Origin of the sequence: Paraburkholderia sediminicola, from assembly GCF_046026855.1 — a bacterium.
Lineage (GTDB): Bacteria > Pseudomonadota > Gammaproteobacteria > Burkholderiales > Burkholderiaceae > Paraburkholderia > Paraburkholderia sediminicola_A.
Genome location: NZ_JAQQET010000010.1, coordinates 172275 through 229945, shown reverse-complemented (window position 1 = coordinate 229945; position 57671 = coordinate 172275). Strand labels below are relative to the sequence as shown.

43 protein-coding genes and 6 pseudogenes (2 of these 49 cut by a window edge) are annotated in these 57671 nt (G+C 58.1%); 39 read left to right on the top strand and 10 right to left on the bottom strand.

Annotated features, from left to right (window positions below; genetic code table 11):
• The 9 genes and pseudogenes from PQR40_RS13870 to PQR40_RS13830 form a co-directional block, all read left to right on the top strand.
• A protein-coding gene (locus PQR40_RS13870; RefSeq protein WP_408242136.1) for an SDR family oxidoreductase crosses the window boundary here: on the top strand, positions 1-337 show its final stretch. The gene continues 437 nt to the left of window position 1, outside the view; the window shows 337 of its 774 coding nt (coding positions 438-774); the start codon falls outside the window, past its left edge; the stop codon is at positions 335-337.
• Positions 338-357: 20 nt separating this feature from the next.
• On the top strand, positions 358-759 hold the full coding sequence (locus PQR40_RS13865) for a Zn-ribbon domain-containing OB-fold protein (RefSeq protein WP_408509198.1): 402 nt from the start codon (positions 358-360) through the stop codon (positions 757-759).
• Positions 760-762: 3 nt separating this feature from the next.
• Positions 763-1902, top strand: coding sequence for a thiolase family protein (locus PQR40_RS13860; protein WP_408242140.1), 1140 nt, complete (start codon positions 763-765; stop codon positions 1900-1902).
• Positions 1868-3211 (top strand): CaiB/BaiF CoA transferase family protein, encoded by a 1344-nt coding sequence (locus PQR40_RS13855; RefSeq protein WP_408242142.1) that lies wholly within the window; start codon positions 1868-1870, stop codon positions 3209-3211. The genes PQR40_RS13860 and PQR40_RS13855 overlap by 35 nt, the downstream gene beginning before the upstream one ends.
• A gap of 2 nt (positions 3212-3213) precedes the next feature.
• On the top strand, positions 3214-3984 hold the full coding sequence (gene pcaD / locus PQR40_RS13850; protein ID WP_408242150.1) for a 3-oxoadipate enol-lactonase: 771 nt from the start codon (positions 3214-3216) through the stop codon (positions 3982-3984).
• Positions 3985-4024: 40 nt separating this feature from the next.
• Positions 4025-4789, top strand: a complete 765-nt coding sequence (locus tag PQR40_RS13845) for an SDR family NAD(P)-dependent oxidoreductase (RefSeq protein ID WP_408242144.1) — start codon at positions 4025-4027, stop codon at positions 4787-4789.
• A gap of 534 nt (positions 4790-5323) precedes the next feature.
• Positions 5324-6181: an IclR family transcriptional regulator gene (locus tag PQR40_RS13840; protein WP_408242146.1), complete on the top strand. Its 858-nt coding sequence runs from the start codon at positions 5324-5326 to the stop codon at positions 6179-6181.
• Between the two features lie 1161 nt (positions 6182-7342).
• Positions 7343-7685 (top strand): annotated as a pseudogene (locus PQR40_RS13835) (FdhF/YdeP family oxidoreductase); the annotation flags it as partial.
• 188 nt (positions 7686-7873) lie between these two features.
• The gene (locus PQR40_RS13830; RefSeq protein WP_408509197.1) at positions 7874-8248 is read left to right on the top strand and encodes a BON domain-containing protein; all 375 of its coding nucleotides are present in this window, start codon (positions 7874-7876) and stop codon (positions 8246-8248) included.
• Between the two features lie 188 nt (positions 8249-8436).
• Here PQR40_RS13830 and PQR40_RS13825 read toward each other — a convergent pair whose 3' ends face one another.
• The 5 genes from PQR40_RS13825 to PQR40_RS13805 all read right to left on the bottom strand — a co-directional run bounded on the left by PQR40_RS13825 (position 8437) and on the right by PQR40_RS13805 (position 14409).
• Positions 8437-9192, bottom strand: coding sequence for an alpha/beta fold hydrolase (locus tag PQR40_RS13825; RefSeq protein ID WP_408509196.1), 756 nt, complete (start codon positions 9190-9192; stop codon positions 8437-8439).
• Between the two features lie 57 nt (positions 9193-9249).
• Positions 9250-11136: a TRAP transporter large permease gene (locus PQR40_RS13820; protein WP_408241796.1), complete on the bottom strand. Its 1887-nt coding sequence runs from the start codon at positions 11134-11136 to the stop codon at positions 9250-9252.
• Positions 11137-11146: 10 nt separating this feature from the next.
• Complete coding sequence (locus PQR40_RS13815; RefSeq protein ID WP_408509195.1) at positions 11147-12166, bottom strand: TRAP transporter substrate-binding protein; 1020 nt, start codon at positions 12164-12166, stop codon at positions 11147-11149.
• Between the two features lie 193 nt (positions 12167-12359).
• Positions 12360-13346, bottom strand: coding sequence for a C-terminal binding protein (locus PQR40_RS13810; protein WP_408241790.1), 987 nt, complete (start codon positions 13344-13346; stop codon positions 12360-12362).
• 37 nt (positions 13347-13383) lie between these two features.
• Positions 13384-14409 (bottom strand): L-dopachrome tautomerase-related protein, encoded by a 1026-nt coding sequence (locus tag PQR40_RS13805; protein WP_408241787.1) that lies wholly within the window; start codon positions 14407-14409, stop codon positions 13384-13386.
• Positions 14410-14573: 164 nt separating this feature from the next.
• Here PQR40_RS13805 and PQR40_RS13800 point away from each other — a divergent pair, with 164 nt between their 5' ends.
• The 15 genes from PQR40_RS13800 to PQR40_RS13730 all read left to right on the top strand — a co-directional run bounded on the left by PQR40_RS13800 (position 14574) and on the right by PQR40_RS13730 (position 36476).
• Complete coding sequence (locus PQR40_RS13800) at positions 14574-15320, top strand: GntR family transcriptional regulator (RefSeq protein WP_408241784.1); 747 nt, start codon at positions 14574-14576, stop codon at positions 15318-15320.
• 69 nt (positions 15321-15389) lie between these two features.
• Positions 15390-16193 carry a helix-turn-helix transcriptional regulator gene (locus PQR40_RS13795; protein ID WP_408340305.1) on the top strand — a complete coding sequence of 268 codons (804 nt, stop codon included), beginning with the start codon at positions 15390-15392 and terminating at the stop codon, positions 16191-16193.
• 966 nt (positions 16194-17159) lie between these two features.
• On the top strand, positions 17160-17570 hold the full coding sequence (locus tag PQR40_RS13790) for a luciferase domain-containing protein (protein ID WP_408241778.1): 411 nt from the start codon (positions 17160-17162) through the stop codon (positions 17568-17570).
• Between the two features lie 186 nt (positions 17571-17756).
• Positions 17757-18326 (top strand): flavodoxin family protein, encoded by a 570-nt coding sequence (locus tag PQR40_RS13785; protein ID WP_408241775.1) that lies wholly within the window; start codon positions 17757-17759, stop codon positions 18324-18326.
• Between the two features lie 152 nt (positions 18327-18478).
• Positions 18479-18979 carry an SRPBCC family protein gene (locus tag PQR40_RS13780; protein WP_408241772.1) on the top strand — a complete coding sequence of 167 codons (501 nt, stop codon included), beginning with the start codon at positions 18479-18481 and terminating at the stop codon, positions 18977-18979.
• A gap of 164 nt (positions 18980-19143) precedes the next feature.
• On the top strand, positions 19144-19992 hold the full coding sequence (locus PQR40_RS13775; RefSeq protein ID WP_408241769.1) for a fumarylacetoacetate hydrolase family protein: 849 nt from the start codon (positions 19144-19146) through the stop codon (positions 19990-19992).
• A 181-nt stretch (positions 19993-20173) separates the two neighbouring features.
• On the top strand, positions 20174-21910 hold the full coding sequence (poxB, locus tag PQR40_RS13770; protein ID WP_408241766.1) for a ubiquinone-dependent pyruvate dehydrogenase: 1737 nt from the start codon (positions 20174-20176) through the stop codon (positions 21908-21910).
• A gap of 1161 nt (positions 21911-23071) precedes the next feature.
• The gene (locus tag PQR40_RS13765) at positions 23072-23206 is read left to right on the top strand and encodes a hypothetical protein (protein ID WP_408241763.1); all 135 of its coding nucleotides are present in this window, start codon (positions 23072-23074) and stop codon (positions 23204-23206) included.
• 46 nt (positions 23207-23252) lie between these two features.
• Complete coding sequence (locus PQR40_RS13760; RefSeq protein ID WP_408509194.1) at positions 23253-24770, top strand: efflux transporter outer membrane subunit; 1518 nt, start codon at positions 23253-23255, stop codon at positions 24768-24770.
• 55 nt (positions 24771-24825) lie between these two features.
• Positions 24826-26085, top strand: a complete 1260-nt coding sequence (locus PQR40_RS13755; RefSeq protein WP_408509193.1) for an HlyD family secretion protein — start codon at positions 24826-24828, stop codon at positions 26083-26085.
• 28 nt (positions 26086-26113) lie between these two features.
• On the top strand, positions 26114-27670 hold the full coding sequence (locus PQR40_RS13750; protein ID WP_408509192.1) for a DHA2 family efflux MFS transporter permease subunit: 1557 nt from the start codon (positions 26114-26116) through the stop codon (positions 27668-27670).
• 215 nt (positions 27671-27885) lie between these two features.
• Positions 27886-28152, top strand: a complete 267-nt coding sequence (locus PQR40_RS13745; protein ID WP_408509191.1) for a LysR family transcriptional regulator — start codon at positions 27886-27888, stop codon at positions 28150-28152.
• A 1556-nt stretch (positions 28153-29708) separates the two neighbouring features.
• Positions 29709-31589 carry an ATP-dependent nuclease gene (locus PQR40_RS13740; protein WP_408509190.1) on the top strand — a complete coding sequence of 627 codons (1881 nt, stop codon included), beginning with the start codon at positions 29709-29711 and terminating at the stop codon, positions 31587-31589.
• 217 nt (positions 31590-31806) lie between these two features.
• A complete protein-coding gene (locus PQR40_RS13735) occupies positions 31807-35166 on the top strand; it encodes a VPA1262 family protein (RefSeq protein ID WP_408509189.1) in 3360 nt (1119 codons plus the stop codon).
• Positions 35163-36476, top strand: coding sequence for a hypothetical protein (locus PQR40_RS13730; RefSeq protein WP_408509188.1), 1314 nt, complete (start codon positions 35163-35165; stop codon positions 36474-36476). The genes PQR40_RS13735 and PQR40_RS13730 overlap by 4 nt, the downstream gene beginning before the upstream one ends.
• A 413-nt stretch (positions 36477-36889) precedes the next feature.
• Here PQR40_RS13730 and PQR40_RS13725 read toward each other — a convergent pair.
• Positions 36890-37507 (bottom strand): annotated as a pseudogene (locus tag PQR40_RS13725) (site-specific integrase).
• A 105-nt stretch (positions 37508-37612) separates the two neighbouring features.
• Complete coding sequence (locus PQR40_RS13720) at positions 37613-37849, bottom strand: Arm DNA-binding domain-containing protein (RefSeq protein WP_408240275.1); 237 nt, start codon at positions 37847-37849, stop codon at positions 37613-37615.
• Positions 37850-37948: 99 nt separating this feature from the next.
• Between PQR40_RS13720 and PQR40_RS13715 the strand changes: the two are divergent.
• Positions 37949-38128 (top strand): annotated as a pseudogene (locus tag PQR40_RS13715) (IS5/IS1182 family transposase); the annotation flags it as partial.
• 76 nt (positions 38129-38204) lie between these two features.
• Here PQR40_RS13715 and PQR40_RS13710 read toward each other — a convergent pair.
• Both PQR40_RS13710 and PQR40_RS13705 read right to left on the bottom strand, forming a co-directional pair.
• A complete protein-coding gene (locus tag PQR40_RS13710; RefSeq protein ID WP_408509187.1) occupies positions 38205-39560 on the bottom strand; it encodes a sensor histidine kinase in 1356 nt (451 codons plus the stop codon).
• On the bottom strand, positions 39547-40230 hold the full coding sequence (locus tag PQR40_RS13705; protein ID WP_408240281.1) for a response regulator transcription factor: 684 nt from the start codon (positions 40228-40230) through the stop codon (positions 39547-39549). Before PQR40_RS13705 ends, PQR40_RS13710 begins: the two co-directional genes overlap by 14 nt.
• Positions 40231-40392: 162 nt before the next feature.
• Between PQR40_RS13705 and PQR40_RS13700 the strand changes: the two genes are divergently transcribed.
• From PQR40_RS13700 to PQR40_RS13660, 9 genes and pseudogenes are all read left to right on the top strand, one after another.
• Complete coding sequence (locus tag PQR40_RS13700) at positions 40393-41094, top strand: winged helix-turn-helix domain-containing protein (RefSeq protein ID WP_408509186.1); 702 nt, start codon at positions 40393-40395, stop codon at positions 41092-41094.
• Between the two features lie 125 nt (positions 41095-41219).
• On the top strand, positions 41220-42701 hold the full coding sequence (locus PQR40_RS13695) for an efflux transporter outer membrane subunit (RefSeq protein WP_408509185.1): 1482 nt from the start codon (positions 41220-41222) through the stop codon (positions 42699-42701).
• Positions 42698-43909 (top strand): efflux RND transporter periplasmic adaptor subunit, encoded by a 1212-nt coding sequence (locus tag PQR40_RS13690; RefSeq protein WP_408509184.1) that lies wholly within the window; start codon positions 42698-42700, stop codon positions 43907-43909. The genes PQR40_RS13695 and PQR40_RS13690 overlap by 4 nt, the downstream gene beginning before the upstream one ends.
• Positions 43906-47019 carry an efflux RND transporter permease subunit gene (locus PQR40_RS13685; protein ID WP_408509183.1) on the top strand — a complete coding sequence of 1038 codons (3114 nt, stop codon included), beginning with the start codon at positions 43906-43908 and terminating at the stop codon, positions 47017-47019. Before PQR40_RS13690 ends, PQR40_RS13685 begins: the two co-directional genes overlap by 4 nt.
• Before the next feature lie 262 nt (positions 47020-47281).
• The gene (locus tag PQR40_RS13680) at positions 47282-47443 is read left to right on the top strand and encodes a hypothetical protein (protein WP_408509182.1); all 162 of its coding nucleotides are present in this window, start codon (positions 47282-47284) and stop codon (positions 47441-47443) included.
• A gap of 513 nt (positions 47444-47956) precedes the next feature.
• Positions 47957-48877 carry a hypothetical protein gene (locus tag PQR40_RS13675; RefSeq protein ID WP_408509181.1) on the top strand — a complete coding sequence of 307 codons (921 nt, stop codon included), beginning with the start codon at positions 47957-47959 and terminating at the stop codon, positions 48875-48877.
• 470 nt (positions 48878-49347) lie between these two features.
• Complete coding sequence (locus tag PQR40_RS13670) at positions 49348-50271, top strand: class I SAM-dependent methyltransferase (RefSeq protein ID WP_408229464.1); 924 nt, start codon at positions 49348-49350, stop codon at positions 50269-50271.
• 421 nt (positions 50272-50692) lie between these two features.
• Positions 50693-50920: pseudogene (locus PQR40_RS13665) on the top strand (GTP-binding protein); the annotation flags it as partial.
• Positions 50902-51441, top strand: a pseudogene (locus tag PQR40_RS13660) (sigma 54-interacting transcriptional regulator); the annotation flags it as partial. The pseudogenes PQR40_RS13665 and PQR40_RS13660, both read left to right, overlap by 19 nt.
• 90 nt (positions 51442-51531) lie before the next feature.
• Here the strand turns inward: PQR40_RS13660 and PQR40_RS13655 are convergent.
• A pseudogene (locus PQR40_RS13655) lies at positions 51532-51944 on the bottom strand (DDE-type integrase/transposase/recombinase); the annotation flags it as partial.
• Between the two features lie 152 nt (positions 51945-52096).
• On the opposite strand from PQR40_RS13655, the gene PQR40_RS13650 reads away from it, so the two are divergent.
• The 5 genes from PQR40_RS13650 to PQR40_RS13630 form a co-directional block, all read left to right on the top strand.
• Entirely contained in the window at positions 52097-53062 is a 966-nt protein-coding gene (locus tag PQR40_RS13650; RefSeq protein ID WP_408229461.1) for an ornithine cyclodeaminase family protein, read from the top strand.
• Positions 53063-53285: 223 nt separating this feature from the next.
• Positions 53286-54218, top strand: a complete 933-nt coding sequence (locus tag PQR40_RS13645; RefSeq protein WP_408229458.1) for a LysR substrate-binding domain-containing protein — start codon at positions 53286-53288, stop codon at positions 54216-54218.
• Positions 54219-54423: 205 nt separating this feature from the next.
• Positions 54424-55968 carry an APC family permease gene (locus PQR40_RS13640; RefSeq protein WP_408229455.1) on the top strand — a complete coding sequence of 515 codons (1545 nt, stop codon included), beginning with the start codon at positions 54424-54426 and terminating at the stop codon, positions 55966-55968.
• Positions 55969-56028: 60 nt separating this feature from the next.
• Complete coding sequence (locus PQR40_RS13635; protein WP_408195192.1) at positions 56029-56790, top strand: SDR family NAD(P)-dependent oxidoreductase; 762 nt, start codon at positions 56029-56031, stop codon at positions 56788-56790.
• A 72-nt stretch (positions 56791-56862) separates the two neighbouring features.
• Positions 56863-57671 carry the 5' portion of an aldehyde dehydrogenase family protein gene (locus PQR40_RS13630; protein WP_408509180.1) on the top strand. It continues 622 nt past the right edge of the window, so the window shows 809 of its 1431 coding nt (coding positions 1-809); its start codon is at positions 56863-56865; the stop codon falls past the right edge of the window.

Below are 57671 nucleotides of genomic sequence, written 5' to 3'. Positions count from 1 at the left end.
GACGGATCTTTGCGTCTCCGACGCAGTGCGTGCGGCGGTCACGGTCATGGCGAAGACGATCGCGACTGACCTGGCACCCTACGGGATCACGGTGAACAATGTCGCTCCCGGTCCGATCCTGACGGATCGCTTCAAAGAGGTCCACGCCGCCCGTGCGGAGCATGCAGGAATTAGCGTCGAAGAGCAGTTCGCCCGTTTCACCAGGACCATCCCCGTGAACCGTCTGGGGGATCCGGAAGAGGTCGCGGCGCTATGTGCATTCCTGGCGTCACGGCATAGCGGGTACATCACAGGTCAGTCGATCGTCATCGACGGCGGTATCAATCGGTCTATTTAAGTATCGCGAGCTAGCCGGCCATGGAAAATATTCTCCCTTCGCGACATGTTGATCCCGTAGGCAGGGATACAAGGAACCAACTCGTTCTACGTGGTGCAGTTTGTTGTGTGTGTCGATGCCAGGTTTTCCCATTCTCTAACGTCTGCCCTTCTTGCATGGGCGAGCAGATGAGTGTCGAGGAATTCCCTCGCACGGGCACGCTGTATTCGTTCACTGTCATGCATGTCGGGCCGTCCGAGTGGCGGAAGCCCTTCGCGGTCGGCTATGTCGATCTGACGAACGGCGTTCGAGTTTTCGCCCATCTGGAGGGTTCCCGACCGCTTAAAATCGGTGCTACTGTGGAATTGACTGACGATGTCGTCCCGGTAGGTGCCGATCAAGGAGTCAGGCCGCTCTTCGCCTTTCGATCTGTGGGGAGTTGAACAATGCGTAACGTGTCGGTCATTGGCGTCGGAATGATTCCGTTTGGCAAGTATCCGAACCACCAGCTTTCTGATCTTGGCTGGCCGGCGGTCAAGGCAGCGATCGGGGACGCGAGGATCGACCCGTCCCGGATCGAAGCGGCCTATTGCGGAACTGCGTTTGGCGGCATGATGGCCGGTCAGCGGATACTAGGACGCATTGGTATCTCGGGCATCCCGGTCACTAATGTAGAGAATGCCTGTTCTTCAAGTTCGACCGCATTCCGACAGGGCGTCCTCGCAATCAAGTCGGGACAATACGATTTCGTTCTAGTCATTGGTGTGGAGAAGTTATCGAGGTTCGGCGGTGGCACCCTTCCGCTCGAGCGCGAGGATTGGGAAGTAAGCCAGGGCATCGTCATGCCGGCCGTCTATGCGATGCGGGCCCGCCGCTACATGTACGAGTTTGGACTGTCACAAGAGCAGCTCGCATTGGTCTCGGTCAAGAGCCGCCGCAATGGTGCACTCAATCCAGATGCGCAGATGACGACGGAGGTCACGCTTGAGGAGGTACTCGCGTCGCGTCCCATTGCCGATCCGTTCACATTGCTGCAATGTTGCCCGCCGGGTGATGGCGCTGCTGCAGTCGTGCTGTGCACGCAGGCTCTCGCCGCGCAGTTCCGGTCCGACCCCGTACATGTCGTTGCGTCGGATTTGACTTCAGGCACTTTCATGCCGGGCTTTCGGGATATGACGATTCCGGACATCACAGTGCGTGGTGCGAAACACGCGTATGAGGAGGCGGGCCTCGGGCCCAACGACATCGACGTGGCCGAGGTTCACGACGCGTTCAGCATTGCCGAGCTCATGTACTACGAGGCGTTTGGGTTCTGCGAACGCGGCGCCGCGGGTAGTTTTCTCGAGACTGGAGGTTCAGATCTGAATGGCCAGGTTGCAGTCAACCCTTCAGGAGGTCTTCTGTCAAAAGGGCATCCTGTCGGCGCGACCGGCGCCGCGCAGATCGTCGAAATCGTGAGGCAACTTCGCGGAGAATGCGGAGCCCGTCAGGTCAAAGACGCCAAGGTTGGCTTGACTCACGCAACCGGCGGAGGGCTGACAGGCTTCGACCATGGTGCATGTTCCATCCACATTTTCCAGCGATAACAAGGACGAGGCAAACGCCATGGTTGAGAACTCCGAAGCGCCGCTCACCGGTACTACGATCCTGGACATGACGCAGTTCCTCTCAGGGCCGTACTGCACTCAGGTACTTGCTGATCTTGGCGCAACTGTCATAAAGATCGAGTCTCCACAGGGCGACCTCTCCCGAACTGTCCCGCCGCATTTTGTCGGGGATGACAGTGTCTATTTTTTGTCCACCAACCGGAACAAGAAGTCTGTCGTTGTCGACATGAAAGTTCCTGAGGGGCTCGAACTTGTGCGTCGGCTGGTGCTGTCCTCGGACGTCGTCGTGGAGAATTTCAGGCCAGGGGTCCTCGAGAGGCTGGGACTCCGTTGCGTCGATCTGCGGTCCCAGAAGCCTTCGCTGGTGTGGTGCAGCATCTCTGGCTTTGGGCAGGACGGCCCGTATAACGCGAAGCCTGCGTATGACATGATTGTCCAGGCCCTTTCAGGAGCGATGAGTCTGACCGGTGAGCCAGGAAGGCCGGCTGTCCGTGCCGGTATTCCTATCGGAGACATCTCTGCAGGACTCTATGCATCGACAGCTATTCTTGCTGCGCTGCATAGGCGGACCCTCACGGGTCGCGGCGACTCGATAGACATTTCGATGCTTGATTGCCAGGCTGCCATGTTGTCTTATCAGGGTGCTTACTATCTCCATTCCGGGCTTGTACCTCCGAGGCAAGGGACGGCGCACGACTCAATTCCCACTTACAGAAGCTTCCGGTGTGGCGACGAAATCGAAGTGGTGGTGACTGCAAATACTGAGCGCATGTGGCAGAGCCTTTGTCGAGTACTCGGGCTGGAGCAATTAATCGACGATCCCCTGTTCGCAACGAGCCGCCAGCGACTTCTGAACCGCAACGCTCTTACGCCTTTGCTTGAGGAAGCGTTTTTGAGGCGTGACGCGAACGACTGGGTTCCTCTTCTCGAAGCGGAGGGTATTCCGGTGGGGACAGTCAACACCTTAGACCGCGTTATGAAGGATGCGCAAATCCGGCATCGAGGAATGGTGATGAACCTCTTCGCCGAGGACGGACGTGAAACAAAAGTAATGGGTAATCCAATCGTTTTCGGGGAGGCGGCTCGGCCACGAGCAGTTTTTCCGCCGATGCTAGGTCAGGACACTGAGGAGATTGTACGAACTGCGCTCGGTGCGTCACGTGAAGAGTTTGATGAGTTTGTTCGTGTGGGAGCGGTGAAGTGTTCAACACACGTCACATCAAGTGGAGAGACGCCGTCGTTATCCGAAATAGGGTTGAAAGAACTGATCGGGGACAAGCAAGCGTGAAGATGAAGCTCAAGGACATCGAAATTCATTACAAAATCGATGAGGCACACGAAGCTCCATGGCTGATTTTTTGTAATTCGTTGGCAACCAATCTGTCGATGTGGGACAGAGAGACAGAACACCTCTCTGGACGATTTCGAATTCTGCGGTTTGATCAACGTGGCCATGGGCAGTCCAATGCCCCCGCAGGGCGCTATTCGATTCTTTCCCTGTTGGACGATGTGATATCGCTAATGGATCGACTCTCGATCGAGCGAGCCGACATCTGCGGTTTGTCCCTCGGTGGCGCGACTGCGATGGGAATTGCCCAACGGTATCCAGACCGCTTGCGGAGATTGGTGGTTTGCAGTTCCCCGTGCGCCTCTACGTCCGCAAGCGCCAAGGTGTGGGAGCAACGTGCAAGCCTTGCGGCTCAAAGCGGCATGGCCGCTTTGTGCGAATCGACCCTGGAGCGATGGTTCAGCGCAGACACCCTGAATGCGAAGGCCCCACAAGTCGCTCGGGTCCGAAGCATGATTCTTTCTACTCCGGTCCTAGGATACATCGGATGTGCTGCGGCACTTGCGGATCACGACTTCCGTTCCGAGATCGGGAAAGTGAAGTGTCCCGTAATGTTCTTGGTTGGTGAACATGATGCATCGACGCAGGAGATGCGTCAGATGCACGCGGACTTGCCAGGCTCAAAGATGCATGAACTGTCAGCGGCCGGCCATATCTGCAATCTGGATCAACCGGCGGCATTCGTTACTGCGCTGGATGAGTTCTTGGGATAGTCCCAGGATTGTTATCAGTCAATCCTCAAGGAGGAGCATCATGACGCAAAGACTAGCAGGTAGGGTGGCGGTCGTCACTGGCGGACAGCGTGGCCTCGGTGCGGCAATTTTGAAGGAATTCGCGGCAGAAGGTGCGGCATGCGTGATTAACTATCCGACGCCGTCCGAGCTCGGAGCAGCGAACAAACTGCTCGAGGAGTTGAAAGCAGCAGGTGCACGGGCAATTGCGCTCGAAGCGGACATTTCCGACACCCAAGCCGCTCGTCGTCTTTTGCAGGCCGCTAAGAGCGAGTTTGGCTCGTTGGATATTCTGGTCAACAACGCGGGTGTAAACTCACTCCAGAAATGGGCCGAAATCGAGCGAGAGACTTGGGATCGAACGGTGGCAGTAAACTTGACGGGCGTATTCAACTGTTGCCAGGCTGCGATGGAGATCATGTCTGCCCAAGGTAAGGGGAACGTTATCAACATTGCGTCGGTATCTCCGTTTATTGGTAGAGGCAATGTGGACTACATCGCGACCAAAAGCGCCTTGTTCGGTATAACGACGAGCCTGGCGCGACAATACGGTAAGGACGGAGTTCGCGCGAATGCCATATCGCCCGGCTTTCACAATACAGAGATGACGCGGCATGCCAGACAGGACGGTAGCGAAAACGCGGACGACTTCATCAAACAGGTGCCATTGGGCTTTCTGGCCGAGGCGGACAGTATTGGCAAGGCGGCGTTGTTTCTCGCGTCGGATGAGTCCTACTACATCACGGGGCACAACCTAATCGTCGACGGTGGTTTAACGCTTCGCTAGTAGCGCGTGGTACCCAAAGCACGAGCCAAGCGTTTCGGCACTGACGCCGGAAGCGTTGACGTGCCGGTGAGCCTGCCGCTCGCCAAACCTAAACGGTACCAATCCGATGGGTCTGCGTTTTGCCTGAAGTTGATCGACCGGTCCGAAGAGAAGGGCAGTGCAGTCCGCTCCGCGTCTCTTTTTTGAGCGAAGACAACGCGGAGTTGGCGGGGGTGGGGCAAGTAAGAGCGGTTCGCGCCACGCCCAAAGAGACTTGTTGCGCCGCTTGCTTATGTCCGCGTGCATTGACACGCGGACATCTTCCACGGTCGACTATCGAACTTCCGGCTGCGGCGCCTATGATTATCGAAGTTGCTGCACCGATGGGGAATTGTGGCGCTGGGTGCAGGGTGTAATATTCGTTCTGCATCGTGCCACGAATCGTTTGAGTGAAGAACATGGTGTCTTTTGCGACTTTGAGTGATTCTCCTGCGGTGTCATTCTCGAGTCGAAGACGACGTCTGTGCAAATAGTCAAAATTTCTGAACATGGTAGATGAACAATATACGTGACCCATTAGGCCGAGCGCTCGAAGCGCTAAGCTGGCTCGTGGAGACGCCTCAAGACGAGGTCGGCGTGAGAGACATCTCGTTGGCGCTCGACATTGCGCCAAGTTCGGCACATCGCGTTCTCAGCTCTCTTGTTGATAAAGGTTTTATCGAACAAGATCCCGGCAGTGGGCTTTATTCACTAGGTGCGGATTTTTTTCGAATAGCTCAGCTCGCGACCGAGCGGTTGCCGTTTAAAAGAGTGGCATTACCTCATCTGCGCCGACTTGCCGAGGTATCCAATGAAACAGTGATTCTAGGCTTGTATAACAAAGGCAGGCAGGAGATGATGTTTGTCATCTGCCTGGACTCGTCAAACAGTCTGCGATATGTGGTCGAGACGAATAAGTGGTTACCGGTTCACGCTGGCGCCACTGGCCTCGGAATTCTCGCATTCCTGAGCACGGAAGAACGACGATCGATCATATCGAAATCGCGCCTTCGCTCGTTAACGGAGAAAACGATCACTAGTGCGGTCCAGTTGGAGGCAGAAGCGGAGCGAATCCGGCAACGTGGCTATGCGATCAGTGCGGGCCAGCGTATCCCGGGCGCCATCGGTCTTGCAGCTCCGGTCTGGGGGCCAGGGACTGAGGTTATTGGCGACGTCTGCTTGACCATCCCCGAACAGAGGTTCATTCCCTCAAGCGAGAAAGTTCTTGCTAACGCGGTGATGGTGTGCGCCGCTTGCATTTCACGAGATCTGGGACATGTTTCAAATGAGCCGGATCAGTCACTGCCAGTGAAGGGTGCTGGAGAGAAGGTTTCTACTCTGACAAGCTTGTCGAAGAAGAAACGCACAGTCTGATGCCTGGAGTCGAGTGAATCCCGGATGAAACGTTTCTGGCGATGCTAACCTTACCCAAATGCACACCACCCTCATATCCTGTCTCATCAAAGGATCCGTGGTCTTGTTTGAGTCACGAAGCCTAGGCATCTACCAGATCGGTAACACCGCAATGGTCGTAGCATAAACTGTCGGTGAATTAGTCGACGTTGGAATATCGAGAGGTCTCACGTTGCAACAGGTCACCTACCCGTCGGCGACCCAGGTTGGGCTGGAGATCGGTCACACCTTTCCGTCATGATTCACTGCGCGCATTCGCCAAAGATCTGGATATGGTCCCAGCGATGTTCGACCTCCAGTGCAGAGGCGATTTCATCTCGCCGGCTTGTCCGAACCGAATGCTCTGCCGCATACGCGACATCTTCAGGATTACTTCTGCGCTGTCTTGTCGCTGATCGAATTGGCACAAATGTTGATCGGATCGGGGGCGCGCGTTAATCGCACCGCATCCATACTGACTACACGATGCCGAACAGTGAAGCATCAGATGCGGACGATAACACCACTTTCGATTTCGATTGGGGATGTCTGGCGGACCGAAAAGAATGCGTGTGCAAGCGAAACGGTGACCGTCCAATCTGGTGATCGTGACAAGAAAGTGATGGTGCGAGCCATCTGGAACGTGTATCGCCAATACTCGATCGTATGAAGATGAACACCTGAACGTCGAACGGGAGTGACCGGTTGGCGCTGCGTAGAGGATCAATCTTTTTAACGGAGGATGATACGTCGAAGTTTTGCGTCGGCAATTGATATGTGACGACTAAGCAGGTAGGAACGGGGCCCGCTAAACCTGAATTGACGGAAGCGTTTCAGGCTCGCTGAGAAAGCGGGGTGTGAGTCAGCGGATTTCGGCGGTAGTTTGCAACGTATCAGGCCGCGAGAAGGCCAGGTATAAAGCTGCAACCCATCCTGTCCATGTTGGAACACACGAGGAAGCCCTTGCGGACGCGATGCGTTCATATATCCGAGATGGCGAAGAAGGAAATCCGTATCTACAGCAAACCTGCTGGTGGTTGGGGCGTGCTCGATGCGACGGGCAGGACACTCGCAGAGCAAGGTGCCATCATCTATGGCATGCCTTGGCGCCGTTCTCGCAGAATTCAAATGACTATGTGCGCTTCGGATCTGGTGCGCGGCAAGGAGCCCCTGATTCTGCCATGTCTTGGGCGTATCGAAATCGATATTCAGGCAGATGGGCCAGAATGCATCACGGTCGAAGATTCCATGTCTATGGTGCCCGCTTCGGTGGGTCAAAACGAGTCCCCACCGCTGCATTTGCGTAGCGAATGTGCGATCGACCTTCGTGGCATACAACCAGTGGACTTAGGTGCCGGGCGGCTTTCATCTGTCGTCCGTCGCACGCGGTTGGGTGTGGACGACGCCGACTGGCCGCACCAATTTCCTCGTCTTCGAGGGGCTCGATGAGGATACGTCTCACAATGATTCCGACGCGCTGTGGCTGGTCAACAAAGCCGGACGCCTTCGTACAAGTCGGTTTCGGTCAAGTTGGGGCGCGTTGCCACAGACGGTCCACTGTGAATCTCATGCAGAATGACCATGACCGGCCCATCCGACGGCACGTTATCAAAATGGAAAGATTCAACCCGCAGCACTAGCTAGCCCGAGAACCAGCTCTTTCTAGGAGAAAAAATGAAATCCCTTTATCCCATTATTTTCGGAGCAGTATTCGCCTTAACCTCTTTGGGCGTCTCTGCCCAAACGAGTTCTAGCACACCGGACGCCAGCAGCGACACGGGCGCTTCTTCGCAAACGCCTGCATCGAAAAAAATCCTTAGGTTAGAGAATCGTCAGCTTTCGAAAGTGGTACAGCGAACGTTGGCTAAAACAAAAGGACTAACGGACACTCATATAATTCCTTTCGCGAAGTATAAAAGTGGCGACGTAATACTGGCAGGATTTATTACTGATTCCACGCAGGAACAAATTGCAATCGACGTGGCTCGCAAGGTTCCAAACGTCAAGTCAGTAGAAAGCAAGCTAACGTTAGTAGAAGAGGGGCATTGAGCGCCACATTCAGCGCTGGATCCGCCACTAGAGGGCGGTTCCCAGCGAATTCAGAGGATCTTTCGAACTCAAAGTGGCGACCCAAAAACATCTCGTTCGTGCACTTTAGCTTGCTTATTGCGAGTTCTTGAATCGGTCATATGGAGACTTCAATCAACATCTAAACCAGAGACCGTGTCGGAGAGGCGCTAGCTTATGAACGCCTGTATTAGTGAAGCAAATCGCACCGGTGCCTCTTCCATCATGTAGTGGCCAGATTCCTCAATCGTCTCATAGGAGATGTTGGGGAGGACTTCATGAGTTTTCGCACGTATAGCTTCCTCGACGAAGGCCGGAGCGTCATGTCGGCCGCAGATTGCAAGTACTGGAGTTGAAAGTCCCCGGATATCCTCCGTGAACCGCTCCTTCAACAGCATATTCCTTAGGTACCCCATGCGAGCTTCTTCCGTGGATGCCTCGAACGCGAGACGTGTCTTCAAAGCCCGCCATTCCTCGCCGTAACGTCCACCCGTTACGTTCGCAATAACCTCGCCACAAGTAGTTTGGTCAGTAACTGCCTTTGTGAAAAACGTCAGACTTGCATGATCTAGTTCTAGTCCCGCATCAGTTACCGGCGCCGCAGCAACAACCTTTGCTACACGATCACCGAATTCGAGTGCCATGCGCAAGGCGACCATTCCGGTCATGGAATGGCTAACCAGTGCCACGTTGTCGAGGTTCAGTTTTTCAATCAATGCCCATACGTCGGCAACCGCCTCGCTGAGGGTGTATTGGCCTGCGATTCCTCTGGAAAGACCATACCCGCGAAGATCGGCGAATATCCATGTGAAGTGGTCTTGCGAGAGATAGCGCTCGATGCCGAGATAATTTCGATGGTCACCTAGCCAGTCGTGAAGAACGACTACCTTTTTTGGACCGTATCCTATTGCCTTGTAATTCAGCATGTTAGCTCCCACGTTGATTTAGCATATCTGGAGCAATCTCTGTGGCCTGACAGACTGTCACAGAAACCCCGTTGAAATCCACGGAATGGTGGCGACAAGGATCAACGCTATTGACAGAGCGCCTAGGTACGGCCAGACCTTTCCCATGGCGTCGTCTGGCGAAACCCGACCTATCGCGCAGGCCGCATAAAACCCTACTCCGAAGGGTGGAGCGAACAGTCCAATGCCCATCGAGAGCACCGCGACAATGGCGTAGTGAACCTCATGAATGCCTATTGAACGCGCGATGGGAAAGAGGAGTGGCCCAAACAGGACGATTGCTGGAACCCCTTCGAGAAGGCTTCCCAAGACGACGAAAACCAATATGGATACGGCCATGAAACCTACAGCACCACCTGGCATCTTCATCATGGTGTTCGCCAGATCCGTGGAAAATCCGGACTGTGTCAGGGCCCATGCCATTGCCGTTGCCATTCCGATGATGATCAGGATTGCACCAGACAACGCCGCGGTGTCGACAAGCATCGGATATATCTTCCGCCAGTCCATGCGACGGTACAGAAGACTACCTACGAGCAGACAGTAGACGATGCCGATCGACGACACTTCGGTTGCGGTCGCAACGCCCTCCACCACAGCAGCGCGAATGACAAATGGCAGCGCCAGCGCGGGTAGCGCATAGAGACCAGCTTTGCGGATCTCCGCGAACGTAGCTCGCTTAACATTAGATGTGTCATCGGTCTTAGCCTTCCTGCCGCAAACGATGCCTACCGCGATCGCACCTACCAGCGCGGGCAGCAGACCCCCGGTGAAGAGGGAAGCAATCGAAACGCCCGTTACAGAGCCGATAATGATCAGCACAAAGCTCGGGGGAACTGTCTCGGACATGGCGCCCGCCGCTGCGAGTTGCGCTACCATCTCACCGGGGTCGCCGCCACGCTTTTTTATCTCCGGAAACAGCATTGGCGCGACCGCGGCCATATCTGCGGCCTTGGACCCTGAGATCCCGGACACGATAAGCATTGCGCCCAGCAGCACGTAAGAGAGTCCTCCGCGAACGTGCCCAAGCAGCAAAGCGATGAAAGACACCAACGCCCGAGCCAGCCCTGTCACCTCCATGACTAACCCGAGCATTACAAACAAAGGTATCGAGAGCAGAATGAGATGGGCAGTCCCCTCATCGATCCTCCCGATAACGATTTCAAGCGGCACCCGGGTTGCCGTAGCGAGGTACGCGACCGTCCCGGCCCCAAAGGCAAAACCGATTGGGACACCGAGCGCAACGCAGATGCCAACAACGCCAACGAAGTAGAGTAAGAGCTTGAAGTTTCCTGCGCCAAGCAGCCAGGGCTTTCCGAGCCACAAGCTTGCCAGCCCCAATGCCACAACGACTAGCGATATTGCGATGTGCGTCCATTTAGCCTCTGCCTGAAGTTTGCCCAGCGAAACCATTAGCATTAGCGCAGTCCCTGCGGCAATCGCGAGTACCCGAATACCGTCGGGCCACTCGAGTGCCGGCGTCATGACAGCCCAGTCATCCATGCTTTGCGTAATCGCAAGGGGGATTAAGACGACCAGCAAACCGGAAACGACTACCGTTCCTAGCGTTTCCAGCAGCGCGCGCTGTTCACGCGACACCCTATTCAGAACGAACGTCAGGCGCATATGTTCGCCTCGCGCGGTGGCGAGCACGGCGCCCATCATCGCCAGCCAGAGAAACAGCATGGTGGCCAGCTCGTCCGTCCAGGAAAGCGGGCGATTCAGGACGTATCGGAAAATCACACCAACCAGAAGAAGTATCGCTTCGACGAGAACCAATCCGGCAGCTAGTGGATTGACGATTGAGAGCACCCGTCGTTGAAGCCAAACACCAGCCCGGCGCGCTGGCGGTCGCTCATTATTTGATGGCTGATGGATGGCACGGTTCACGAGATCGCTTTGCATGATCGCCTCTTCATCCCAGTTCGCCGACATACTTTGTCAGAAGGGCCCAAGCCTGCCTGTCATACTTTGCCTGCCACGCCTTATAGAACCCGGATGTGGTCAGGGCTTTTCGAAAAAGGCTCATATCCACGGAATTCACGCTGATTTTCAAGTCCGTCAGTTTCTTCTGTAGAGCGACGTTCACATGTTCCGATTCGACCCGCTGGGTGAGCCCAGCGGCATTGAAGTTCCGGGAGACTATCTGCTGCATGTCTTTTGGCAAAGCCGCCCACGCATCATGTCCAGCGAGCAACCATGCTCCATCCCAGATATGGTTAGTCAACGATACATACTTCTGCACCTCAAAGAATTTTGCGGTATCGAAAACGACTAGCGGATTTTCCTGGCCGTCCACTAGTTGAGTCTGTAGCGCTGTGTACGTGTCACCGAGGTTGAGGTTTACCGGACCTGCGCCTAGTGCGTTGAACATTGAGGTGTAGATAGATCCGACAGGTACACGGATTTTGAATCCCTTCAGATCTCCGGGTTTTACTATCGGGTGCTTTGCGCTACTTATTTGCCGAAATCCGTTATCCCACACCGTTTCAAAGGGCTGTAAACCCGCCTTTTGAAACGCGCCGCGAATGTGATTGCCAAGGTCGCCGTCAATCGCTTTCCAGACAGTTGTATAGTTGTCGAAAGTGAATCCCATCCCATAGATAGATGCAACGGGGACGAATGTGCTGAGAATCAGACCTGCTGTCGTGAAGAACTCGATGCCACCGCTGCGCAGTTGCGAAAGCATCTGCGAGTCCCCACCGAGTTGGCTTGCGCCATAAACATCTATCTGCAGCGCACCATTTGTGTCTTTCAAAGTCTTGTCTGCCGCAATCTTCAAGTAGACGTGAACCGGATGGGTCAGCGGAAAGCCGTGGGCAAACCGATATCGGAAGTCCGGTGCTGCGCCTGCACGTGCCGGAAAGAAACCGAGGGTGGAAATGGCTGGTGCAGCGAACACAGCCTGTGCAAAGCGTCGACGGGAAATGTTCATGATGTGTCTCCAATCTATTTTTGTGGCAAGCCGCGTTGTCCGTTCTTGCGGTTGATATGCTTCGACCTTTGGCGCCGGCGCCTCGCGATGACCCGTTGCATCGACTTCAGGCCGGTTCAGTCCACAGCGCGACCGCGTCCCCGGGCCCGATTCATAGGTTCATAGGTCCGAGCTTCATTCTGAAGTGGGACGTTTAGAGACCCGCCCGACTTCTTCCACGCACGGCCGGGTTGACGACATTGAGAGGCCATTCACCACTAAGGACGCGGCGAACCTCGCCCGGAGCCCCACGTTGCAGCGCGATCATGGCATCCTCGCTGAACCACGCTGCATGCGGCGTGATCAAAACATTGTCGCGGTCGCGCAGTGGATGTTGTGGCGGAAGAGGCTCGGGATCGGTCGTATCGAGCGCACAACCGGCAATCTGACCCGTATCTAGCGCGGTCACAAGTGCCTCAGTTTCCACAAGTGGGCCTCGGCCACAATTGACAAGAATTGCTGAGCGCTTCATCTGGCCGAATGCTGACTTTCCGATAAGGTGCCGAGTATCTGCCGTCAGCGGTGCGTGCACTGAGACGAAGTCTGACTGCGCAAGCAGTTCGGGTAGGTCAACCTTGGTCGGGCCGACGCCACGATATCTGTCCGGAACAAACGGGTCTGAGAAGAGCACCCGCATTCCAAGTGCCTGAGCCGCGACAGCGACGTTGCGGGCGATGTTTCCGAAACCGACTAACCCCAACGTTTTGCCCGCAACGCGAGCAATGGGTTTGGCCGCTGGCACGTCCCACTCTCCCTCGCGCACCCGGCGATCGTAGAAAGTAATCTTTCGCGCTGCGCTCAGTAGCAGCGCGACGGTATGCTCTGCTACTTCGGAAATGCAGTAAGACGGATTGTTGGTGACGATAATTCCTGCCGCGGTAGCCGCATCGAGATCGATTGTATCGATACCGATGCCGTATCGAGCGATGATTTTGCACTTTGGCATTGCCTCCATCACTACGGCGGTGATAGGGCCGGCATATGTGTTGAGCAATGCATCGCAATCGGACAGATATGGCAGGAGCTCGTCAAAATTCTTGCTTTGCAATACCGTCAACTCGGCCAGATCGTCGAGAATCTCGTGTTCGATGCTGAGCGAGTCCCAGGCATAATCGGTTAGTACGACTTTAGCTGTTGACATGAGATCTCCTTGTTGTGATTTTGGCAAATTGTACGGATCACGTGGCCTCGCTGACTTTGACCTTGAAGATCTTCCAGGGACGCTCGACCTTGTCCTCTCCTCCAGAAAACATCGGAATCCGGTTGAGTTGCGTTGCAGGGAAGTAGAGGTATCCGTCTGGGCCGACTGATGGGGAAATAGGCCAGATAATTTGATCATCGCGTAGGATCGGCGTAATGCTGCCGTCAGGGCGCAGAACAGACATGCCGTTATTCTCTGCATCGGAAAGGTAGATGTTCCCTTGCATATCTCGACACATCCCGGCGATCCAGGGGCCGACCTCATAAGCGACGGAGATGTGACTTGCAATTTCGTCGTCAGAAAGCGTCGGATCCTTGAATGTGTCGACGTGAGTCTTGAATATCCGCGACCCGAACAGGCACATGAAGTACAGCGTGTTCGGATCGGTGCCGAACTCCAGCAGGTCGTTGTGGATATACATTGGCCGGCCGTCTCGAAGATGAATCCGTCGGCCTTCCATGGTTGGTACGTCATCGGGCAGGCATCGCATCAACGGATGCCCGACGAGGATGCGACGATAGCTGTTGTCGCGCAGATCGATAACGTAGAACGATCCTTCCTTAGACTCAGCCATAAACGCGTGGTCGCCTGAAAAGCGAATGTGGGCAAGGCGGGTGCCTGAATGCGCGTCCTTCGGATCGAAGACAATCACCCGTTTAACTTCATTCGTCTCGAGCGATATCTCGACGAGCTTCACCGCCCCTTCGATCGCAGTAGCGAAGAAGGGTGCTGCCGCGTCGAGAACCCACAAGCTTCCGCGATCGTCCGCGAAGATGCTATTGACGTCCACGAAAGAGCGAGTTGGATCTTTGTCAAGAGCCCATCCATTCCATTCATTGCCCGGAAATGGCTTCCAGGTTCCGTCCGGAAAAATCTCGACAACACCCGGCGTCGGGCCGAGCCAGCCGGGCATGCTCGCAAACAGCCTGCCGTTGGGCGCACAAACAGCTCCGTTCCACAAAAACTCGAATGATTCCGCAACCTGCTGCATCTCAATAGCCAAAGCCTTCTCCTCTGCTAATGCGTAAAAAATGCCGGATGTTCGGCGACATCGATGGTGTCGCCACGCGTTGGGTCGAGTATAAGCGTGAAAATAGTTTTTTCAAGAAAAAAAGATTTTAATGAGAAAAGTTGATTTTATGTTTGTTTCGGCCTATCATCGCCTGCATGAAACTGATCGAAACATCCAAGGCGAGCCTCACCCAAGCGACTTACGAGCGACTTCGGGACGAGGTGCTCTCGTGCCGGCTAACGCCCGGAGAACGCATCAACGCAAAAGAATTGGCCGACCTCCTCGAGGTCAATGTCGGTGCTGTTCGGGAAGCGCTCTCCCGGCTGACCTCGGAGGACCTGGTCGTTGCCGAGCCGCAGAAGGGTTTTCGCGTTGCCCCGATCTCGGCGGAAGATTTGCGCGACCTTACGGCTGTCCGGATTGAAATCGAGTCAATGTGTCTGCAGCGCGCGATCAGCCGAGGCGACGTGACGTGGGAGGCGGCGATCCTTTCGGCCTACCATCGCCTGTCCAAGGCGCATCAAGTCAGCGCGGCCGATTCGCTGCCGAACGACGAGAGGAACTGGGGTTACCTTCACTCGGAATTCCACGAGTCGCTGGTCGCCGCCTGCGACAGCCGATGGCTGCTGAGGCTGCGAGCGATGTTGTTCAGGCAGAACGCGCGCTATCGGAACCTGTCTGTATCGCTCACGGCTTCGGACCGTGATCTCGACGCTGAACATAAAGCGTTGATGGAGGCGATGCTCGCACGGGATGCAGGCAAGGCCGTGAAGCTGATGACTACGCATATTGAACTGACTACCGACGCAGTACTGCGTCATGTAGAAAGATCCGGCCTGTTTGAGGGACAGGCAAACCAGCCGGCGCGCTATGGCTTCAGTACGCGTAGAAGCCCGGCGTAATCGGGTATCTTCTAAATGAGCGACGTAGAGACGGGTGTTGTGCGGATGTTGGGTTCCGACGACGCAGGAATGAAACGTACGATTGCCGTAAGAGCGTACGTAGGTGCCACTGCCCAGATCGTTCAGGCTCGTGAACTACTATCGGCCCGGATCCTGATAGACAGTCCAACGATCATCGTGGTGCTTCGGGGACGCAAGCGCCTCCGATGGGGCGGCCAGGAGCGTGTCGTAGAATCCGGTTGCGCAATTGCGGTCGCAGAGCAACAAACATTTGACGTAGTCAATACGCCCTGTACCTCCACCGGTGTCTACGAAGCTCAATGGCTCGCGTGCGACGGCACCGTGACGGCTCAATATTCCGAAGGACCTGTCAAGGGGCAACGGATTGGGGACGTTCATGTGTTGAAGTCGGGCGGAACTTCCTTCCTGCAGGCGTTCGCCCATGCAAGGGAAGGCATCTTATACCCGGCAGAAGTTCCAACGGAAGTCGCCAAGGTCAGAATGACCGAGATGCTAACCTGGCTCGACCATGACGGCGCCTACTTTGGCCACAGCCAGCGGCCTTCTCTCGTGCGACAGGTACGACGCAGGATCGCAGACGATCTTTCCGCCATTTGGACCGCGCCTCGTATGGCAGATCTGCTAGGAGTGAGCGAAGCGACGCTGCGCCGCCGACTGTCCGACGAAGGCACGTCATTTCACGCTTTGCTAGTCGACGTTCGAATGTCTAGAGCCCTCACATTGCTACAGGTCACGGACCTGCCGGTGACGCAGATTGCGCTAGAGATTGGTTACAGCAGTCCATCACGGTTTACTGCACGCTTTCGCCAAAGATTCGGTTACGGTCCCAGCGATGTTCGACGTCCAGTGTGATGGGTATCCAGCGGAGTAATGCAGTATTGTTCGATCCCGATTCACGGGTGTGTTCAGGCCGGACACTCAGTCGGACGCACGGCATTTTCTGGACTATTTTCGTGCGGTTTCGCATCTGATCGAATTGGCACAGATGTTGATCGGGTCGGAGGCGCGTATCAATCACACCGCGTCCATACTGACCGTCTGATGGCGAAGCAAGGAACTCCAGATGCGAACGGCAGCGCGGCTTTTGATTCTCATCGGAGGAGTCTGGCAGACTGGAGAGATTGCGTGCGCAGACGAATCGGAGATTGATTGCATGCGTCCACGGGCTGACAGGCCAACTACAAGATGCTGATAGAAAGTTGTCTTGGGTTTACGCGAAGCGACATGCTGGTAGGCGCGAAAAGATTCCCGTTCTTGTTCTAAGGTAGTCTTGTTGCGGGAGGATTTGGAGCGATTCACTGAGTTGATTGCTGCGGGAAGCCGGGCTACGAAAGAACACGAGAAAGCAACCCGACAATATTAATCGATCGTTATCCATAAAATACGAATTTAGGATTACTAATTTTAAATACTTATGATGGGATTCTCTGGAGTGATTGCCGAATTGGTGGCCTCAACGCACTTTCTTTGCCTATGCTGACCACTGCTGATACCGAAATAACCGTTATGCAACTATTCATCTCGGGTGCTGTACTGGCAACGTTCTGCTTGATCTTATGGATTATTCACGACTTTCGAGCATGGAAATCGCTGGGCGAGGGAGGACTTCCGCATACAGCACGTGGGTGGGTTCGGATGACTCGCCTACGACTCGCAAAAAGTAAGTTGACGACGGTCGCTAGCCTTCTGGATCCGAGCAGGGGTGGCATCGATGACCACATTTACCTTGGCTCAATGATCCAACGAGCTGGGCCCAGGCCGAAAATTGCTCCACATCCCATTCCTCATCGCCAGTTGAGTCAGTTCATTGGTACCGAGATGTTGATTCGCCTGCAATCAGTATTCGATGATACGGTCGCTGCGCGCCCAGATGTCGTCCGTTATCAAAAGAGCTATTTTGAGAAACACAGCGATGCAGTCACCCTTTGCCACCCGCAATGCGGGCATGTCTACGCACTGGGTACGAAAGGCGAAGTCGGCCACATTCATCCGGGCGATGGGTCGATGCACATGATCATGAGTCCGAGCGACACGGTTACTGCCATCGAGCGAGGATGGGGCGAACTTCATTCGCTCGCGGGACGTTTGGATTTACCTATTACGTACATGTTTGTCTATGCGCCACGCGATGAGACTGAATTGCAGGCGGTCGAGCAGTTGCTCGACGCAGCGGTCGCTCACATGAGCGAGAGGCGCCGGTCCGAGGGGGCCGCGGTCGCGTCCGGTTAGCAACCATTGCTAAACAAGCCATGGTTGCCTGAACCAACAGTTCGGATGGTCTGCGAATACATCCTGTTCCGTTTTCTGCTGATCGGATAGAAAGTCTGATAGAAATTTCATGAGTTAAGGATACTTGCAGCCTACGCCTCCGTCCTCCATTTCAACCCGTTCTAGTTAATGCAAGGAGTAGTTCTGATGACGACCATTGCGATTGTTTTCTTTAGTGGTTACGGTCACACGACCAAGCAGGCCGAGGCCGTACAGGCAGGCGCTGCATCTGTCGGCGATGCCCGGTTGTACCAGATCGATAAAAACGGTGATCTGCCGGACGGTACATTCGATGAGATTGGTCGCGCCGACGCGATCATCTACGGCAGTCCGACCTATATGGGCGGTCCCGCCTGGCAGTTCAAAAAGTTTGCGGACGCCTCGTCAAAACCATGGTTCTCTTTGGCGTGGAAGGACAAGGTCGCAGCAGGCTTTACTAACTCGGCGTCGGTAAATGGCGACAAGTTCGTGACGATCGAATACTTCTGGACGCTTTCACAACAGCATGGCCAGGTATGGGTTGGTACTGGACTGCTTCCTGCCAATTCAAAGGCGAGCGGCCCGAGCGATGTTAACTGGACTGCAGGCTTTACGGGTGCCCTGGCGGTATCTCCGGCCGACGCATCACCGGATGAAGCGCCCCGATCGGGTGATCTGGAAACGGCGCGTCTGCTGGGCGAGCGTGTCGCGCAGCTTGCGGCCCGATTGAGCGATTGAGCAGGGGCACGGGATTAACAGGGTTGCTCGATAGCATGGCCTTCCGATTGACAGAAATCGGAAGGCCGGCTTGGCCGGTTAGCGGAACGGAGGCGCATTCGGAACACTGCGCAAAGAGAACTCAAGGATTCACAACCTGAACAGGACGATCTATGAGCAGCTCCAACCCCTCACCGGCAGTTTTCTGGCCTAAAAAGTACAGACCGGAAACTGCCCATATTTACGCTCGTAATGAAATTACCATTCCGGCCAAACCGGAAACTATCTGGGCATGGCTAATTCGGGCGGATCTTTGGCCAACCTGGTATCCGGACGCCGACAAAGTCAAATTCACAATGTGGCCGGGCCCGAACCTACGCATTGGCTCCAAGTTTCGCTGGAATACGTTTGGCTTAAGACTTACGTCGACTGTTCACGAATTCGAGGTTGCATCCAGACTTTCATGGGTCGGCAGAGGGTCGGGAATAAACGCATTCCATGGCTGGGTGTTGACACCGCTTCCCGACGGGACCACGAATGTAGTGACTGAAGAAACACAGATTGACTGGATGGCTCTCGTCGCCGGCAAGGAAATGCAAAAAGCTCTGTTTGACAAACACGAAATATGGCTAAAAGAACTCAGTAGGAAAGCCCAGTCTGGGCTACCGGAATGATGCTGCCAAGTTGTAAAGATGACCAAGAGGGATGCGATGCCCGCGCTTACGCGTTGCGGAATATTTTGTCGGCCGTTGTGCTGTGTCTTCGTCGGGTGCAGACAAACGAACAGAGAAGTATTCACCCATTAGATTCGGTAGCGTCAATCAATTAGGAGAATGTTGTGAAGCTAGCTAGATTTGGCGCCCCTGGCGCAGAGAAACCCGCTTTGGTAGACGCCGACGGCATGTTGCGCGACTTGTCCTCAGCTATAGCGGATATCAATCCGGCAGCGTTGTCGGACGCTAGCCTCGCGAAGATCGCCGCAATCGACGCCAAGGCGTTACCTGTTGTCAGCGGCCCTGTTCGTCTCGGCCCACCGGTGGCGCAAACCGGCAAGATTGTGTGTATTGGTCTGAATTACACCGACCATGCAAAGGAAACCGGGCTGTCGATTCCGGAAGAGCCAGTCGTGTTCCTCAAAGGATGCCGTCCCAGCGGTCCCAACGATGACATACGGCTACCTAAAGACGCACAGAAAGCCGATTGGGAGGTTGAGCTCGCCATCGTCATTGGCAAGCGCGCCCTCTACGTTGGGAAAGAGGATGCGCTCAGCTACGTCGCAGGCTACTGCACCTTCAATGATTTTACGGAACGCAGTTATCAGATGGAGCGGGGCGGTCAGTGGACAAAAGGAAAGAGCTTCCCAGGCTTTGCGCCGATAGGTCCGTGGCTAGTCACTCGCGACGAAGTGGCTGACCCCGGCTCGTTACATTTGTGGCTCGATGTGAATGGTAAGCGGCATCAGGACGGCAACACAAAGAATTTCATCTTCGATGTCCCCACGGTGATCAGCTACCTCTCCCAATTTATCGAACTTGAGCCGGGCGACATTATCGCTACGGGAACACCAGCAGGCGTTGGGTTGGGCCACAAGCCGGAGCCAGTGTTCGTCAAAGCAGGAGACGTTATTGAGCTCGGCATCGAAGGCTTGGGCGCGCAGCGTCAACAGATTCTTCCCTGGTCCAGCTAAGGCGTGGAAGCTCTTACCGGCGACTCGCCGCCGTTCGACCGGGGTTGGAACACGGGCGCCTGGCGCAATGGTTCTCTGGCGAAACTCGGCTTGACGTGCCCTCCGACCAGGCCGCAGGTGAAGCCCCACAGGGCTGGCACATACCTGCACTCAATCAGTCGTTCTTCACAGGAGAGGTGTCATGTCAATGACCGTAGCGGAGCAGTTTGTCGAAGTCCTTGTGGTAGCTGGCGTTAAGCGGGTGTATGGGATCGTCGGTGACAGCCTCAACGGCTTGACCGATGCGATCCGACGTCGTGAGGAAATTGACTGGATCCATGTACGGCACGAAGAGGCCGCTGCGTTCGCTGCCGGTGCCGAAGCGCATCTGACCGGTTCGCTCACTGTCTGCGCCGGCAGTTGCGGCCCAGGCAATCTGCATCTGATCAATGGCCTGTTCGATTGCCATCGTTCCGGGGTTCCAGTGTTGGCCATTGCCGCGCATATCCCGTCGCGCGAAATCGGCAGCGGCTATTTCCAGGAAACCCATCCGGAGTCGTTGTTCAAAGAGTGCAGCCACTATTGCGAGCTGATCTCGAGCGCCAACCAGATGCCGCGTACGCTCGAGATCGCGATCCGCGAGGCGACTGGCAAGCGCGGCGTGGCGGTGGTCGTGATTCCGGGAGACGTCGCGTTGCAACAAGCGGTGGATGCGCCACCTCCGTCGGCTGCGGGCCTGTTGCCGCCCAAGGCGGTTGTTACGCCGGCCGAAGGCGATCTCGGCCGGTTGGCCTCGATCCTCAACGAGCAGGGCCGCGTCACCATGTTGTGCGGGTCGGGCTGCGCGGGCGCACACGACGAAGTGATGGCGCTGGCCGGGCGGCTTAAAGCGCCGATCGTGCACGCGTTGCGCGGCAAGGAGCACGTCGAATGGGACAACCCGTACGACGTGGGCATGACTGGTTTGATCGGATTTTCATCGGGCTACTACGCGATGCTCGATTGTGACCTGCTGCTGATGCTGGGAACGGATTTTCCGTATAGCCAGTTCTATCCGCGTAAAACGGGCACCCGGATCGTCCAGATCGACATTCGCCCCGGCAATCTCGGGCGTCGAGTGCCACTCGATCTGGGCATCGTCGGCGACGTTAAGGCGACGCTCGCGGCGCTCATGCCGAAATTGCAGGAAAAAACTGACTCTGCGCATCTCACGCAGGCGCAGCAGCACTACCACAAGGCGCGCAAGGATCTCGACGCGCTGGCGCAGGCCGGTGCGAGGAAGTCACTGATCCATCCGCAGCAGGTTGCCAAAGCAATCAGCGACCGCGCGTCGGAAGACGCCGTGTTTACCTGCGACGTTGGCCTGCCGACGGTGTGGGGCGCCCGCTACCTCGCGATGAACGGCAAGCGTCGGCTAATGGGGTCGTTCTGGCACGGCTCGATGGCGAACGCCATGGCGCAGGCGATTGGCGCGCAGGCGGCCTTTCCCGAGCGCCAGGTCATCTCCATGTCGGGCGACGGCGGCTTCGCGATGCTGATGGGCGATTTCCTGAGCTTGGCCCAACTGGGTCTGCCGGTGAAGGTAGTGGTCTTCAACAACGGCGCGCTTGGCTTCATTGAACTCGAACAGAAATCCACGTCGTTCGTGCCGATCGGCACCGAGCTGAACAACCCGAACTTCGCTGCCATGGCCGAAGCCGTCGGAATCCGCGGCATCCGCCTTGAGAAGCCAGACGATGTCGAACCCGGCATTGCCATGGCTTTCGCCCACGACGGCCCGGTGCTGATCGACGCCGTTGTCAATCGGATGGAGCTGGCGATGCCTCCCGCGGTCAACCTCGAAATGGCGAAAGGGTTTTCGCTCTATATGGTCAAGGCGATCCTGAACGGGCAGGCGGACCAGGTGATCGATCTCGCACAAACCAACCTGTGGCGCTAGGGGGCGAGACTGGAAACTGAGTCATTACTGACGACGTTAAATCAGGCAAGTCAACCCGTTCCTGTTCTGTGTTTCCTATTCGGGGTTCACCCTCCTGTGATATCGCCAGCACAGTGATTTTCCTGCTTGGTCGACTGACCCATCGGGCGATAAATCGATGTTCGTTTTTGGCAACGCTGTCCAGGGTAGCCATGAGTTGGAAATGCGAAATGTGCAATCGCCCGAATCACAGCTCACCAGGTAAAGCTATCCGTAGTGGAGATAGCGGCCAGTCCGAAGACACGAACGATTGCTAACGTATTGCGTAATCCGAGGTTCATCATGCGGAAAAGTTGCGATGGTATTTCAGGTCTACGCCGTGGCTTGTTAGCTCTACCATTGATATCTTTGTTCTTCCCAATGACCCGCCAGTCAGAGGCGGCTGGATCAAAGACAGACGTTCCAGGTCGGGGCACTTCGATTGTCCCGCTCGGCAATATGCATTGGGCTACTCCACCGGGCTTTCCGACCCAGAGCTTCGAGACAGCCGACCTGTCTGGTTCCACGCATCTTTCAGGCTGCTATGTGCAGCTTGCGCGCTGGTATCCAGGCTACATGAGCTCTCCTCATTCGTATGTGACTACCCGGCATGCCGTAGTTCTGTCCGGTACATGGTGGGTTGCCGCGGGTGAGCAATTCCATCCCGAGAAGACCATTCCTGTTCATCCAGGTGAGTACGTTGAACGCCAGGCGCTGACGCCTCACTACGACGGCGTTCGTGCCGAGGCCACGGAGCCCGCGGTGATTGCCTTGTTTGGCTTAGGGCCAATCTCCCCTATATGGGTTGATCCCTCGCGGCCAGGCTGGCGGACGGTTGAACGGAGCCTTGGTTAGTGTGGACTCTTACCCTTTCTGATTCTTCTCTTGCGTTACGGCATAACGGGACTGCGTTTCGCAAAACGAGCTTAGCGGACCGTCGTGTTCGACACCTATGGTGATGACGTGGATGTCGAAATTGTACAAACGTGACCCAACGGCGGCAAAAGCATCAGAGCGCGTAAAACTGGCTTGTACGATGCAAGGAGCGGCTCAGAACTGGTGTAAGCAGAATCGGTATCAGCCACGAAGTTTCTCCATAACTCAGGCATTCACGTCTCACTCTCCATTGAAGGCATCTAGATCATGACTGACTCGTCATTCATGCCGCCCGCAGAAATCTGTGACTACCAGTTCGACGAACGCGTGCTGGTCAACGCCGGGGATCAAACGGGGGCATCCCGTGATACGACAACCAATTGTGACGGCAAACCGCAATAGATTGGTTGCAGTGTCCATCATTACATTCCACTCAAAGAGTCGAGCGATGAAATCCCATTTCCTGTCCGCGCCTGCATTTCCGTGCCGGGTTGTTTTCACCGCCGCTGTGACGGCACTCACCCTCACAGGATGCGCGAACTACGCCGGCATCAGGAGCGACAAGCAGATATTGTCATCGGCGCAGTACGAGTCGGCGCAGAGCCTGCCCGCTGGAGGAGGTCAATGGCCGTTGCTCAACTGGGCGAACCAGTTCGGTGACCCTCAACTGCCGAAGCTGATCGCCGAAGCGCTGGGCGGCAACCCGTCGATCGCTCAGGCGCAGGCGCGTCTTGCCAAAGCCTCGTCGTATATCGAAAGCACGCGTTCGGCACTGTATCCGAAAGTCGATGCCAGCTATTCGTGGAGTCGCGAGCTGTTCCCTGGCAATGCGCTGTATCCGCCTCCGTATGGTGGAAGCTGGTACAGCGAGAACAACGTGCTCGCGAGCGCGTCGTGGGATCTGGACCTGTGGGGCAAGAGCCGTCAGCGTCTGGGCCAGGCTGTGTCGCAGGAAAAGGCTGCTGAAGCCGACATGCAGCAGGCGCGCGTCACGCTCGCCGCATCGGTTGCGAGCACCTATAACCGCCTCGCGTTGCTGTACGCGCTACGCGATATCGCGCAGCGTGAAATCCGTAATCGAGAGGATATCGGCCGGATCACCAACGGCCGCGTTTCGGCTGGGCTCGACACGAACGTCGAGAAGCAGACCGCGATCGGCAACATCGCCACCACCCGGTCGAACCTCAGCGACCTCGACGGCCAGATCACTGTCGTGCGCTATCAGCTCGGCGCGTTGCTCGGCAAAGGCCCCGACCGCGGCCTGCAGATCGCCGAGCCGGTGTTGACCCCAGGCGCGATCGTCGCGCTGCCTGACAACCTGCCAGCCGACCTTGTATCGCGCCGCGCAGATATCGTCGCGGCGCGCTGGCAGATCGAAGCGGCGATGCACGACGTGAAAGAGGCGAAGGCTGAGTTCTTCCCGGACGTCAATCTGTCGGCCGGCTTCGGTTTCGATGCGTTCGGCTGGGGCCGCTTTCTGACCTCCGCGAGCCGCCAGGTGCAGTTCGGCCCAGCGCTGCATCTGCCGATCTTCGATGCTGGCGAGTTGCGCTCGCAGTTGAAGGGCCGCTACGCCGACTTCGACCTCGACGTCGCGAACTACAACCAGACGCTGATCAATGCGCTGTCCGATGCGGCGACGCAAGTGTCGTCGATCCGCTCGATCGACCGGCAGATGGGCGACGCGCAACGCGCGCTCGATGCATCGACGAAAGCATACGAACTAGCCGTCATCCGCTACAAGGCCGGCCTGTCGGAGCAGTTGCAGGTACTGACCGCCGATCAAAGCCGCCTTGTGGCCGAACAGGCGGTGATGAATCTCAAGATGACACGCCGTGACATGCAGGTCGGCCTCATCCAGGCGCTCGGTGGCGGTTTCGATGCGATGCAGGCCGGTCTCTCCGTGCCAGACGATGCACTTGCTGTCCCCGCTGCTGCGGTCGCTCATCATGCCGCGGCGAACTGAATCCGAAAGCCGATCCTGGTGAACTACACAGATTGAAAGATCACGGAGCCTATCCATGAACACTCCCCAGCAACTTGCCGCCGAAACCCAACCGGTGAACAACGGCAAGCGCACATGCACCACAGTGCTGCTTGTCGTCGCGATCCTGATCGCCGCGATTGCATACGGCTTGTATTACTTCCTCGTCGCACGTTTCCATGAGGAGACCGACGACGCGTACGTGAACGGCAACGTCGTGCAGATCACGCCGCAAGTTACCGGTACGGTAATCGCCGTGAACGCGGACGACACGCAGACCGTCAAGGCCGGCGACGCGATTGTTGCGCTCGACCCGGCCGATGCGCGCGTCGCGCTCCAGCAGTCGGAAGCGAACCTGGGACAGACGGTACGTCAGGTACGCGGCCTTTTTGCCAACGACGATCAATACCTCGCGCAGGTCGCCGTACGCCAGTCCGATCTGTCGCGCGCGCAGGACGACCTGCGCCGCCGGCTGACGGTCGCCGGAACGGGTGCAGTGTCGCAGGAAGATATCTCACACGCACGCGATGCCGTGAAGAGCGCAGTGGCCGCACTCGATGCCGCCCGGCAGCAGCTCGCCGCGAATCGCGCATTGACTGCCAATACGACGATCGCGGGGCATCCGGACGTGCAGTCCGCCGCCGCAAAAGTCCGTGACGCGTACCTCGCAAACGCGCGCAACACACTGCCCGCACCGGTCACCGGCTATATCGCGCAACGTTCGGTGCAGGTCGGCCAGCGCGTGTCGCCGGGCAATCCGCTGATGGGGATCGTGCCGCTGAATGGCGTGTGGGTCGATGCGAACTTCAAGGAAGTGCAACTGAAGCACATCCGCATCGGCCAGGCGGTTGAGCTGACTGCGGACGCGTACGGTTCGTCGGTCGCGTTCCACGGCAAGGTGGTCGGTTTCTCGGCCGGTACCGGCTCGGCGTTCTCGCTGCTACCCGCGCAGAACGCGACGGGCAACTGGATCAAGATCGTACAGCGCCTGCCGGTACGGATCGAGATCGACTCTCAGGAGCTTGAAAAGCATCCGCTGCGCATTGGCCTGTCGATGCAAGCTGACGTGAGTATCAAGGATGACTCGGGCACCGAACTCGGCAACGCACAGAACACCGTCTACCAGACCAACGTATTCGAGAAGTACGGTGATCAGGCCGACGCAGAGATCGCCCGCATCATCGCCGAAAACGCGGGTACAGACAGCGCCGCACAAAAGGTGGGGACCCATGCGGCAACGACAGGCGGAAGGGTGGGCTCACAAGCGGGCGCTCAGACCGATTCGAAACTGATGTAAGCCGCACCGACTTCCTACGAGGTTTCCCATGGCTCAGACACTTGCTTCTCCTCCTCCACTGCAAGGCGGCCGGCTCGTTCTTGCAACCCTCGCTGTTGCACTCGCTACGTTCATGACGGTGCTGGACTCATCGATTGCTAACGTTGCGATCCCGAACATCTCCGGCGATCTCGGCGTGTCCGTCGACGAGGGCACATGGGTCATTACAATGTTTTCCGCCGCCAACGCGGTGTCGATTCCGTTGACTGGCTGGCTCACGCAAAGGGTCGGGCAGGTGAAGCTGTTTGTCGGCGCCATCCTTGCATTCGTGCTCGCGTCGTGGATGTGCGGAATGGCGCCCACCCTGCCGATTCTGCTCTGCGCCCGGGTTCTGCAGGGCGTCGTGGCCGGCCCACTGATCCCGCTGTCGCAGGCACTTCTGCTCGGCTCGTATCCGAAAGAAAAATCGGCGACGGCGCTGTCGCTGTGGGCAATGACCGCCACTGTCGGCCCAATTGCCGGACCGCTGCTCGGCGGCTGGATCACCGACAGCTACAACTGGTCATGGATCTTCTATATCAACATTCCGGTCGGCATCTTTGCGGCCGGTGTCACTTGGGCGATCTACCGCACCCGCGAAACGCAGACCCGGAAGCTGCCCATTGACGTCGTCGGCCTCGGCCTGCTGATCGCGTGGGTCGCCGCACTTCAGGTGATGCTCGATAAAGGCAAGGATCTCGATTGGTTCAATTCGCCCGTCATCGTTGGACTCGCGATCACGGCAGTCGTAAGCTTTGCGTTCTTCCTAATCTGGGAGCTGACCGAAGAGAATCCGATCGTTGATCTGCGACTCTTCGGGCAGCGCAACTTCCTCGGTGGCACCATCGCAATTTCGATTGCGTATGCGGTATTTTTCGGCAACCTTGTGCTGCTGCCGCAATGGATGCAAGGGTACCTGAGCTACCGCTCTGTCGACGCGGGCTTGGTCACCGCGCCGCTTGGTATTTTCGCAGTGATTCTCGCGCCGGCAATGGGCCGTATCATGGCTTGCCTAGACGCGCGTATCATCGCAACCCTCGCGTTTGTCGGGTTCGCGATCGTCTTTTTCATGCGCTCGCAATACGTGGTCGAGATCGATACCTGGCATCTCGTGCTGCCGACGCTGCTGCAGGGGATTCCGATGGCGTTGTTCTTCGTGCCGCTGACGGCCATCATCCTGTCCGGTCAACCGGCCCATCGCATTCCCGCAGCCGCGGGGTTATCGAATTTCGCGCGGGTGTTTTGCGGTGCTGTTGGCACCTCGCTCGCCAGCAACGAGTGGAACAATCGGACCGTTCTACATCACACCCGGCTCACCGAGCAGGCCAGTCCCGACAATCCCTTATTCAACCGATGGATCGATTCGACGAAGTCGCTGCTGCATCTGAACACGCAGTCGGCGCATGCGCTGTTCGATTCCACGGTGAACACCCAAGCCGCGATGATGGGACTTGACGATATCTTTTACATCTCAGCCGTCATCTTCATCGTTATCATCCCGTTGATCTGGATCACGCGACCAGCAAAGGGCGGCGGGGATGCCGAGGCAGCGGCTGCGGCCCACTGATCGATCTGATTTTCGCTGACGCGTGCAAGTTCGGTGCAGTCGCTTCACTTGTGTTGTGTGCGGTGGACGTGGGGCTGTGCCAGCCAAAAGAATACCAGTGTATGACTTGCTGAAGAAAACCACGTTTCGCTCGAAGAGCGTAGGTGGTACCGGGATTTTGGGAGTTGATCGTAGAAAATTTGACGCCAAATGCGGGGGTACCCTTGGAAATGTAGATGCTGGATCGTCTTCAGTTGGAAACTTTCGGGGCAGTTATCGGGCAGGGACGCTTTGAGGACGCAGCCCGGGCACGGCGTATTTCGCATGGCGCCGTGTCCCAGCGAATTCGCGCGCGTGACGAAGGTCTTTCGACCGTATCGTTGTTTCGGGAAATACCTGTAGTGCCGACACAGATGGGTGAGATTCAGCTTGGATATGTGAAGGAATTGCGCTTGCTCGAACTTGAGATGATGCAGCGTGTAAGACCAACCGGTAGTCCCTAGGCTCGTACTCCAAATCACGATTGTGGTGAACGCCGACTCGTTCGCGACCTGGTTTGAAACCACCGTCTCTGGTCTCGACGCCGGCAGTGCTGTTCAATCGCAAGACCGGCTCCACGATATTTTCCGGGAATCCGGTTTTGGCCTGGATGTCACGGAATACGCGAAGCACTACGTCCCGTCACCGCATTCCCTGTTTGTCGCGATTCGAGAAGAAGTAGGGTAGTCGAAAGATCGCGGCTTTGAGCAGGTTACTCACTGACCACGTCGGTACATCAGGCTGGGTCGAATAATAGCCGCATCGAAGCTGATTCTGGATTTTTTCCTTACGATCTTCATCGCTGGTGATGGGAAAGATTAGCCGAGTATGCTAGCCGCTTTCTGGTGTGTTGATAGACGCGTAATGAGTGGCTCGCTTGGGAGCCCGACACTGACAGCAAAAAATGCCAACCGGTTACGGCAATAGATCGATCTTCTATCATCAAGGTCTGAGGAGGCGGGCGGGAGTAGTCAGATTCTCGCAGCAGTGCATGCGCTCACGTGGATAGCCGCGATAACACCCGTTATCGCGCCAAACGTCGGCGAGGCGTTGTGGAGCAGGGCGCTCTAAGCGGTGTTGGCGCGATTTTGCAATGTGCAGGGCACGGAAGTCCGCTGGTCGGCCTTTGGAGTCATTCGAGTATTGGCATTGGTCGGCGGCTACTGGTCTCTTTCCTGACATTCAAAGTCGGCAGTCGCGAATGACTGGTCGCACCGCTAGCGAATGCGTACTTGTGTTTAGGACTGTTGGAAGCCTGCATCAAAGCACGGTGTGCAACTGGCCGGGAAGCTGCCCGGCAGACGTCCAACAATCTTCAATACATGCCGCCGATGGGGAGAGCACGTCCATCGGCTCAATCTCATTTTTTGCCGCGACGCTAACAGGTAACTGAATTCACTGTCGTTCCCTCTCGGTCGGCGCAATTTGCTCTGGATTCAGCAACGTTTACCGTCTACATTGAGCATGCGATTGATTATGTGGCAAGTATTGCTTCTGCGGTGGCTGTTTTCTTTGACGTCACGCGGACTTGCCGAATAACAAAAACGGGGGCCAAGTGGAAAAACTAATATTAGAAGCTATCGCGAATAAACAGTTGATAGAGTTTTATTACCGGAATCTCCTGCGCATTGTCGAACCCCATGTATATGGCGTTACAAATGGAGCCCAGCAAATTCTCGGCTATCAGACAGGGGGGCGAAGTAGCAACGGTGGACTCCCTGACTGGCGACGTTTCGACCTCAACCAGATGTCACGGCTTACTATCCTCGCTCAAACATTTCCCGGACGTCGTTCCATCCCGTCCGGAAAGCATAGCTCTTGGGATTCGCGGATAGCCATCGTTAGCTAGACCTCAGGGCACACGCGTCAACTGTTTCCACTGCGCCACCAAACCGGACTGTCGCGGGTTGCTGCGTGGGACGCGCTCAGAAATAAGCCGGCGATAGACTGCTTTTACGGGTAGTGAGTCGGCGCCCGTAACTCTGTTTTCGGCAAAAAGTACAAGAGGCTGGAATCCGCAATGAAGATTCAATCTGTTCGCGTAAAAAACTTCCGCACGTTGAAAGACGTGACGATCCCCTTCGATTCCGTCACGACATTCATCGGGCCGAATGGTGCCGGGAAGTCAACTGTGCTTCGTGCGCTCGACTGGTACTTCAACGGTAAGCCCGGCTCGCTGACGGAGAAGGACTGTTCCTTCGGAATCACTACCGAGAACATCGAGGTTCAAGTCACCTTCACCGATCTCACCGGCAAGGATCGCGAAGCACTTGGCAAGTACGTACCGGACGGCGTTGCCACATTCACAGCATGGAAGCTCCGGTCGCCTGACGGCTCTGAGGTGCTCTCGGCGAATGCGAAGGGCTTTCTAGAATTCAACGCGATCAAAGCAGCAGGCGGCGCGACAGCAAAGAGGGAACTATATGCCAATCTCCGCAGTAGCCGTTCGGATCTAAACCTCGCCGCGGCCAATACAGGTGCAGCAGTCGATCAGGCGATGACGGCCTGGGAGTCCTCCCACACTGACCAGCTTGTCGACTCCCCCGAAGCGCTGCAGACCAACTTCTTCGGCTTCAACAGCGGCGGCAAGATGAGTGGCCTTTTCGACTTCGTCCTGGTCACCGCCGACCTTCGGGCAAGTGAGGAGTCGACCGACGGCAAGGCGAGCATCATCGGTCGAATCCTTGAGCGTTCAGTTGATCGTGCTGCTGCTGATGAGGAGATCGCGACTATCGTCGAAGAGTCGCGCGCGAAGCAGCAGAAAGTCTACGAGGAAAAGTTCAAGGGGCAGTTGGACGCTATGACAACGCAGCTCAATGAGGTCGTCAGATCTTACTCGCCTGGTCGATCTGTCACGGTTTCTCCTGCCGAAGTGGAGCTCAAGGCCCCTCGGACCACGTTCGAAGTCGCCGTGCTCGATGGCGCAACCGAGACCACTGTGGAGCGACAGGGACATGGCTTTCAGCGCACGCTCCTGGTTTCGGCGCTCCAACTTCTAGCGCAGTCAGGTGCGGCGTCGGCAGAGGGTGTCATATGCCTGGCGATTGAGGAGCCGGAGCTCTTTCAACACCCGATTCAGGCCCAGACCTTCGCGAAGGTACTAAGATCGCTTGCCGAGAATGCAAGCATGCGTATCCAAGTGACCTATGCGACTCATAGCCCCTATTTCCTTGAGGCTAGACATTTCGACCAGATCAGGCGGCTGACGAGGTCGTCTGACGAGACCCCTGTGGTCACTGTTCATTTCGCCACGATCGACGACGTGAAGACGAGGCTCAACGGAACAGTAGATGCTGACCAGGTTGGCCGTCAACTCGATGGCGTCGTCACGAATCGCCTCTCGGTCGCATTGTTCGCAGCGCATGTGCTGCTCGTCGAGGGTGATACAGAGGCAGCCGTGTTCTACAGCATCGGCGATCGGGATGCGGTGGGGCGTCTCGAATCCCAAGGACTGTCGATTGTTCCGGCCGGAGGCAAGGGTGGAATCCCGCTTGCTCATGCCATCCTTTCCTGCCTCGGGATTCCGACCTACGTACTCTTCGACGGAGACAGTGCCTTCGAGGTGCGGGCTAACGCTGCGGGCAAGAATCAGACCGCTATAGATGGCGAGCGCACGAAGTTTTCGACAGAGAACCGTCGGCTGTTGAAGTACCTCGGTGGGACCGAGGTTGATTTCCCATCAGAACAGGTCGGTGATCGTGTCGCGACCCTGAGCGACCACCTTGAGAACTACCTAGAGTCCAACTGGACGGAGTGGGCCACGTCGTGTGCGGCGATTGAGGTGGCTGCCGGAATTCTGCTTGCAAAGAATCAGTATGCCTACCGGACTGCGACGCTTGAAGCGAAAGGAACAGTCCCAGAGATGCTCAAGCGGATTCTCACGAAGGCGGGAGGGGCATAGACATGCATGAAATTATCTCCGCACTGCGGGAAAGCATCCAAGATTGACGAAGCCGGTTAAAAACTCCGATTTCCGTCGCTGTGCCGCTAATTAAGAATTCTAGCCGGTTGTCGCGAAGAACCGCCCACGCGAAACTGGAACCACAGGGTTCACGGCACATTGCGGGCAGTAAATCTGCATTGAATTGACCTATTCCAGCACCAACACTGACATCGCTATGCAAAAAAGTACTCGCGTGGAATCGATTGCTCCAAATTTAGACGACCTGCTCAATGATGGCAGGCTAGAAAGGTTGTTCTCGAAGGACGGCCGCCACTGCGCGCTGCAGTTGTGGGTCTTGCAGATCAACTCCGGGCAATTGATTGAACATCGCATAGTCTACGGTCGCCTGCTTCCCTACAGCCATTCGAACGAACGCTGGTCAGCCAGCTATGACGATAATTTCTATACCTTCGGGCAAGTGCAGGCGCGAATTGTTTTACTCAACCTTTACGTCAAGAGCATCCACTGTGCGAACCTCCTACGGCGATTGAGCGCCGGCCAAACTGTCTCCACCATCAGTGAAGAGCTGGGATTCGGGCTCCCGGACCAACTGAAAGAACGGTTCGGAGCGATCGCGCTCCCTGCCGCTCGCAATCTGATTTACCGCCCCGTCGTCTACCTGCTTAACCGTGACGCGCATGACCGACACTCGCCATCCAGCCCGCACGGCGCCGCCGGGGCCTTCAGTGCTTCGATCACCCAGATCGACAAAGGGGCACTGTTTCGCCTTGGCGAAGACTACGACGTGGCCTTGACTGACTTCGTGGTGAAGAATCTCAACGCGGATACGGGCCTAGAGTTTGGTGGCGCCGACACCTCTCGTTTCGGCGATCTCGAGTTACTAGTCTTTCCTACTCTCGACGACTTCGAGCGCCCCCTGCTAGGCGTGAGCTGGGCCGACGCTCCGCACACCTTAGTTGCGCGATTTAATCCGATGCAAGTGGCTCATTTTAATGGATTCCAGTTCAGAATGAGTATCGAGAACGGAGGCCAAGTCGCTTACTCGAGTATTGCCACAGCGTTGCGCAATGAGGACGGCGAGTTTGAATGCAAGTTTGAGCTGAGCGATCAGCTTCGCGAGAGGACCGACAGCACTGAACTGGAAATTTTCGGATTTCCTGACAACATCTCCGGCGTCAGCACGCTGTGTTGCCGTTGGCGCCTCTTTTATATTCGCGAGATCCGTCTTCAAGGGCATGCAGTTGGTCACAGTGCAAGTCCAGTCAAGTTCGATTGGTTGGAAAATGCGGCCCGGCCAACCGCATCGGCACGAGTAAAGGCGGCCTTGACCGTCAATCGCGGCAATATGGGATTTACCAATCACATCGGTAGGCGCGAGGCAGACCCTTGGGTCCCGGTCAATCGCGATCTCGAATCCCTTTTTAAGCGCCTCAGCCCGCCGAAGTCCGAGGCGCGCTTTTTTCTGCGTTGGAGCCAGGACGACGGCGAAGGTCGGCTGCAATTCGTGGAGTGGTTCAGGGCGCTGCTGGCCAAATACAAACAGCACCAGGTGATCATTTTCGATCCATATTTTGGTGATGTTGGGTTGGGTCTAGTGCTGCTTTGCGCTGAATCGGGCGCGGACTATATTGTCTTCACGTCTCTGCCCAAGCCGGGCAGAGAAGGTAGACCCATGCGTCGCAAGTCCGACAAACTACCCCATGAACGGATCAACAACCTGCTTGCAAACTGCGAGCACAATGGCCGCCTGTTGAAGCGCATCAAGCTGCGCATCTACGGTCTAAAAGAAGGCCGACTGCATGATCGTTATCTATTGGTCGTCGGGCCGGACGGCCTGCCGATCGCCGGTTTCAATTTGTCCAATTCGATTCAGAAAGCCGCCGAAAACTACCCCTTGCTGGTCACCCCGATCCCTGCGGATATTCTGCTCAAGGTCGAGCAATACAAATCCGCGCTGGTGCAGGAGGCCGAGACGGCACGGTCGGCCGGGGAGACGGAGAACCCCTCCATGCGGCTTCTCTTCGACTCAACGGCGTCCTCGACGGAGCCGCGGCGCTATGAGCCACTACGATTCCTCGAAAAGGCCCAGGCGGGCGACGTGCTAAGCACATGGACTGGCGAGCCGTCTTTACAAGGCTTGAGCGGTGACCGATTGAAGGAACAGATGGCGGCGTTGGGCCTGCTCAACGATGATTCTCTTGCGCTGCACGATACGGCGGGCTTGTCTAAATGCCTGCACAAGCAGGCGGGCGACTTCACCGACTTCGCTGCGACGTGGGAAGTTCTCGGCGAGGTGCTTGCGCATTCACGCGATGGGGACCGGCGATTTTCCGAGCTCGCATCCGATGGGGGTTTTCTTAAATTTCTGGCACGGTTCGTCGAAGCATCGTTTTGTCGAACGCATGAAGAGACAGACAGGGAACTGGCAGTAGTGGACGGTCGACTCTTTCAGATGCCGATCACGGCCCTGCTACACAGCTCCTATCGCCATGAGCACTTGTTCCACGGAACAAAATACGCGGCTCTGACGTGGTCGGAGAGCTACGCCATCAAGCTTCTGTGGTGGTATGCCTCAGATACTCTGCTGACGATTGCCGAAGCCCAAGTGGCGCGCGTGTCAATCGAACCTCTGGGCGCGGATGTAATGAGATTGTCCTTGTTGAGCCAGATCGTCAGCGACATTTCGCTTTCGATACAATTTGACATCAGCGACGAACAACGGGACCGCCTCGTTCGCAGCGACAACGGTTTGCTGCGATGGCTGGGACTGAACGCGATTGAGAGGCAATCGGAAAGGCCCGAAGGGCTCGCCCCCGTGCTGAAATTGATCACCGCATTTTCATATCCCGAGCAAGTGCAGGCCCTAGGCTGGATGGTGTTCCGCGCGGCAAAGAATGAAGAGAAAGCCGCGATCTACGTCGGGCTCGTGGCGGCGCTGCATGACGCATTGCCGACAGCCGTTCCCTGCGATGAGCTGAGGCGCCTGGTTGACTCCATGCGCGGACATATGCGGCAGTTAGCATGGGCCGAGCCCTGGTTGTTTAAGGACGTAGTATTTCCTTTGCTGCAAAATGGCCGTGCCAATTTCGACCATGCTTGCGAGATCTGGATGCAGGAACTAGCCGGCGTGCTGGAACCGCAATTTAAGGATCAGCCGCGATTATTTGACCGAGCACGCGAAGGCCAGACGACCAACATCACGGCGTTCGTTTTTGCCAATAGCAGTTTCGAGCGACAGCAGATCAGTCTAAAGTCAATGCAGGCAATTCTGAAGCGGCAGCAGCGTATCGTGCAACGGCCGCTTGCCAGCACATCAAATTGGACCCAATGGGATGGCGCGTTGGTGGTCACGATGTGGATACTGGCCTTTACCAGATGGGCGCAGTATTACCTCCGGCAAGGTGGCATGTCCTCCTGCGAGCTAGACAATCTGTCGCGGGAAGCCAGCGAGCTTGCAATGGTCAGGCCGATAGCCGAATGGCGCTCGAAGGGCACCGGCGAGCCAGGCCAGCTCGCCGCGTTCCTCGACCAGGCTGAAGATCTCTTGGCTTCAGACGATGGGCCGTCCGCATGATCTACAGCAGACGAGCCCTTCAGCGCCGCCTCGACGAGCTTCGCGACGTGCTGGACGGTGATGCGGTTGACAAACTTGCGGAGCGTCTCAACCGGGCTGGAAAAGATCGAGTTGCGGCCATGTGGGAGTTGGTCGTGCTTCACGCTTTGTCGAAATGCGGTGCGCTCCAGAATGAGGTGGCTCTGCCGTCCCTACGGCGGCCGGACATCCTGTTCGAACGGGGCGCATTGCGGATGACCGCTGATGTGACGGCGGTTTCGGACGAAGGTCTCGACAATGACAACCCCTATTACGAGCTGAGTCAACTGATCGAGGCGGCCAAGAACAAACTCAAACTACCCATTGGCGGTCTCGATCTGCGCGTCCGGTCTAAGCATGAGAGCACGAAGCGCGGAACCCGCACAGTGCTACGGCTGCCACCCCGGAGCAAATTACAGGAGTTCGTCCGACAGACGATCGTTCCGCAACTGCGCGAACAGATGACTGTCGGCACGTTCCCGTTGCGCGTCGTAATCGACGATGACGATGTGGGTATCGACATCACTATTGATCCGGCCAAGTCACCCTATAGCTCAGGTGGCTTTGCCGCCTATAACGTGCCTAAAATCAAAGATCGGAATCCGCTCTATAGCGCGCTTAAGGCCAAGGCCGAGCAGCTCCGTAGTGCAGGCGGTCTAACCGGGGTCATCGTCGGCGACGGTGATTGCCAAGCGCTCTCGAGTCGATCGGCGAACTGGGACGAGGTGGCCACCGGACAGATCGTTGGCGAGTTCTTTCGGCAATTTTCATCCGTCGATTTCGTCCTCCTCCTGAGCGTCCGTGAAAGTGGGCAAGGCTGGGTGCCTTACCCTTCTCCGATGCGCCAGAACGTTGCGGGCCTGTTTGTTCGCGCGGGGTGTAACGCCCGCTCCGAGTTGAATACACTGTTTTACGGAATGATCGAGCACTTCCCGAAGCCTGCGATGATGCCTGTCAACGGCGCGCTTCGGGCTCGCGAAGATGACTACGACCTCGGCCATCACGGAGGCTATTCTATGTCGGGATCAAAAGTGGTGCGCCTCGGCTTGCGCGAGTTTACGGAGATCTTTGCCGGTCTGCGGTCGCTTCAGGACAATGGCGCCAAGTCTGTTAAAGCAGCGGGGCAACTTCCCCAAGAGCCGAACCCGTTGCAGGTGATTGTGCTGAGTAATCTGATGGCAGGCCGTCTGCCGGAGTCGATTGAGATCATCAAGACAGATGAGGAGGATAACGACGACTGGGTCGAAATTCGCTTCGGCGAAATCGATCCCGCAATCGCCCCTCTCCGATAACATAGTTGGGGTGTCGAACGTCGGGCACGTTCGCTCAAGGACTGCTCCTAGTAGAAGTGCGCAATCACTGAACCCGGCGGCAACTGCTCGTTGATAGATCACATCGGTGACTGCTCTGCATCGGTTAGCTGCCGCGTACACGTCGACCGTAAACGTCCGCAAAGGCCGAATTCGGGACGCTCGCCTAGACGTTGTTGACTGGGACTGTTCAAAGCCGTCTTGAAACTGCTGGCTTGGTCGCGCTCCTGCGATGGCGGAAGTTTTATGGTTAAAAACAATCAATCGCGGAAGTTATTTGGGTAACAGGCCAGGGAAATAATGTAGGTTTGATCGCTTGAACGACCCAAAACGGAAGTTATTTGGTTGGTTTTCCGGAAATCAATCGGGTTCCTCTACAGGACTCGAACTCACTCTCATGCCGCTTTCGTCGGTGAGAACATGGCGACGGCGCGCGAGCCGGCTCCGCGGTCTGCTTCTGGCATCCATCGTCCATACACTCTCGCGATCATCGTTTGGTCCGTGTGCGCCATCTGCTTGGACACCCACATGGGATGCTCGCCAGCGGACAGCATCATTGACGCGAAGGTATGGCGCGTTTGATACGGATTTCGATAGCGAATTTTCGCCTTACGCACAACGGATTGCCAAACATCCCACGCCTTCGTGTGACCGGCCTATCGCTTCCCGCTTCGGGGGGCGCGAAATATCGCGTCCTGTGCTTCGAATGTGTATTGTTTTTGCTCGAAAAGCGCCTCGAGCGCTGGTCGCAACAACTTGACCTCGCGACGTCCTGCGGCCGTCTTTGTCGACTCTACTTTTCCCTTTGCTGAAAAGGTCATTGCCTTCGAGACACGAGCGACACCTCCCTTCCAATCGATATCGCTCCAGTTGAGTGCGACTAACTCGCTGGTTCTGAGGCCACTCCACAATGCGAACTGAATTAGCTGTTTGACGTGTGGGTCAGCAACAGAGAGCAACTTCGCCTGCTCTTCGGAAGTGAACGGATCGACCCGCTCCTTCGTTTCAAGTATTCCAATGTCTGCGGCGTCGACTCGGAGTGATAGCTTCTGCTAGCCTTCAATCCAAGCTTTTTCTCCGCGAACCAGTCTTCAAGATACGCACCTACTCGTAGGCCATCATCGGTTCTGTGCGCGAGTTGTTTCGCGAACTTGGAGTGGGAAAACTTGCGCATAGTCGAACGTGCCGCGCGATACTTCGTACAAGATTTGTGCACGGTGTTGTTCAGCTCGTTTCAGGTTAGCGGCTGTAGGCGGCAACGGGATTGATTCGCGCCGGCGCTTGCCTTCGTACTGGAACGTGATTTCGACGCTGGTTTCAGATTTTGGCTTAACGCCACGCCCGTTTCGCCCCATTCTGAAAATCCCTCTGTGCTTATCATGACACGGCCATCAGGCGCTTTGCGCCAGAGTTGGTTCTCGGGCCAGACACGGTCCTCAATTTTGCGTCGGATCTGGTCCAGCGTCTGCCCGGGTTGCCCTATGAAGGAACGATGTTCACCCGGCGACTATCGTCGCATCCGAAGATGGGAGCACGAGAACATACTGGAAACCATGCAGCGACGGCTCGACGGGAAGCCCGATGCAATGACCATCCGTCGAAGTACTGTCGAGCATGTCTTCGGTACGCTCAAGCGTGCGCGCAAGTGAAGACGTGATCTGGAGGTAGCGCCGTTTCCGGATCAGTTAGTCTTGACGCCGGGCGCACGCACTATTCGGTCGGTCTGTACAAAAGGACTTCACATCCGGGTGTCGCGTCCTTGAAACGGATCGACATGCCGTGCATGCCGGCCACTGCCAGCACAAGGCTCAGGCCAAGCCCGCTGCCGGGTGTGTGCCGGCTCGCCTCACCGCGATAAAAGCGCCGCAGCACCGCTTGCTGTTCGGCAGGCGCAATGCCCGGCCCGTCGTCCGAAACGGTGACGCCCGAGCCGGTCTTGTCGCGGAACACGGTGATCCGAACATGCCCGCCGTGCGGTGCGAACTTGATGGCGTTTTCCACCAGATTCGCCAGCGCCTCAAATAGCAGGTTCGGATCACCCTGGATATCGAGCGGTCCTGATACCGTTCGCTGCAGCTCGAAGGCGATCTGCTTGTCCTCGGCAGTCGGATCGTAGAACTCGAAGACGTCGTCGGCAACGGCAGCCAGATCGACCGTCGTGAATCCCGCGCGGCGCACACCGCTCTCGATTTCCGAAATGCGCAGCAGCGCGTTGAAGGTGCGCAGCAACCCACTGGTCTCGACGATGGTTTCATCGATTGCCGCGCGATACTCCGCTTCGGTTTTGGCGCGGCGCTGTGCACGTTCGAGTCCGCCGAGCATCCGTGTGAGCGGGGTGCGCAGATCGTGCGCAATCGCATCGCACACGCCTTTGACCTCATTCATGAGCCGTTCGATTTCGTCGAGCATACCGTTCACAACGCCGACGAGGCGATCCACGTCGTCGCGTTTCGAATGCACCGGCAGACGCCTGCTGAGATTGCCGGCGACGATTTCTTCGATCGAGGCGGTCACCGCGTCGAGCCGCCGCATTGCGGAAATGCCGATCAGGCTCGCCCCGACCAGGCCGATCACGAGCGTGATCATGGCGGTGGAAAGCAGCGCGTGCAGCAACTCTTCGTCGAAGTGGTCAAGCTCACGGGTGTTCTGGCATTGCAACGCAATGCGGTTATCCGGCACGCGCGCGGCGATGCAACGGCCGGGCGGATGACCGGGCAGCTTCGCGAGACGCATGGAGAACGGTTTGTCGAAGACCGGGATGGCTGGCTGATCGCCCGCGTAACCGCCGGCAAGATGCTTGCCGGTGGCGTCGAACAGACCGAACGGGCGCTGACGGCGCGGATCGAACTGGTTTTGGTGTTCGAATCGCGCGACCAGTTCGTCCGGCTCTTCGCGTTGCAACTGTGCATGCTCGCGAAGCAGCCAGTCGTCGATGCGCTCCTGTTCGAAGCCGGTGATCTCGCGGTACAGATAGCCGAACAACAGTATCGCGATCACGCCGAACAGCATCAGAAACAGCGTGGCGAGACGAAAGCCGGTGGTGCGATGCAGTTCAGTCAGGCGCATGGAGCATGTACCCCGAACCGCGCACGGTATCGATCATAGGAGCCGTCCCGTCCGGGTCCAGCTTCTTTCTCAGGCGGCTGATGTGCACGTCGATCACATTGGTCCGCTCGTCGAGCCGGTAATCCCATACCGCCTCGAATAACATGGTGCGGCTCACCACCTGGCCCTCATGCTGCATCAGGTATTCGAGCAGCCGGTATTCGCGTGGCAGGAGCGGGACCGGACGACCGGCGCAGCTCACTTCGCGCTTGAGCGGGTCGAGACGCAACGGGCCGACCTGATATTCCTGCACACCGGGCGCCGCTTCGCGCCGACGCATCAGCGCGTCGAGCCGTGCGGTCAGCTCGATGAATTCAAACGGCTTGGTCAGATAATCGTCGCCGCCGGCGCGCAGACCGCGCACACGTTCGTCGACCGCGGAGAGCGCGCTCAGAATCAACACCGGCGTGAGCACGCCGGCGCTGCGCAACGCTGCCAGCATGCCGAGCCCTTCGAGTCCGCCGGGCAACATGCGATCGAGCACGATAGCGTCATAATGGTTGGCGACCGCAAGCATCAACCCGTCGCGGCCTGTGCTCGCAGTCTGCACCTTGCAGCCGTGATCGGTCAGCGCTTCAACGATCTCCGCGAGGGTTTGCCCGTCGTCTTCGACGACCAATACGTTCGACATCCGTTTTTCCAGAAGTAAGCGCGCGGTGAACCTGTGCGAGCCGGTCATTTACACTACGCATCGTACCTACGATGCACCGAAGTATGCCGCGCGAAGCTGCACAGGCGTTTCGCGCCAACATTAAAAATTTTTAATGTTGGCCCTCATCAACCGGTTTAGCACATGCGAATCCTGCTGGTCGAAGACGATACGCGCGCCAGCCAGTTCCTGGCGCGCGGCCTGAGCGAGAGCGGTCTCATTGTCGACACCGTGGCGGACGGTGCAACCGGGCTCGCCTACGCGCGCGAGGGCATTTACGACGTGATTGTGACCGATCGGCTCCTGCCGGCGCTCGACGGCATCGCTCTCGTGCAGCAATTGCGCGCGGGTGGCGATACCTCGCCGGTGCTGATGCTGTCCGCGGTGGGTGGGCTGAACGAACGCGTTGAAGGCATCCGCGCGGGTTGCGATGATTACCTTATGAAGCCCTATGCCTTCGCCGAAGTGCTGGCGAGAATCGAGGCGCTCGCGCGGCGTGCGGATCGCCGGAGGATGAGCGAGCGGCTCGAATGCGCAGATCTGGTGCTCGACACCCGGGCGCGAACCGCGACGCGCGGCGGCCGCGATCTGCGCCTGCAGCATCGCGAATTTCTGTTGCTCGAATGCCTGGCGCGTCGGGAAGGCCAGGTGGTGACGCGCAGCATGCTGCTCGAGGCGGCGTGGAATTACGACTTTGAACCGCGTGGCAATATCATCGATATGCACGTGCATCGGCTGCGGGCGAAGGTGGATCGCGATTTTCCCGTGGCGCTGATTCATACCGTGGTGGGTGCGGGTTATGTGCTGAACCCGGCGCCACAGGCAGCTTTGGGTGGACGTGAATAGCCTCGTGGTGGCGCGTTCCCACGGCGTGTTGCGGCACATTAAATTTTTTTAATTATTGGGCGAAAGCGCCGACAGGACCCGCTGACTAATCTGGCGACATTCCCATGTTGCCGGAGCGTTCTCCAATGTCAGGGCTGCCCCGTTCGGCGCCGTTTTCGCACGTCGTCAGTCCTCATGCGCCTCATCGGGCGGTGCGCGCTGCCGTATATGCCGCAGTCTGCGCACTCGGTGTCGCGGTTCTGGCCGGGTGCTCGCTCGTGCCGGCCTATCAGCGGCCAGGTGCGCCGCTCGCACAGCGCTTCGACGGCGCGGCGAGTGCATCGCTCGCCGATACCGTTCCTGTCAGGAGCGGCTGGTGGCGAGAATATCGCGACCCCGCGCTCGATGCGCTGGTCGATCGCAGTCTGCGCAACAACTTCACGCTGGCGTCTGCAATCGCGAGCGTCGAACAGGCGCGCGGCAACGCCGAGAAAGCCGGCGCGCCGCAGTATCCGTCGCTGTCGCTCGGCGCTACCTTCGACCGCAGTCACCAGGGGCGCGGCTCGACCACCAAAACCCAGAGCCTGTTCGCCGAAGCCAGCTACGAGGTCGACTTCTGGGGCTTCAACGCCGCCAACGCCAGCGCGGCGGACCTGCTCGCGCGCGCGTCTGAGTTTGATCGCGATACGGTGGCGTTGACGCTGACCGCATCGGTGGCGGACACGTATTTCCAGGTGCAGAGCCTGCGCCGCCGTCTGGCGATCGCACGGTCCATCTCCGATGATGCCGCGCACATTCTGCAATTGTTGCTCGCGCAACAGGAGGCGGGCGTCGCGACCGAGCTGCAGGTGCAGCAGCAGCGCAATGCGCTCGCCACCTTCCAGGCGGCGGTGCCGGCGTTGCAACAGCAACTGGACACCAACATCCATGCGCTCGCGGTGCTGGTGGGCACCGCGCCCGAGCAGTTCACGGTCAACGACGCGGCGCTCGCCGGCATCGCCATTCCGCAACCGCGTCCGGATCTGCCGGCCAGCCTGCTGGAAACGCGCCCCGATATTCGCTCGAAAGAAGCGCAGTTGCAGTCGGCCAATGAGAGCGTCGGCGCGGCGCGCGCGGCCTTCCTGCCGAACATCGTGCTGACCGCCGACGGCGGGCTCAGCAGTAAGTCGCTTTCGCATTTCCTGTCGAGTCCGTTTGCGAGCCTCGCCACTTCGCTGGCTGCGCCGCTGTTCGACGGTGGCGCGCTGCATGGTCAGTTGCACGCAAGCCAGGCCGCCGAAGCAAAGGGCGTCGCCGATTACCGGCAGGCCGTGGTAACGGCGCTGCAGGACGTCGAGGATTCGCTCTCGGCGGCGCAACAGCAACAGCTCGCGGAAGCCGCGGACCAGACCGCTGCCGACGCCGCGCGCAAAGCCGCCACGCTCGCGCAAGCCCAATACAGGCTCGGCACCGTCGACTTTCTGACCGTACTCGACGCCCAACGCACGCTCTTTCAAGCCGAAGACACGCTGGTGCAGGCGCGGCTCGCACGCCTGCAGGCTTCGGTGAGCCTGTTTCGCGCGTTCGGCGGCGGCTTCGGCGTGACCGACAGCAGCACCGCTTCCACTTCTACGCCGTCTCCCTCATGAAACCTGCAGACCTTTCGAACCACGAGGCGCCCCGCGGGCGCCGTCGCGCGCCGCTAGTGGCGGCGTTCGTTGTCCTTGTCGTGATTCTTGTCGCATGGTTATGGCCGAGGCATCCGGCCGTGAAGCCTGCGGCTGCAGTGCCGGTCAACGCCGGCCGTCCGGTAATCAGCGACTTTCCGATTCGGGTGGCCGCAGTGGGTACGGTGCTGGCGCTCAATACCGTGGACGTCAAAGTGCGTGTGGACGGCCAGTTGCAGCGCGTCGCCTTCAATGAAGGGCAGGACGTGAAGGCAGGGCAGTTGCTCGCCCAACTCGACCAGGGCCCGCTCACCGCGCAATTGCATCAAGCGGAAGCGGCGCAACGCAAGGACCAGGCCTCGCTCGATAACGCAAGGCTCGATCTCGCGCGGTACTCGAAGCTGGTCGGCATCGGTGCGGCGACCACCCAGGCCGTGGACACCGCGAAGGCGCAAGTCGAAGCACTCGCCGCCACGGTCGCGGCAGACGCAGCACTGGTGCAGAGCGAGCGCCTGCAACTGAGCTTCACCACGCTCTTCGCGCCGTTCACCGGGCGTGTGGGCGCGCGCGAGGCCGACATCGGCGCGATCGTGCATCCCACCGACACGACCGGCATCGTCACCGTCACGCAGATGGAGCCGATTACCGTGCTGTTCTCCGTGCCACAAGACGTGCTGCCCGATTTGCTCGCAAATCAGGCGGTCGCGCCTTTGGCGGTGAACGTCACCACGCGTGCCGGCAGCACAGCGCTCGCCGACGGCACGCTCGTGTTCATCGACAGTACGGTCGATCCCACCACGGGGCAGATCAAACTCAAGGCCTCGTTCACCAACAAGGACCGCAAGCTGTGGCCGGGCGAGCTGGTGAATGCGCGCGTGCTGTTGCGCACCGATACGCAGCGGCTCGCCGTGCCGAGCCGCGCGGTGGTGAACACGCAGAACGGCACGCAGCTGTACGTGATCAACGCGAATGGCACGGCGCAGATGCGTCCGGTGCAAACCGGCGTGACGGTTGATGGAATGACGGAAATTCGCAGCGGCGTTGCGCCCGCGGATATCGTTGTATTCGATGGACAAAGCCGCTTGAACCCAGGCGTGCGTGTGGCGGTCACCACGGTGCCGACAGTAGCCCAGGCACCGGCCAACGCAAACTCGGCGGACAGTCAGGCTAACCAGGACAATCCGTCATGAGCCTGATGGAACTGTTCATCAAGCGGCGCATTGCGACCAGTTTTCTTGCCATTGCGGTGCTGCTGGCGGGCGCAGTGGCGTATTTTCAGCTGCCGGTCGCGCCCTTGCCACAAGTCGATTTCCCGACCATTCAGGTCGTGGCGAAGTTGCCAGGTGCGAGTGCGGAGACCATGGCGACGTCGGTAGCGACGCCACTTGAGCGGCAACTCTCGTTGATTGCGGGCATCACGCAGATGACGTCGTCGAGCTCGCTGGGCACCACCAACATCGCCGTGCAGTTCGATCTGTCGCGCGATATCAACGGCGCGGCGCAGGACGTACAAACGGCGATCAACGCGGCCGGCGGTACCCTGCCGAAGAATCTGCCGAATCCGCCGACCTATGAAAAGGTCAACCCGGCCGACTTCACTTTGCTGTCACTCGCGCTGACGTCGCCATCGCTCACGCTTACGCAACTCGACAGTTACGCCGAAGACTATCTGGCGCAGCAGATCTCGCAGATGCCAGGCGTAGGTCTCGTCGATTTCCATGGCCAGCAGCGGCCCGCCGTGCGTATTCAGCTCGATCCCGACAAGCTCACCGCACGCGGCCTCACGCTGGAAGACGTGCGCTCGATCGTCGGCTTGCAGACGGTGAACGCCCCGAAGGGCAGCCTGAACGGCCCGGATCGCTCCGTGATTTTCAATGCGACCGATCAGATCACGACCGCCTCGGCGTATCGCGATCTGGTGGTCGCGTACAAGAACGGCGCGCCGGTTCGCGTATCCGATCTCGGCACCGTTCTGAACGCCGCCGAAGACAACCAGCAGGCCGCATGGCTTCAGCACGAACGCGCGATCATCCTCGATATCCACAAGCAGCCTGGCTACAACGTCGTACAGACGATCGCCAACATCAAGGCGAAGCTGCCTGCGCTGCAAGCAACGCTGCCCGCGGCCGCGCATCTGCATGTGGTGGGCGATCGCACGCAGACCATCAATGCATCGGTGCACGACGTGCAGTTCACGCTGATGCTGACGGTCGCGCTTGTCGTGATGGTTATCTTCTCGTTTCTGCGCAACGTGTGGGCGACGATCATTCCGAGCCTGACGATTCCTTTGTCGCTGGTCGCTACATTCGGTGTGATGTATCTGCTCGGCTATAGCCTCGACAATCTGTCGCTGATGGGGCTGACCATCGCGGTGGGCTTCGTGGTGGACGATGCGATCGTCGTGATCGAAAACGTGATGCGGCATGTCGAGGAAGGCGTGCCGCGCATGAAAGCCGCGCTGCTCGGCGCGATAGAAGTGCGCTTCACCATTATTTCGATGACGATCTCGCTGATCGCGGTGTTCATCCCGATCCTGCTGATGGGTGGCATTGTCGGACGCCTGTTTCGCGAATTCGCGGTGACGGTGAGCGCGGCGATCCTGATGTCGGCGCTGGTCTCGCTGACCGTCACGCCGATGCTATGCGGCTGGCTGATCCGCTTGCCTGAGCCGGACGAAGCAGGGCGCATGCGCAAACTCGAAGCGTGGCTCGAACGAGGCTTCGTTGCGGTGGAGCGGCGTTATGAACGTGGTCTCGATTGGGTGTTGAATTGGCCGAAACTGATGCTTGGCGTGACGATTGCAACGATCGTCGCGACGATCGCGCTGTTCGTCGTGATCCCGAAGGGCTTCTTCCCGCAGGAAGACTCCGGTTTGGTCATGGGCGTCGCGCAGGCTGCACCGGATATTTCCCCGCGCGCGATGTCTTTGAAAATGCAGCAACTGGGCAATATCATCGAAGCCGATCCCGCCGTCGATAATGTCTACTACTGGATGGGCGCGAATCCCACCGTGAGCCAGGGCCGCGTGATGATCAACCTGAAGGCGTTCGGTCAGCGCAAGGACAGCGCCGCGCAGGTGCTCAATCGTCTGAAGCCGCAGTTAGCAAAGGTGATGGGCATTTCACTGGCGATGCAGGTCCGCCAGGATATTCAGGTAGGTGGCCGTATCAGTGCCGCGCAGTATCAGTACACGCTGCAAGACCCCGATATCAACGAATTGAATCATTGGGCCGGCGTGCTGACCGACAAGCTGTCGACTTTGCCGCAACTCGCGGACGTCACCTCCGACCAGCAAGCGGCTGCTACCAGCGCGACACTCGTAATCGACCGCAGTACGGCCTCGCGCTTCGGCATCACCGCACAAGCCATCGACGACACGCTCTACGACGCGTTCGGCCAACGGCAGATCGCCACGCTGTTCACGCAACTGAATCAGTACCACGTTGTCGAGGAAGTCGATCCGGGTTTCCAGTTGACCACCGACGCGCTCGCGCACCTCTACGTGCGCTCGCCGTTGACGAATGAACTGGTGCCGCTCAACACGCTGGCGAAGATCGAAAACAACGTGTCGCCGATTTCGGTGAATCACCAGGGGTTGTTCCCGGCCGTGACGATCTCGTTCAATCTGGCGCCGGGGCAATCGCTCGGCAATGCCGTGACGGCGATTCATCAGGCCGAAGCTGCGGCAGGCAAACCCGACAGTTTGACGGGGTCGTTCCAGGGCACGGCGCAGGCGTTCCAGGCTTCGCTTTCCAGCGAACCGTATCTGATCGCGGCGGCGCTCGTCGTGGTGTATCTGATTCTCGGCATCCTGTACGAAAGCGCAATTCATCCGCTCACCATCATTTCGACGCTGCCCTCGGCGGGGGTGGGGGCATTGCTTGCGTTGATGCTGTGCGGCCAGGATCTCTCGATCATGGGGATGATCGGCATCATCCTGCTGATTGGTATCGTGAAGAAAAACGCCATCATGATGATCGACTTTGCGCTCGTGGCTGAACGCGAGCAAGGCTTATCGCCGCGCGAAGCGATCCGTCAGGCATGCGTACTGCGCTTCCGGCCGATCATGATGACGACGCTCGCCGCGCTGTTTGGCGCGCTGCCGCTCGCGCTGGGTCATGGCGCGGGCGCGGAATTGCGAGTCCCGCTCGGTATTGCGATTGTCGGCGGCCTGATTCTTTCGCAGATGCTGACGCTCTTCACGACGCCGGTGGTGCACCTGTGGTTCGACCGTTTATCGCATTGGCTAGCGAAACGGCGCGCCAGAGGCAGTCTGCTCGAGCGTGAATCGGTGGGTTGAGCCCCGACGGCGTGCAACTGCCTGCGCGCTCACCCTGCTCAGCGCGTCATCCCGGCACGCATTCCAACTCTGTGGGACCGCCACCGATCCGGCGTGGCGATCCCTGCCTTCAGGCTGAATGTCCTGAGTGCGTTAATGCACTTTGGCTGCGACCTCCTTCGCGAGCAGGCGTTGCGCCTGCTGATCGCCTTTGCCTGCTTCCTGCGCGGTTTGAAGCGACGTCTCGCTTGCTTCGGCCAACAAGGCACGCGCGGCGCCGCTAATGTTGACCGTATACGACGACCCGGACGACGCGGACGTGCTGGTGCTCGACCCCGTAGCCGAAGAAGCGCTCGTGCCTGATGCCGGCGCGCTCGCCGCAGAACTCGAGGTCGACGCGGTGGATGTAGCTGATGCTTGCGCGGTGCTTTGCCCGATTGCCTGAATGGACATCCCAATCTCCCGATAGAAAAACGTGTGTACTGCGCTCTGTCTATCGGCCTCGATTCGGAGGGCTTGAGCAGTATATTTTTCAGAAATTTCCATCTTCTTAAGGATCTCTTAAGGAGAGTTAAGAAAAGGCCAAAAGAGAGCGTTGACAAGATAAATCCGTTTGCCGTAGAAGCGTCCTTTTCTTAAGGTTGGCATAAGGTTTCTCACTGCATTGAGAGCCGTCACCGTTGAGTCACGCGCGCATGTTTTTATCTATTCCGTTTCATTACCGGCTACCTCGCAAAAGTCGGTGCCAATGCCTTCCCACCCCGCATAAATGTTTCAGGAGACAAACATGCCGAGCATTCGATCTGTTCACGCAGTAAGCCGCATTTTTAGTCGCACCGCGCTCGCGTTCACCGCCCTCTGTTTCGCGGCCGGCAGCGCCGACGCGCAAACCTCGGCGAAGCCGATCGTCACTCCGGGTTTTAGCATGACTGTGTTCGCAGCGGGTTCCGGCGGGTTGATGAGCGCGCCGGACTCCCTGGCCGTGCTTGATGGTCACGTTTGGGTCGGCTATGCAAACAACGGCGCACCCGATGGCTCGAACGGTGCGATGAGCGTGATTGTCGAATACGCGCAAGACGGCAGTGTCGTGAAGACTTATCAAGTCGCGGGACACAACGATGGCCTGAAGGTCGATCCGTACACTCGCGAGATCTGGGCGATGCAGAATGAGGATGCGAATCCAAACCTCGTCATCATTAATCCCGCGACCGGCCAGGCATCCAAACCGTATTCCTTTGGCAAGACGCTGCACGGCGGCGGTTACGATGACATCGTGTTCAAGGACGGCCAGGCCTACTTCAGCGCGTCCAATCCCACCCTTAACAGTAGCGGCAAGAATATGGGGCCCGCGATTGTCCGCGTTGTGCACCTTGATGCAAACACCTACACAATCGACGTTACTCCGGTAATGCGCGGCACATTGGACGCCAGCAATATTCCGTTTGGCACGGTAGGGAACCTCACCCTGACCGATCCGGATTCGATGACGCTGACGCCGTCGGGTGATGTACTGCTCGATGATCAGGGAGATGGTCAGCTTGTCCTGTTGCGCTCGTCGGGCGATGAACCGCGAGTGCAATATCTGCCGCTTCTCGGCAACGTGCAGGTTGACGACACGGTATTCGCCACTGCGCGACGGGGCTACCTGCTGGTGTCCGATACAAAGGCGAACACGGTGTACAAAATAAGCGCCAATGTCTGGCAGCGTGACGCAGCGTTCTCCGCATCAACGGGCGTGGCCGCTACGAGTAGCACGCCGGCGGTGCCGGCTTATGTCGGCCGACTTGATTTGCGTAGCGGGGCACTCCTTCCGTTGGTAACCAATCTGGCCAGTCCGCACGGCATGGCCTTTGTACCGGCAGATGACGACCAGAAGTAACAGCCGCGCGTTGATTGCCGGATGACGTGATCGCCGTAAGCAATTCCGCGGCGGTTGCGTTGGCCGGTGCGTGCTTTCCCGACGCCTGCGTGACTCGCCAAACTGCTTGCGCGTCTGGAAAAGCTCGTATCCGATCCGATCGGGATGTCCGGCTTGCAATGCATCGAATCGAGGCGCCGTTGGCCGAACGCTCGGTTGTCCCCTGGCGCGGATCGCCTCGCAGTCGGGTCGGCGTGATGCGAAGCCTCTCATAGCGCGACCCCCTTTGTCTATCCACAGTCCGACTCCAGACATTCCTACGCGGTTTTCCGCTCTGATAGCAAATCCTTCAGGTTCTCATAAGGTAACGTCCCTTACATTCATGTGCCGACGGCGATGCCGCTCAATTGCTGGTCGGCTGGTCCGGGATGAGGTTCGAGTCTTTGGTCATTCGACACACCTCGTTATCCAATCGACATTCGTCCTTCGACATGAATAGTTCCGACTCTCAGCCGCAATCCGATGTGTGGTCCGATTGGCTGTTACATATTCGGCACGGTGATGATCCAGGGCACGAACGAGCCCTCCATGTCGAACTCAAACACCATGTGGACCGCGTTCTGGACGGCGTGATGCTTGCCCCTGGCATGACGCTCGCCGACGTCGGTACCGGCGATGGACTGATCGGTTTAAGCGCGATCGACCGCATAGGCCCATCGCTGCGCGTGCTTTTGACGGATATTTCGGCGCCCCTGCTTCGTCACACTGAAGCACTCGCAGTTCAGCGGAACATCCAGGATCAGTGCGTCTTCATCCAAGGCTCCGCTGAATCACTTGATGGCATTGAGGATGGCGCTGTCGATGCGGTCGCGACTCGGGCCGTTCTCGCCTATGTCCCTGACAAGATGGCCGCCCTGCGAGAATTTCATCGGATTCTCAGACCTGGTGGCCGGCTATCGATCGCCGAACCGATTATGCGCGACGATGCAATCGAGGCAAGCTCGCTGCGGAAAATCGTCGAAGGTCTGCCCGAGAAAGCCGGGGACAACTTCTTCCACCTGCTGCATCGCTGGAAATCCGCTCAGTTTCCAGATACGGAGGAAAAAATTTCTGCGAGTCCGATTGCCAACTACGGCGAACGCGATCTGGTCCGCTTCGCTTTAGATGCGGGGTTCGCGGATATTCATATGGAGTTTCACATTGATGTACGCCGCGCTGCGGTCACCTCGTGGGACGTGTTGCTTGGCAGCTCGCCGCACCCTTGGGCTCCGCGGCTCGGCGACATTCTCGCGACACAGTTCACAGTGGACGAACGACTATTCTTCGAACAGATCCTCCGCCCGCAAGTTGAAGGTCGCCGAATGGTCATGGCCGAGCGCACCGCTTACCTTACCGCACTAAAGCCTCTTCGCTGACGCGCACAGCCGCTTCGATCACTTGGCTCGGTTCCCGTTCGGGAGTGCCGGTAGCCCAAGGACCTTTGCCGAACCATTGTGAAGTGTTTGAACGCCCGGTGCCCGGTAGTCGCGTTGGGCGCATCGCCAGCGCAGGATTTGCGCTGGGTGGTCATCCGCGAAGGTAGCGCGCCATACCGTGCGAACGACACTTCGGCGGATCGTTTGCCGGCCACCGAGGCTGTACCAACGGCTGTTATACATTGCGGTTCGTCGTTCAACTCGGGCGGCGTCGAAGGGCCGAAGTGGGCCGTGTGTCGCAGATGACCAGCCACACGTCAGCAAAAGCGGGATGTCCCATTTTGAAACGGGTCAGACGGATCTTGCAGTGGCCGACCACACGCTCGAACCCGAAACACAACATGATTGACGGAGACGAAACGTGAAAGCCGAAGTGCTGCACCAGTACGACGAATCATTGACCCGCGACGAGTTCGTGCGCTACGAGGAGATCGCGGATCCGAAAATCGAACGCCCCACCGACGTGATCGTCCGTATCGGAGGCGATCTCGTCGTGGGCGCGGAAGACGAAGTCGTCGAACTGAATAACGGCCGTATCTGCTGCAAGGTGCGGGGAGACCTGATTCGCGTGCTCGCAGGCGTGTGCCGGTTCTGATCGAGGGCGAAACCGGGGTCGGCAAAGAATTGTTCGCGCGCGCCATACATGGTGAAGAAGGGGGAGGCAGACCTTTTGTCGCGTACAACTGCGGGCCTGCGTCGGAAGAATTGATCGCCAGCGAGTTGTTCGGCCACGTGCGTGGTGCCTTTACGGGGGCGACTGCCGAGGGGCGGCCGGGCCGATTCGAACTGGCTCACGGAGGCACGCTATGTCTCGACGAAATCGGTGAGATGCCGCTCGAACTTCAACCGGTCCTGCTGCGCGCACTCGAGGAGGGCGTTATTTACCGGCTAGGGGACACTCAGCCGCGACATGTCGACGTGCGCTTGCTGGCGATGACCAATCGCAATCTGCGCGAAGAGGTCGACGCGGGCCACTTCCGACGCGATCTTTATTACCGCATCAGCGTTACGCGCATACGCATTCCGCCGCTGCGCGAACGGGACATCGACATCGATCTCCCCGTCGCGGTTTTCAACCAGCGACTCGCTCAACGCCACGCGGTTCCCGAGTGACGACTAAGCGCCGAAATCATGGCGGTGCTACGCGCTTATTCCTGGCCCGGCATCTTGGATTCGCTTATGTGGCGCCTCCCCGGCATTCTACGCAGCGGGCGCAGTGGTATCTTTGAGGCTTAGCTTCATGAGGTTGAATTGACCTTTGCGAATGCGATGCATCAACTCAATGCTTGCCAGAGTGATCGTGGCATTCCTGAAGCATTTGAAGCCGAGCATGACGTTCGTTCTGGACTTGACGTTGCGATGATCCTGTTCGATGAGATTGTTCAAATACTTCGAGGTTCGGACCTTCGTATCCTCCGGCAGCAAGCCGTCGGTCTTCATCTCGCGCACGGCACGGTGCGAGGCTGCATAGCCGTCGAGCGTGATCGTTTCCGGGAGCTGGCCCAGATGCCGCGAATCTTCAGGTACGTCTCGTCGACACGCCACGATCGTCCCGTGGGCGTGCCGAGACGGTCCCAGCGTTTGACGAACTCCGGCGTATGACGCTTCACCCAACCGCGCGCGGCCTACGTGAACGCTCGCAATCCGAACGTGTCGTATTTCGACGCGACACGCAATCGTCTTTGCATGAGTCCATACCGGATCGGCATTGGTCTGCCGGATTTATTACCGCTATGTTCAGGGGTTTTAATTCTGCGAGGCTTTCATGTTGATCATTCCGGAGCAACTGGCGTCCCAACTCGTGTCCGTGGAAGACGCGATCGCCGCCGTCGGCGATGCTTTTGCCGCAAGCCACACTGGCAATGCCCGATCGTATCCAGTCGTGCGCGAACAAACTGGCCATGCCGACGCCGTATTCGGCGTGAAAGCCGGCTTTGATGCGTCGCTGCCGGTGCTCGGTCTCAAGGCCGGCGGTTACTGGCCGGGCAATGTAAAAAGGGGACTGGGTAATCACCAGTCTTCAGTACTTCTGTTTGATGCAGACACCGGTCGCGCGGTCGCCCTTGTAGGCGCGAACTATCTCACCGGCATTCGCACTGGAGCGGCCAGCGCACTTGCGACGCGGGGTCTCGCGTCCCCGGACGCGTCGATTCTCGGTATCGTCGGCACCGGCGCACAGTCGATTCATCAATATCGCGCGACGTGCGCAGTGCGTCCGATCACGCGTGTGCTGGCGTGGGACCCGAATCCGGACAACCTGCGCACGTTGCGAGACGAGGTCGAGGCGGACGGTCTGCGATTCGATGCGCTGTCCCTTGAGGCGGTCGCGCGCCACGCCGACGTGTTGATTACGGTAACGCCGTCGCATATGCCGCTTATCCGCCGCGAGTGGATTCGCCCGGGCGTCCACATCAACGCAATGGGAGCCGACACAATCGGCAAGCAGGAACTCGAGGTAGAACTGGTGGCGGCAGCCAGCATTGTCGTCGACGAGATCCAGCAGGCGGTCTCGATTGGCGAATGCCAGCATGCATACGCCCGTGGTTTGCTCGCGGCGGAAAAGTTGCGCTTCACGCTCGGCGGTTTGGTGAGTGGCGCCCAGCAGCGTGGCGCAACCGACGACATTACGATCTTCGACGGAACCGGCACCGCGCTACAGGACCTGGCTGTCGCGGCGCTCGCCTGTCGACGCGCGCTAAGCGAAGGTCTGGGGGTTGCATGCGACTTTTGATCGTCAGGTGAGCCCCCTGATCGGCGTGTTTTAGCCCATTGATGGTGCATCTTTTTCGTTTGCCACCGACAGCGTTGTGCGCGCGCACCACAATGGGCCGTCGGCATTTCCGATATGGCGTATTCGGCTCGGCACAGCAGTTGCTTCGTCTTGCATCTGCCTTCGGCGAGCATGACTTCATCGGCGCGGGCATTTCTTCGACTGAAGCGGTTGGTTTTTGCCCATGGAACTGAAGTGGCTTGAAGATTTCCTGACGCTGGCGGCCACGCGTAATTTCTCGCGCACCGCCGAGCTGCGTTTCATGACGCAGCCGGCGTTCAGCAGGCGCGTCAAGATGCTGGAAGAGTGGGTCGGCGTCACGTTGCTCGATCGTAACGCGCAACCGATTGCGCTGACCGCAGCGGGTGAGCGGTTCCGCGATATCGCCGAGGAGGTGGCCCGGCAGCTCTACCAGGGGCGCGACGAGTTGCGTGCGGCAGCGGAGGGACTCGCCAGTACGGTCAAGTTTGTCGCGACACACAGCCTTTCACTGACATTCTTCCCCCAGTGGATCAGCGCTTCTGAAAAAACAGGGGAAGTGCTGAAGTTCCGGCTCGATACCGGCCATGCGAACGCGTGTGTGCACATGATGCTGCAGGGCACGAGCCACTTTATGCTGTGCCACACGCATCCTTCAGTCGATATTGGCCTCGACCCGAAACAGTTTCTTGTCTATCGCGTTGGCTTCGACCGCTTGTTGCCGTTGTCGCGGCCCGGTGCCGACCGTGAGCCGATCGATTCGCTTGACGGTGCGTCTTCGCATCGCTGCCGGTACCTGGCGTACGCCGAAACGTCTGCCATCGGTCGCGCGGTCGAGAACCTGTTGCGTACCTCGCCGGCAGCCAATCAGCTCGACCGCGTCTTCGTTTCGCCGCTCGCCGGCGTGTTGAACTCGATGGTGCGCGATGGGCGCGGACTTGCGTGGCTGCCGCAGAGTCAGGTCGGTCGCGAACTCGAATCGGGGGAACTGGTGCGCGCGGGTTCTTCCGAATGGGATCTCGACGTCGACATCACGCTGTTTCGTCCACGCGCTCGCTTGCCCAGCAGCGCCGAAGCATTCTGGGAAACGCTGACGGCCGCTTCCGCAGCGAATGCGGTTCTGCCGGCTGCGGCCTGAGTCGCTGAAAGCGCAAGCCGCTATTCAAGTCACCGCAATCGGCAAAGTCCGGTCGCGAGGCCTATGTTCGTCCTCATCCGGATAAGTCACACGAATACGCCATAGCGTCATGCCCGCTCAGCATCGCGTGATCGAATTTCGGCATTGGATTGCAGTTTTGTGGCCACCTACGATGCGCTCAAGTTGACCTGACTGGAGCGATTAGATGACTACGAAAGAGATGAGCGCGAGTGCTGAGGCCGATGGCCTCAAGCGCAACGCGTTGGGATTGATCAGTGCGATGGGCATGTCCCTCGCGTTTATCTCGCCGACCATCGGCGTGATGTTCATATCGGCGCTGATCGGCGGCAAGGCCGGCGTTTCTTCGCCATTTGTGTTCGTGCTGGGGACTGCCGGCATTGCGCTAATGGCGCTGACGATCGCGGAATTCGCCAAGCGTGTCACGTCAGCGGGTGGCTTCTACAAGTTCATTACGCTGGGTCTTGGGCCCGAAGCCGGTTTTGCAGCCGGGATGCTGATGCTGTTCGCGTACGCACTGCAAAGCCCGATCAATACCAACCTGTTCGGCGGTTTTCTCAGCAACGCACTTCGGAATGACTTCGGCATCATGGTGCCGTGGTGGGCGTTGATGATCGGTGTCGTGGTCCTGGTCGGCATTCTCGCGTGGTATTCGGTCCATGCGTCGATGCAATTCGACGTCGCGCTGCTGATCGCGGAAGTCGTCGTGGTGGGCGGCCTATTGATCGTTATCGTGATCAAGGGTGGCGATGCGGGTCAGGTGCCGGAGAGCTTTTCGCCGATGCACGCGGATCAGGGGTTCGGCGGTATCGGCCAGGCATTCGTCTTTATCGTCATGGCGTTTTTCGGCTTCGAATCGTGCCTGACTGTGGCGGAGGAATGTCGTAATCCGCGCCGCAATCTGCCGATCGCGCTGATTGGATCAGTCGTGCTCGCTGGCTTGTGGTTCACGTTCGCGATGTATTCGATCGTGGTCGGCTACGGTTCAGCGCACATGGACAAGCTCGCCAATTCCCAGGAACCGATCCACGACCTTGCCGTGCGCTATCTTGGGCACATGTACGGCAATCTCGTCGATCTCGCAGCGGTCTCTGCAATCGTCGCTGTCGTGCTTGCCATCCATACCGCTAATTTCCGCGTGTTGTATTCGCTGGGACGCGATGGGCTGCTTCACAAGGCGCTCGGCCGTACTCATCCGAAGCACAAGACGCCTCACGTCGCGATTATCGTGTACTCGATCCTGACCCTCGTGGTGGGGATTGGCGCAGGGTTCTGGTGGGACCCGATGTCCGCGTTCGGCAATCTCGGCTATCTGTCGTCGCTCGGCATGCTGCCCATCCTGATCCTCACCAACGTCGCATTGCCTGTATTCATGTGGAAGCGCTATCGCGCAGAGTTTTCGCTGGTGCTGCATGTCGCGTTCCCCGTTATCTCCAACGTTATTTTCCTGGCAGCGATCTGGCTGAACGTTCATCCGTGGCCTGCGGCGCCGTTGACCGTGTTCCCGTGGATTGTCGTGGCCGTGATCGTCCTCGCCGCATTGTGGGGCCGGCAACTCAAGCGTCGCGGCTCGCCAGCGTTCTATCGCCTGGGTGCCGTGCTCTTCATTGAAGGCGAGGCGATTCCGGAAATGGTCGATGTCGAAATCGAATCGCTCGATGAATTGCCGGTCGGCTCGGCGACAACACGCGGCGCTGACAAGGCACTTGGCTACGGCAACGAAGCGGCCTGAAATTTTCTTCGCCACGCAGAGGTCTCTTCGTGGCTTGTGGCAACCAACCTGAGAATCGTGATGGGCAGACTAAATGGCAAGATCGCGCTGATTACCGGTGGTGCGTCAGGCATAGGCAAGGCAATTGCGCAGTTGTTCGCGCAGGAGGGCGCGCATGTCGTGATCACCGACATCAACACCGCGGCGCTCGCCGCAGCGGTAGACGAACTGACGCAATACGGCAACGTGTCCGGCTGCACAGGCGACGTGCGTTCGATGACGGATGCCGGCTACATGGTGGAGCACGCTGTCGATGAGCATGGCGGCCTTGACATCCTCGTATGCAATGCGGGCATTACCAGTGTGATGCCGATCGAGCAACTATCCGAGGACGAGTGGGACGCGGTTCTGACCACCAACGTCAAGGGTATGTTCACGATGGTCAAGCATGCGGTGCCTAAGATGATCGAGCGCGGCGGCGGCAAAATCGTCACGCTCGGCTCGGAGATGGGCATCGTCGCGGTCCCTGAGTCACCGGCATATAACGCCAGCAAAGGCGCGGTAATGATGTTCACAAAGTCGATCGCGCTCGATCTGATTCGTCACAACATTCGCGTCAACGCGCTGTGTCCGGGCATTACGCGTACGCCGCTGCTGCAGGCGGAAGTCGATAACAGCCTGGACCCCGCGAAGACCGCCGCGGCTCAGGCGTCGTGGGCGCCGATCATGCGCGTGGCCGACGCACGCGAAATCGCCTACGGCGCACTTTTTCTGGCAAGCGACGAGAGCTCGTTTGCGGTCGGCACGGATCTCGTGCTCGACGGCGGCTTTACTGCGCGCTAGGTATTCCACTCATTCCCGCAACGTTCGGCCGCTGATGCGGCGGCCGGCTTGCGCCTCCACAGGAGTCACATAATGAAACAGACGGCCGCCTTCATCGACGCAGAGTCGATCGAGACAAACAATACGGTTGCGGTGCTGGACCCATCCAGCGGCAAGGTGATCGCCCTGACAGCGGATTGCGGTCCCGATGAGATCGATCGCGCTGTGCGCGCGGCCCGGCGCGCGTCGCGGCAATGGCGCAAGGTTGCGGTTGCCGAGCGCGCTCGCATCCTGCGGCGCATCGCCGAACTGATCAAGCGTGACGAGGCGGATCTCGCACATCTCGAAGCGCTGCAAACCGGCAAGCCGTTGAAGCAGGCGCGGCGCGACGCGGAACTCACCGCCCGGTATTTTGACTTCTACGCCAGTGCGGTGGAAACACACTACGGCTCATCGATCCCGCTGAATGCGGACACGATGATCTTCACGGAATGGGAGCCGCACGGCGTCACGGCGCATGTGATCCCGTGGAATTACCCGATGCAGATTTTCGCACGCACGATTGCGCCGGCGCTAGCGATGGGCAACTGCTGCGTGTTGAAGCCCGCCGAAGAGGCGCCGTTGACCGCCGTGCGGCTCGCATCGCTCGCATTCGAAGCAGGTCTGCCTGCGGGCGCTCTCAATGTCGTAACCGGGTTTGGTGAGACCGCGGGCGCGGCATTGACGGGGCACGACGACATCGACCACATCTCATTCACCGGCTCGGTCGAAGTGGGGCGCATCATCGCTCACGCGGCGGCCAACCGCGTGATCCCGGCGACGATGGAGCTGGGCGGCAAGTCGCCGAATATCGTGTTTGCCGATGCGGATCTCGAGCGCACGGTGCCGGGTGTGATCAACGC

Bases quoted from the DNA above. Each gene is read 5' to 3' on its own strand.
- PQR40_RS13865 (WP_408509198.1), top strand. From the start codon at position 358: ATGGAAAATATTCTCCCTTCGCGACATGTTGATCCCGTAGGCAGGGAT.
- PQR40_RS13860 (WP_408242140.1), top strand. From the start codon at position 763: ATGCGTAACGTGTCGGTCATTGGCGTCGGAATGATTCCGTTTGGCAAG.
- PQR40_RS13855 (WP_408242142.1), top strand. From the start codon at position 1,868: ATGGTGCATGTTCCATCCACATTTTCCAGCGATAACAAGGACGAGGCA.
- pcaD (WP_408242150.1), top strand. From the start codon at position 3,214: ATGAAGCTCAAGGACATCGAAATTCATTACAAAATCGATGAGGCACAC.
- PQR40_RS13845 (WP_408242144.1), top strand. From the start codon at position 4,025: ATGACGCAAAGACTAGCAGGTAGGGTGGCGGTCGTCACTGGCGGACAG.
- PQR40_RS13840 (WP_408242146.1), top strand. From the start codon at position 5,324: ATGAACAATATACGTGACCCATTAGGCCGAGCGCTCGAAGCGCTAAGC.
- PQR40_RS13830 (WP_408509197.1), top strand. From the start codon at position 7,874: ATGAAATCCCTTTATCCCATTATTTTCGGAGCAGTATTCGCCTTAACC.
- PQR40_RS13825 (WP_408509196.1), bottom strand. From the start codon at position 9,192: ATGCTGAATTACAAGGCAATAGGATACGGTCCAAAAAAGGTAGTCGTT.
- PQR40_RS13820 (WP_408241796.1), bottom strand. From the start codon at position 11,136: ATGCAAAGCGATCTCGTGAACCGTGCCATCCATCAGCCATCAAATAAT.
- PQR40_RS13815 (WP_408509195.1), bottom strand. From the start codon at position 12,166: ATGAACATTTCCCGTCGACGCTTTGCACAGGCTGTGTTCGCTGCACCA.
- PQR40_RS13810 (WP_408241790.1), bottom strand. From the start codon at position 13,346: ATGTCAACAGCTAAAGTCGTACTAACCGATTATGCCTGGGACTCGCTC.
- PQR40_RS13800 (WP_408241784.1), top strand. From the start codon at position 14,574: ATGAAACTGATCGAAACATCCAAGGCGAGCCTCACCCAAGCGACTTAC.
- PQR40_RS13795 (WP_408340305.1), top strand. From the start codon at position 15,390: ATGAAACGTACGATTGCCGTAAGAGCGTACGTAGGTGCCACTGCCCAG.
- PQR40_RS13790 (WP_408241778.1), top strand. From the start codon at position 17,160: ATGTTGATTCGCCTGCAATCAGTATTCGATGATACGGTCGCTGCGCGC.
- PQR40_RS13785 (WP_408241775.1), top strand. From the start codon at position 17,757: ATGACGACCATTGCGATTGTTTTCTTTAGTGGTTACGGTCACACGACC.
- PQR40_RS13780 (WP_408241772.1), top strand. From the start codon at position 18,479: ATGAGCAGCTCCAACCCCTCACCGGCAGTTTTCTGGCCTAAAAAGTAC.
- poxB (WP_408241766.1), top strand. From the start codon at position 20,174: ATGTCAATGACCGTAGCGGAGCAGTTTGTCGAAGTCCTTGTGGTAGCT.
- PQR40_RS13765 (WP_408241763.1), top strand. From the start codon at position 23,072: ATGACTGACTCGTCATTCATGCCGCCCGCAGAAATCTGTGACTACCAG.
- PQR40_RS13760 (WP_408509194.1), top strand. From the start codon at position 23,253: ATGAAATCCCATTTCCTGTCCGCGCCTGCATTTCCGTGCCGGGTTGTT.
- PQR40_RS13755 (WP_408509193.1), top strand. From the start codon at position 24,826: ATGAACACTCCCCAGCAACTTGCCGCCGAAACCCAACCGGTGAACAAC.
- PQR40_RS13750 (WP_408509192.1), top strand. From the start codon at position 26,114: ATGGCTCAGACACTTGCTTCTCCTCCTCCACTGCAAGGCGGCCGGCTC.
- PQR40_RS13745 (WP_408509191.1), top strand. From the start codon at position 27,886: ATGCTGGATCGTCTTCAGTTGGAAACTTTCGGGGCAGTTATCGGGCAG.
- PQR40_RS13740 (WP_408509190.1), top strand. From the start codon at position 29,709: ATGAAGATTCAATCTGTTCGCGTAAAAAACTTCCGCACGTTGAAAGAC.
- PQR40_RS13735 (WP_408509189.1), top strand. From the start codon at position 31,807: ATGCAAAAAAGTACTCGCGTGGAATCGATTGCTCCAAATTTAGACGAC.
- PQR40_RS13730 (WP_408509188.1), top strand. From the start codon at position 35,163: ATGATCTACAGCAGACGAGCCCTTCAGCGCCGCCTCGACGAGCTTCGC.
- PQR40_RS13720 (WP_408240275.1), bottom strand. From the start codon at position 37,849: ATGGGGCGAAACGGGCGTGGCGTTAAGCCAAAATCTGAAACCAGCGTC.
- PQR40_RS13710 (WP_408509187.1), bottom strand. From the start codon at position 39,560: ATGCGCCTGACTGAACTGCATCGCACCACCGGCTTTCGTCTCGCCACG.
- PQR40_RS13705 (WP_408240281.1), bottom strand. From the start codon at position 40,230: ATGTCGAACGTATTGGTCGTCGAAGACGACGGGCAAACCCTCGCGGAG.
- PQR40_RS13700 (WP_408509186.1), top strand. From the start codon at position 40,393: ATGCGAATCCTGCTGGTCGAAGACGATACGCGCGCCAGCCAGTTCCTG.
- PQR40_RS13695 (WP_408509185.1), top strand. From the start codon at position 41,220: ATGTCAGGGCTGCCCCGTTCGGCGCCGTTTTCGCACGTCGTCAGTCCT.
- PQR40_RS13690 (WP_408509184.1), top strand. From the start codon at position 42,698: ATGAAACCTGCAGACCTTTCGAACCACGAGGCGCCCCGCGGGCGCCGT.
- PQR40_RS13685 (WP_408509183.1), top strand. From the start codon at position 43,906: ATGAGCCTGATGGAACTGTTCATCAAGCGGCGCATTGCGACCAGTTTT.
- PQR40_RS13680 (WP_408509182.1), top strand. From the start codon at position 47,282: ATGTTGACCGTATACGACGACCCGGACGACGCGGACGTGCTGGTGCTC.
- PQR40_RS13675 (WP_408509181.1), top strand. From the start codon at position 47,957: ATGAGCGCGCCGGACTCCCTGGCCGTGCTTGATGGTCACGTTTGGGTC.
- PQR40_RS13670 (WP_408229464.1), top strand. From the start codon at position 49,348: ATGAATAGTTCCGACTCTCAGCCGCAATCCGATGTGTGGTCCGATTGG.
- PQR40_RS13650 (WP_408229461.1), top strand. From the start codon at position 52,097: ATGTTGATCATTCCGGAGCAACTGGCGTCCCAACTCGTGTCCGTGGAA.
- PQR40_RS13645 (WP_408229458.1), top strand. From the start codon at position 53,286: ATGGAACTGAAGTGGCTTGAAGATTTCCTGACGCTGGCGGCCACGCGT.
- PQR40_RS13640 (WP_408229455.1), top strand. From the start codon at position 54,424: ATGACTACGAAAGAGATGAGCGCGAGTGCTGAGGCCGATGGCCTCAAG.
- PQR40_RS13635 (WP_408195192.1), top strand. From the start codon at position 56,029: ATGGGCAGACTAAATGGCAAGATCGCGCTGATTACCGGTGGTGCGTCA.